This is a genomic window from Streptomyces sp. Sge12, from assembly GCF_002080455.1.
In the GTDB taxonomy this organism is placed as follows: Bacteria; Actinomycetota; Actinomycetes; order Streptomycetales; family Streptomycetaceae; genus Streptomyces.
This window is the reverse complement of record NZ_CP020555.1, coordinates 6,562,501-6,618,056: the sequence shown is the minus strand read 5'-3', so window position 1 is coordinate 6,618,056 and position 55,556 is coordinate 6,562,501. Positions and strand designations below refer to the sequence as shown.

Here is a 55,556-nt window from a genome sequence, read left to right as displayed (position 1 = left end):
TCATGCCGTCCGGGATCGGCACCGGCGCGGGCGTGCGCAGCGGCGGCTGCCAGCCCGTATCCGGCTCCCAGCGCCGCACGATGCGCGCCGGCGCGCCCGCCACCACCGCATGGTCGGGCACCTCGCCCCGTACGACGGCACCCGCGGCCACCACGACGTTGCGGCCGAGCCGCGCCCCCGGCAGGATCACCGCGCCGGTGCCGAGCCAGCACCCCGGGCCGATCTCCACGGGTTCGCTGCGCGGCCACTGCCGGCCGACGGGCTCGTGCGGGTCGTCGTAACTGTGGTTGGTGGACGTGATGTACACCCCGGGACCGCAGAAGGTGTTCGAGTCGATGGTGATGCGGGCGTCGGCGATGACATGGCTGCCCCGGCCGATGACCACCCCGTCGCCGAGCACCAGCATCGGCTCGGCGCCCAGGTCGAGGTCCGGCATCATCCCGGCGGTGAGGGTGACCTGCTCGCCGATGATGCAGTGCGCGCCGAGTCGGATCCACCGCTCGCCGAAGACCGTGCCCTGCGGGAAGGCGAGCCGGGTGCCGTCCCCGATCGCGCCGAACCTGAGCCGCCCCGGGGTCTGCGCGGTGACGGCACCGGCCTGCTGCATCCAGCGCCAGCCGGTGTGGACCACGCGGCTCGCCAGCCGGCGGCGCGCGGCCGTCAGAGATGAGAACGTGTTCTGTTTCTTCGGCACCCGGCCACGTTAGTGCGCCGGGCCCCGGACGCCCCGGCCACACTCCTGTGATCTTCACCCCATCGCCTGTGCGGCGGGACGCGTGGCCTACGGTGCCGGTAGCGCGGCAACCGGACGACGGACGCAGAGGAAGAGAACATGACGCACCAGGCGGCCCAGGCACTCGTGGCGGGTGTCGGCGGCAAGAACCCGGACATCGACCCGACGGCCTTCACGGCTCCGACCTCGGTCGTGATCGGCGACGTCACCCTCGCCCCGGGCGCGAGCATCTGGTACTCGGCGGTGCTGCGCGCCGACTGCGGCCCGATCACGCTCGGCGCCGACAGCAACGTGCAGGACAACTGCACGGTCCACGTGGACCCCGGATTCCCCGTCTCGATCGGCGAGCGGGTCTCCATCGGCCACAACGCCGTGGTGCACGGCTGCACGGTCGAGGACGACTGCCTGATCGGCATGGGCGCGACCGTGCTGAACGGTGCGGTGATCGGCGCCGGCTCCCTGGTGGCGGCGCAGGCGCTGGTCCCCCAGGGCATGGTCGTCCCGCCCGGCTCGCTGGTTGCGGGCGTGCCCGCCAAGGTGCGCCGCGAGCTGACCGACGAGGAGCGCGAGGGCATCAAGGTCAACGCCCTGATGTACGTGGAGCTGTCCAAGCAGCACCGCGCCGCGGTGACCCCGGACGCCTAGGGGGCGGCGACGGCGCCTCGTCCGACCAGTCCCCGTCCGACCGGACCCCGTCGGGTCGGTCCGTCTCCGGTCGGTCCGTCTCCGGTCGGTCCGGCGTCACTCGCCGACCGGTGTCCGGGCCGCCGGCTGGGCGGGGATGTCCGCGGCCGGCGCGGACGCCGGGAGCGCCTGCGCCGCCTTCTTCATCCGGCTGCGCACCACCAGCGTCACCGCGAGCCCGAACAGCACCGCGAGCCCCAGGGCCAGCCAGGAGAACCGCTTCAGCCACGGCTCGGCGACGATCCCGACCGAGTAGATGACGGCCGTGGTGCCGCCCGCCCAGAGGATGCCGCCGAGGACGTTGGCGACCAGGAAGCGCCAGTACGGCATGTGCAGCACGCCCGCCAGCGGCCCGGCGAAGATCCGCAGCAGCGCCACGAACCGCCCGAAGAAGACGGCCCACATGCCCCACTTCTCGAAGGAGCGTTCCGCCAGCGCGACCTGCTGGGGTCCGAAGTGCTTGGGGAAGCGCCGGCCCAGCCGGTCCAGCAGCGGCTTGCCGCCCCGGCGGCCGATCGCGTAGCCGATCGAGTCGCCCACGATCGCCCCGGTGATCGCGCAGAGCCCGAGGATCACGGGGTCGATCTCCCCGTGCTGCGAGGCCAGCAGCGCCGAGCTGACCAGGATGATCTCTCCCGGCAGCGGGATGCCGAGGCTCTCCAGCCCGATGACCAGACCCACCAGGAGATAGATGCTGACCGCCGGAATCGTCTCCAGCCATTCCTGGATGTGCACCGGTACGTCCTCCCGTGTCGTCGCCGGCGCGCCCCCTGTGACACGCCGAACGGGCAGCCTATCGGCTCGTCACGACCGCCTTGGCCCTCAGTGGCAGTTCACGCGACGAACGGCCCACGAACACCTCCCGGCGGCCGGAACCCAGCACCCAGGCGTGCTGCTCCGGGTCCCATGACGACAGCGCCCGCACGCCGAGGTCGACGGTGACCCGCTGCGCCTCACCGGGCGCCAGGACCAGCCGCCGGTAGCCGGCCAGGGCGCGCACCGGCTGGTCGAGCTCCAGCTCGGGGGCGGGCCCCACGTACACCTGGGCCACCTCGGTGCCCTTGCGGCGGCCGGTGTTGCGGACGGTGAACTCCACCCGCAGCCCCGCGCGCCCGGGCCGGACGGTGAGCTTCTCGTAGTGCCAGGTGGTGTACGAGAGCCCGTGCCCGAAGGGGAACAGCGGCGCGACCCGCTGGGCGTCGTACCAGCGGTGGCCGACGTGGACGCCCTCGGAGTACTCCTGCCGGCCGCTCACCCCCGGGTAGCGCAGCGGGTCGCCGCCGACCGGGGTGGCCCGTTCGTCGGCCGGGAAGGTCTGGGTGAGGCGGCCGCCGGGGTCCACGTCCCCGAAGAGGAGGTCGGCGGTGGCTCCCCCGCCCTCCTGGCCCGGGTAGTACATCTGGAGGACCGCTCCGGTACGCGGGAGCCACGGCATGGTCGTGCTGGACGAGGTGTTGAGGACGACGGTCGTACGGGGGTTGGCGGCGGCCACCGCTTCGATCAGCCGGTCCTGCCCGCCCGGCAGCGCCAGGGAGGTCCGGTCCCTGCCCTCGGTGGCGTCCTCGTAGGCGAACAGGACCACGCTGCGGGCGGACTTCGCGGTGCGCACGGCCTCGGCCAGGTCCGCGGCGCGGATCGCCCCGGTGGTGTGCCGGAGCCGGAAGCGCTGGCCCTTCTGCCCGCCCTCGGCGTTCACCGCGAGCCGGTGGACGCCCGCCTTGAGGGCGAGGGTGCGGCGGCGGACGCTCATCCCGTCGGGTGCGGAGCCGAGCAGCCCGCCGGCGAAGTACTCGGCCACGCCCTGCCGGACGGGGAACAGGTCCTGCCCGTCGAGGCGCACGGCGGGCCGCTTCCCGGTGTAGTGGACGAGCAGGGTCCACTCGTCGTCGGCCGTGAGGCGGAACTCCCCCTCGTGGCTCCAGACCTGCCCGGGGGCCACGGTCCGCTCGTCCAGGGCGGCGGCCGGGGTCAGCAGGTTCGGCGGGAGCGGCCGCCCGTACACGTCCTCGCCGAGGGCGTAGTGCACGGAGGCGCCGTTCCCGGCCCGCCGGCGGATGGCGGTGAGCGGGGCGGTCGCCCCGTCGGGGACCACCTGCGCGCTGCCACCGCCGCCGACGAAGGGCACCTGGCCGGTCGGCCCGATCACCGCGATCGAGCGGGCGGCGGCGCCGGTCAGGGGCAGGGTGCCGTGTTCGTTGCGCAGCAGCACGGCCCCGGCGGTGGCCACCTTGCGGGCGGTCCGTGCGCCGGCGGCGGCGTCGCGCGGGGGCCGGGCGGCGGGCCGGGCCGCGAGCAGCCCGAAGCGGTCCAGGGTGGTCAGGATGCGGTGGACGGCGAGGTCGACGGCGGCCTCCGGTACGGAGCCGCCGCGTACGGCTTCGCGCAGCGGGGCGCCGAAGTGGGTGCCGGCGGGCATCTCCATGTCGAGGCCGGCGCCGATGGCGGCGACGGTGCTGTGGGTGGCGTCCCGGTCGGACATCACCCAGCCGTCGAACCCCCAGCTGCCCCGCAGCAGTTCGTCGAGCAGCGGCTTGCTCTCGCAGGCGTGGACCCCGTTGACCTTGTTGTACGCGCCCATGACGGCGCCCGCGCCGGCCGCCACGGCGGCCTCGAAGCCCCGTAGCTCGGTCTCGTGGAGGGTCTGCTCGGCGGCGATGACGTCGACGGTGTCGCGGCCGTGTTCCTGGTTGTTGAGGGCGAAGTGCTTGACGGTGGCGATGAGGCCCTCGTCCTGGATGCCGCGGACCAGCTCGCCCACGAGGTCGGCGGTCAGGGTCGGGTCCTCGGCGAAGGTCTCGAAGTTCCGGCCCGCGTACGGGGTGCGGATCAGGTTCGCCATGGGGCCCAGCAGGACGTCCTGGCCGAGCGCCCGGCCCTCGCGGCCCAGGACCCGTCCGTACTCGCGGGCCAGCGCCGGTTCGAAGGCGGAGGCGAGGAGCACGGGCGCGGGCAGCGCGGTGGCGGGTTCGGCGACGCGTACCCCGGCGGGTCCGTCGGCGAGGCGCAGCGCCGGGATGCCCAGGCGCGGTACGCCGGGCACGTAGCCGGCCTGGCCGAGCGGGGCGGGGTCCCGGGCTCCGTGCAGCAGGGCGGTCTTCTCGTCGAGGGTGAGGCGCTCCAGGAGGGCGTCGATGCGGGCCGCGCCCTTGGCCTCGGCGGGTGGTGCGGCGGCCGGCGCCCGGGGGGCCGCGGCGCCCGGGGGTACCTCGGGTGCGCAGGCGGCGGCGCCGAGGGCCGCGCCCGCCGTGCCCGCCGCGGCGAGGAGCCGCATCGCGGAACGTCTGGACACGGCCTCGCTCATGGGCGCTCCCTGCGGCGTGGGTCGGCGGGGGCGGCCCGCGCCGGACCGCTCCCGCGCCCACTGTGCGCCGCGCGCCCGCCGGGTCCTGCCGGGACGCGCCACCGCGGCGCCCAGGTTCAGCCCTCCGGCAGGGGCGCTGCGGTGTCGGCGCCGCGCCGGGTCTCGTCCGGTCGCTGCACGCGCGCCTCGGTGCGGTGCCCGCGCGCGATGTAGTCCCGCACGACGACCTCCACCGCGTCCTGCGGCGAGCCGACCCCGGCGAGCACCATCACCTCCACCACGAGCTCGGCATCGAGGCTGATGTTGACCTTGGCCACGGGCGTTCCCTCCGTCGTCGTTCGAGGGACTTCAAACGGTGGCTGCCCGTGGCCGCAGGCATGGTCGTGCGGCGGTGGCTACGCGTTGGGGCGCAGGGTCCAGATGACGGTCATCTCGCCCGTGACGGCCTCGTCCTCGCGCTGGATGGCGATGGTGACGGGGAACTCGGGGCGGCCGCCGGCGTCGAGTTCGGCGACGACCTCGGCGGCCGGGCGGCCGAGGGTGGCGGTGGCGGTGACGACGCCCTTGGCGAGCTTCTTGTAGCCGATCTCGGCCTTGACGGCGAGCGGCACGGCGCGCGAGAGCTGGTCGCCGAAGGCGGCGAGGACGATCGCGCCGCTGGCGGACTCGGCGAGGGTGAACATGGCGCCGGCGTGCGGCCCGCCGACGTGGTTGTGGTAGTCGGGCTGGTCCGGGAGCCGGACGACCGCGCGCTCGGGGGTGGTCTCCAGGAACTGGAGGTTCAGGGTCCGGGCCATCGGCACCGTCGCGGCGAGCAGTTCGCCCACGTTCATCTGATCTGCGCTCATGAAACGCGATGTTACCCACGAGTAGTACCGGTTGGCCAGAGCTCCCACGGGGGCGGCCGTGGCTCCCCACGGCCACGGCCACTATCGTTACCGGCCATGTGGCCAGGACAGCAGCAGCCGCCCGGGGGCGAACAGAACCCTCAGGACGCGCAACAGAACCCGTACCAGCAGCAGCCGGGACAGCCGGGGCAGCAGGCGAACCCGTACCAGCAGCAGCCCGGTTACGGATACCCGCAGCAGCCGGGGTACCAGCAGCCCCAGGGCGCTCCCGGCCAGCAGTGGGGCCCGCCCCAGCCGCCTCAGCCGCCCCAGGCACCTCGGCCGACCGGCGGGAGCCCCTACTCGACCAGGACCGTGGCCATCGTCGCGGCGGCCGCGGTCGTCGTGGCGGCCGCCGCGACCGGCGCGTTCGTCCTGACCCGGGACGACAAGAAGACCGAGGCGAACGACAAGCCGCCGGCCAACCCCTCGGCGCCGGCCTCCGAAGCACCCGCCCCGGCCGGCAGCAGCCCGAACCCGCGTGCCGGCGGCAGCGCCCAGCCCGTCATCCCGGGCTGGAAGGTCGTCGTCAACACCAAGTACGGCGTCAGCTACGACGTGCCCCCCGAGTGGAACGTCCACGAATCCGGTGTGTCCCTCTTCTACGAGGACGAGGTCAAGAAGGACGGCAAGCCGGTCATCACGATGTCCGGCACCTCCAGCCTCAAGGAGGAGTGGTGCACCTTCGACAAGGACGCGGACGGCCGGGTCGAGAAGTTCTCGGTCGCGGACGCCGGCGTCAAGGGCGCCCAGGGCGCCAAGGACACCGCACAGGCGGCGACCGACAACACCGGCACCTGGGTCTGGGCCGGCTTCGCGCAGAAGGAGCCCAAGGGCACGGTCAAGGTGACCGACCCCAAGGAGTTCACGACCGCCTCCGGCCTCAAGGGCCACATGGTGGTGGCGACCGCCGCGGGCGTGAAGAAGGAGCACAAGTGCTCCACCGACGGCAAGGCGGTCGGCTTCGCCTTCAAGAACGCCACCGGTGACTTCGCCAGCTTCGCGCTCATCAGTGCCGCCGGTGTGAAGGACGAGGTCGGGACCGACGTCACCGACAAGGTCCTCAGCTCCATCCGGCTCACCGCGCCGTGATTCCCGCGTTCCGCGTCCCGGGCCGGGTATCCGTTTGGATTCTCGGCCCGGGGCGGGGATAGTCCCGGGGTGAGCTCTCCCCGCACCGCAGCACCCCGTACGCCCGCGAACCGCCGCCGCCCCGCCTGGGCCGGCCGCAACTACAGCCTCCTCACGGGTGCGGCGATCATCACGAACCTGGGGAGCCACGGAGCCCACATCGCCGCCGCCTTCGCGGTCATGCAGGCCGGCGGGTCCGGCGGCGACGTCGGCCTGATCGCGGCCGCCCGCACGCTGCCGCTCGTCCTCTTCCTGCTCATAGGCGGCGCCATAGCCGACCGGCTGCCCCGGCACCGCGTGATGGTCGCGGCCAACACCCTGAACTGCCTGTCGCAGGCCGCCTTCGCGTTCCTCGTCCTCACCGGCACACCCGAGCTGTGGCAGATGATGCTGCTGACCGCTCTGTGCGGCACCGGTACGGCCTTCTTCAACCCCGCCGCCGAGGGCATGCTGCTGTCCACGGTCTCCGGCGAACACTCCAACCGCGCCTTCGCGCTCTTCCGCATGGCGATCAACGGCGCCGGCATCGGCGGCGCGGCCCTCGGCGGCGCGATGATCGCGGTGCTCGGCCCCGGCTGGGTGCTGGCGGCGGACGCGGCGGCCTTCGCGGTCGCCGGCGCCCTGCGCGCCTTCCTCGACGTCAAGCACGTCCCCGACCGGGCCCCCGGCGGCGGCCTGCTGTCGGACCTGCGCGAGGGCTGGGTGGAGGTCCGCACCCGCCCCTGGCTGTGGAGCATCGTGCTCCAGTTCTCCGTCGTGGTCGCCGTCGTGGGCACCGCCGACGCGGTCTACGGGCCCCTCGTCGCCCGGGACCACCTGGGCGGGTCCGCGCCCTGGGGGCTGGCCCTGGCCTTCTTCGGCGTCGGCACCATCGCCGGGGCCGTCCTGATGATGGCGTGGAAGCCGCGCCGGCTGCTGCTGGTCGGCACCCTGTGCGTGTTCCCGCTGGCGCTGCCCTCGGCGGGGCTGGCCGTGCCGCTGCCCGTGTGGGGGCTGTGCGTGGTGATGCTCGTCAGCGGCGCCGCGATCGAGGTGTTCGGCGTGAACTGGATGACCGCGATGCACCAGGAGATCCCGGAGGAGAAGTTCTCCCGGGTCACCGCCTACGACTGGTTCGGCTCGGTGTCGATGCTTCCGCTGGCCACCGCCCTGGCCGGGCCGGCCGAAGCGGCCTTCGGACGCACGCAGGCGCTGTGGGGGTGCGCGGTCCTGGTCGTCGTGCCCACCGCCCTCGTGCTGCTGGTGCCGGACGTCCGCCACATGACCCGCAGGGCGCACGGCAAGACCCTCGCCCCGGCCGCGGCACCCGCGCCGGCCTCGGCCGAACAGACCCCCGCCGGCCTCTGACGCACGCCCGGCACCGGCCGCTCACCCCAGGCTGAACGCGCCCTCCGGCGGCGCCGGTGAAGGGGCCGCGTCCGCGTCGGCCACGGGCACCGCTCCCTTCCTGAACCGTGCCAGGCCGTCCCCGTACTCCACCCGGGCGGGAAACGCGTCGCCCGCGCACCGCCGGGCCAGCGCCCCCACCTCCAGCGGGGCGTCGGAGGCCAGCAGTACGGCGTTCCCGAACCGCCTGCCCCGCAGCACCGCGGGCTCGGCGACCAGCGCCAGCTCCGGGAAGACGTCCGCGAAGTTCGCCACTTGCGCGCGCAGGAAGTCGAAGGGCGCCCCGTCGGCCAGGTTGGCCGCGTACAGCCCGCCGGGCCGCAGCACCCGCGCCGCCGCCCGCGCGTACTCCACCGATGTCAGCTGCGCGGGAACCCGCGAGCCGCCGAACACATCGGCCACCAGCACGTCCGCGCTCCCCGCCGGCGCCGACTCCAGCCAGGCGCGGGCGTCGGCGGTGTGCACCGTGACGTCGGAGCCCGCCGCGAGCGGCAGGTGCTCGGTCACCAGCTCGACCAGGCCCGCGTCGAACTCGACGACCGTCTGCCGGGATCCGGGCCGGGTCGCCGCGGCGTAGCGGGGCAGGGTGAGCGCGCCGCCGCCGAGGTGCAGCAGGTCCAGCGCGAGCCCCGGCCCGGCCGCGCAGTCCAGGACGTGCCCGAGGCGGCGTACGTACTCGAACTCCAGGTGCTGCGGATCGTCCAGGTCCACATACGACTGCGGGGCCCCGTCGACGGTCAGCAGCCAGGCCCGGTCCCGGTCCACGTCCGGCATCAGCTTGGCGGTGCCCTGGCCCACGTCCCGGACGACCGGGATCTGTTCGTCGCTCACCGCTCCATTGTCCGGCAGGGGCCCGGGCCGCTCCGGACGGGCCCTCAGCCCGCCCGGCCCGACCAGACCTCCGCCGCCTCCCGCACGTGCTCCGCGGCCTGCGCCAGGCCCGCCCGGGCCGCCGGGTCCCGCCGCGCCGGATCCAGCACGTTGCGCCCGAAGGCCGTGCGGGCGGCCGCCGACGGGGTGATCAGCAGCACGCGCGCGCCCGCCTCCCGCAGCCGCTCGGCCTGCGCCGACGGCGAGGGGACCAGTTTGGAGCCGAGCGACAGCGGGGCCACGATCACCACGCGCGCGTAGCCGGCGGCCAGGTCGGCGTTGGTGGCGGAGCGGATCCCGCCGTCGATGAAGCGGCGCCCGCCGACCGTCACCGGCGGCCACACCCCGGGCACGGCGCAGCTCGCCGAGACGGCGTCGACGAGTCCGCTGCCGCTCCCCCGGTCGAAGGCTTTGAGTTCACCGCTGAGCGCGTCCACCGCCGTGACGACGAGGCGCCGATCCGGCCACTCGTGCGAGACCAGCCGGGCGGCCAGGACCTTGCGCCGCTCCGCCTCCGGGCCGGTGTCGGCGGCCAGCGCCATGGCGCCGATCCGCTGCCGGTAGGCCGTCCCGGTGCGCGAGCCCACCATCGCGACGGCGTACCGGGCGACGAGGCCCGCCCCCAGTTTCGCCGCGATCTCCCCGGCGGGGTCCCCGAGCTGGCGCTCGTACAGCTCCTGGGCGGTGAGCTGCCCGGAGGTGAGCTGGGCGCCGACCACGGAGCCGGCGGACGTGCCGACGACCAGGTCTGCGGTGGTGAGGTCCACGCCCGCGCGGGCGAGCCCGTAGAGGATTCCGCACTCCCAGCCCACGCCGGTCAGTCCTCCGCCGCCGAGCACCAGTGCCGTGTCGCCGCCCATCTCCGCCCGCCCCTTCGATCGCGCCTGTGGTGACGGCAGTCTGGCCCAGCCGTCCTGCCGTCACCACAGTGGGTCCGGATCGGGCCCGGATCAGCCCAGGACGGCCGTCACCGTCCCGGCGCCGACGGTCCGCCCGCCCTCACGGATCGCGAAGCCGAGCCCGGACTCCAGCGGGACGTCCCGGCCGAGCTCGACGGTCATCGTGACCGTCTCCCCGGGCCGGGCCACGGCGGCCTCGCCCAGGTCCACGTCCCCGACCACGTCGGCGGTGCGGATGTAGAACTGGGGCCGGTAGCCGCTGGCGACCGGTGTCGTACGGCCGCCCTCGCGCCCGGAGAGCACGTACACCTGCGCGGTGAACCGGCGCTGCGGGGTCACGCTGCCGGGCGCGGCCACCACGTGCCCGCGGCGCACGCCGTCGCGCGGTACCCCGCGCAGTAGCAGCGCGACGTTGTCCCCGGCCTCGGCGGACTCCATCGGCTTGCCGAAGGTCTCCAGCCCGGTGACGACCGTCTCGGCGGGCTCGCCGTCGCCGCCGAGGACCGCCACGCGGTCCCCGAGGCGGACGGTGCCCCGCTCGACGGCTCCGGTCACGACGGTCCCGCGCCCGGTGATGGTCAGTACGTTCTCCACCGGCAGCAGGAACGGCGCGTCCGTGTAGCGCACCGGGGTCGGCACGTACGTGTCCACCGCGTCCAGCAGCGCCCGGATCGCCTCCGTCCACCGCGGGTCGCCCTCCAGCGCGCCGAGTCCGGAGACCCGTACGACCGGCGCACCGTCGCCGCCGTAGCCGTGCGCGGTGAGCAGTTCGCGGACCTCCAGCTCGACCAGGTCGGTGAGCTCGGGGTCCCCGGCGTCGGCCTTGTTGAGCGCCACCACGATGTGGTCGACGCCGACCTGCCGGGCGAGGAGCACGTGCTCGGCGGTCTGTGGCATGACCCCGTCGAGCGCGGAGACGACGAGGATCGCGCCGTCGAGTTGGGCGGCGCCGGTGACCATGTTCTTGATGTAGTCGGCGTGGCCGGGCATGTCCACGTGGGCGTAGTGCCGGGTGCCGGTCTCGTACTCGACGTGCGTGAGGTTGATCGTGATGCCCCGGCGGGACTCCTCGGGGGCCCGGTCGATGCGGTCGAACGGCACGAAGGAGGCGCCGCCGCTCTCGGCGAGGACCTTGGTGATGGCGGCGGTGAGGGTGGTCTTGCCGTGGTCGACGTGACCCATGGTGCCGATGTTGAGGTGCGGCTTGGTGCGCACGAAGGCCGTCTTGGCCATGATTCATTCCCGTGTCTGGAAGCTGGAACGGGACCCCGGAACCGAGCCGACCCTCCCCCTGCGGGGTCCGCCGGACGATCCGGGAAGGGTCAGCTTCGTGCGCCGTCGAATGCGGCGAAGGCAGGTGCACCTGCGAATGCGGCAGCCTTCGGCGCGTCCGCGGCTGCGGACGGCGCTGCGAGGAAGGCGTACCGGTTCATGCCGCTGATCCTGCCGGACGGCCGGGGGCGCGTCGAATGAATTACCGCGGGTGAACCACCGCACGCTCAGAGGTTCTTGAGGGCCTCGCGCACGGACAGGGGGGACAGGGTGGCGCGTTCGGCCTCGACGAAGGCGCGCACGGCGTCCGGATCCGTCTTCGCGTACTCCCGCAGGGCCCAGCCGATCGCCTTGCGCAGGAAGAATTCCGGGTGGCCGGCCCGGCGGCGGCAGTGGTCGAAGAGCCGTCCGCTGTCGGTGGCGGTCTTGAAGCGGAGCTGGTGGAGCAGGGCGGTGCGGGCGAGCCAGAGGTTCTCGTCCTCGATCCACTCGTCCATCACGGACGCGAGCCGCGGGTCGGCGGCCACCAGCGGGCCGACCGTGTGCGCGGCCAGCAGGTCGATGGTGTCCCACCAGGGGACGGTGACGATCAGGTGCCGGGCCACCGGCAGGAGGCCGGAGGAGCAGCGGGCGACGTGGCGGCGCAGGTAGTCCACCGCGAAGTAGTGGTACTCACGTTCCGGAAGCAGCCAGCAGCGCAGTGCGAGCGCCGCGCAGTCCGTCTCGGCCGGCTTCGGAGTGTCCTTGGTCACGGTCTTCGACAGTTCCCGGCGCAGCGGGGTGGGGATGCCGAGGAAGGGCGCGACGTCCTTCATGTACGCGGCCATGCCCCGGGCCCGCACGGGATCGGCGGCCGCCCCGTACGCCTCGGGCAGCCGCTCCATCAGGGTGTCCGCGAGGGCGCTCTCGGGAACCGGCGGAGGTCGCCGGTCGTTCGGCAGCATGAGGCCCAGATTACGGCGGGACGCCGCTTGTGTCGGCTAGTCTCCCGGGATGTCCCTCCTCCTCGCGCCGCGGACACGGCTGTCGCTGCTCGTCGTGCTGCTCGTGGCGGCCGGCGTGTGCGTGCTGCTGTACGAGCCCCAGCGCATCCTCTCGGAGGGCTGGCCCCCGGGGCTCCCGGTGGGCTCGGCGGTCCTGCTGTTCGCAGCCGCGTACGGGGTGTGCACGGCCGCCTTCGTGCCGCGGCCCCTGCTCAATCTGGCCGCGGGAGCCGTCTTCGGCACCCAGTTCGGGCTTGTCGCAGCGGTCGGCGGCACGGTGCTCGGCGCCGCGATCTCCTTCGGACTGGGCCGGATCATGGGCCAGGAGGCTTTGCGGCCGTTCCTGCGCGGACGCTGGCTCCAGGCGGCCGACGGCCAGCTCAGCCGGCACGGTTTCCGCTCGATGCTCGCCGTCCGGCTCTTCCCCGGCGTGCCGTTCGTGGTGGCCAACTACTGCGCCGCGGTGTCGCGGTGCGGCTGGGGCCCCTTCCTCCTCGCCACCGCGGTCGGCGTGGTCCCGAACACGGCCGCGTACGTGATCGCGGGGGCCAGCGCCTCCTCCCCCGGATCGCCCGCGTTCCTCATCTCGTTCGGCTTCATCGTCGTCTCCGTGGTGAGCGGCGCGATCGTCGGCTGGCGCAAGCGGCACCGTCTGGCACCCCCTCGTACCGGGGACCCGCTGCCCGAACTGACGCCCCAGCACCCCCCTGTGGTCAGTGGCGCTTCGCACGGGCCATAGCATCGGACGCGAACTGCCCGACGATCACAAGGACGAGCGCACCCCGACATGAGCTGGTTCGAATCCCTAATCCTCGGTCTCGTCCAGGGGCTTACGGAGTTCCTCCCGATCTCCTCCAGCGCCCACCTGCGGCTGACCGCGGCGTTCGCCGGCTGGCACGACCCGGGAGCGGCCTTCACCGCGATCACCCAGATCGGCACCGAGGCCGCCGTGCTGATCTATTTCCGCAAGGACATCGCGCGGATCATCTCCACCTGGTTCCGCTCCCTCTACACGAAGGCCCTGCGTTCCGAACAGGACGCCAAGATGGGCTGGCTGGTGATCGTCGGATCGCTGCCGATCGGCATCCTCGGCCTCGTCTTCAAGGACGCGATCGTGGGACCGGCCCGTGACCTGCGGCTGACGGCCACCACCCTGATCCTGATGGGCATCGTGCTCGGTGTCGCCGACCGGCTGGCGGCCCGCGACGAGGAGGGCGGCCGGCACCGCGCCATCCGCGAGCGCAAGACGCTCCAGCAGCTGGGCGTCAAGGACGGCCTGGTCTTCGGTCTCTGCCAGGCGATGGCCCTGATCCCGGGTGTTTCCCGGTCCGGCGCCACCATCTCCGGCGGTCTGCTGCTCGGCTTCACCCGCGAGGCCGCGGCCCGGTACTCCTTCCTCCTCGCGATCCCGGCCGTGCTGGCCTCCGGGGCGTTCGAGATCAAGGACGTGGTGGAGAACCCGGGTCACATCTCCTGGGGTCCGACGATCTTCGCGACGGTCATCGCCTTCTTCGTGGGCTACGCCGTGATCGCGTGGTTCATGAAGTTCATTTCGACCAAGAGCTTCATGCCCTTCGTGATCTACCGGATCCTTCTGGGCATCGTGCTGTTCGTGCTGATCGGGACCGATGTGCTGAGCCCGCACGCGGGTGAGTCCGGCTCCTAGAAGGCCCTTTTTCCACCTCTTCGCGTGAACCGCAGGCCGCTCGGGAACGTTCCCGGGCGGCCTGCGCGTCGTTGTGCCTGAAGAGAGCGGAAGGCAAGCAGCAGGGGGTGCCCCATGGGTCGAGTGGTGCTGGAGCGATTTCCCGCCGGAAGTCCGCGGGGAAGTTGGCCCGCCGAGGAGTACGCGGCGCAGCGGATGCGCGAGGGCGTGCCGGCCGAGGTCGTCATGGACCTGGACAGCGATGCGTTCCTCGTCGTGGTCCGGCAGCGGGAGTCCCGTTCCGGTCACTGACCGCCCGCGGGAGGATCCGGTGGGCGCACGGCCCTTGGCCTCGCGCCCGCTCAGCCCCACACTGACCCGATGACTCAGCGTGTGGATCTCGCGACGGTGATGGACCGGCTGGCGATCGACGAAGTGGTCACTGGCTACGCGGTGGCCGTCGACGACGGGGACTGGGCCGCCTACCGGGCCCTGTTCGCCGCCGGCGGGCGGGTCGACTACAGCACGGCGGGCGGGATCGAGGGCCCCGTGGCGGAGGTGGCGGACTGGCTGGCGCAGACCATGACGCTGTTCCCCGTGCGCCAGCACCTGATCGTCAACCGGCTGATCCGCGTGGAGGACGTGGGCGGCTCGCCCGGCGACAGCGCCCGGGTGCGGGCGGATTTCCTCAATCCGATGCGGCTGGCCGGGCCGGACGCCGACCCCGGGGTCACCGCGCCGAACTTCGTCGCCGCCGGCCGGTACACCTTCGAGCTGGCCCGTACCGGTGACGGCTGGCGGCTCACCCGCGTCACCGTGCACGAGAAGTGGCGGCACATGTCCGCGTGAGCCGGGCGCGCGCCGCTCGACTCGGCCCGGAGGTCCGGCACTGCCACACTGGAAGCGGAGGCGCCATGATCACGATGCGCATGCGGTGGTGGTCCCCTCGATGGCGTGCGCCCGCCGCCGTCGCCGCCGGGGCGCTGCCCGCCCTGGCCTTCCCCGCCCCCGCGCTCTGGTGGTTCGCCTACGTGGCCCTCGTGCCGTGGATGCTGCTGCTGCGGTCGGCCCCCACCGGGCGGCGGGCGGCCCTGGAGGGCTGGCTCGGCGGTGCGGGTTTCATCCTGGCCGTCCATCACTGGCTGCTTCCCAGCCTGCACGTGTTCCTGATCCCGGTGGCCGCGCTGCTCGGGCTGTTCTGGATCCCCTGGGCCCTGCTGGTGCGGGAGTTCCTCGGCGGGGTCCCGGCGGCGGGCCGGGCCTGGTGCGCGCTCGTGCTCGTACCGGCGGGGTGGCTGCTGTCGGAGCTGGTGCGGTCCTGGCAGGGGCTGGGCGGGCCGTGGGGGCTGCTGGGGGCCAGCCAGTGGGAGGTGGCCCCGGCCCTGCGGCTGGCCTCGGTGGGCGGCGTGTGGCTGGTCAGCCTGCTGGTGGTGGCGGTGAACTGCGCGCTGGTGCTGCTGGTCGCGGTGCCGGGCGCACGGCTCCCGGCGGTGGCCGGCATGGCCGGGTGCGCGGTGCTGACGGGGGCGGTGTGGGTGTGGGCGGCGCGGCCCGCCGAGTCGGGCCGGCTGCGCGTGGCCGTCGTACAGCCGGGCCCGGTGGCGGACGGCCCGGACAGCGCGGAGCGGCGCTTCGACATCGGGGAGCGGCTGACCCGGCCGCTGGCCGGGCAGCGGGTCGACCTGGTGGTGTGGGGTGAGAGCAGCGTCGGGGAGGACCTGACGGCCCGCCCGGACCTGGCGCGGCGGCTGGCGGCGCTGTCGGCGGAGGTCGGGGCTCCGCTGCTGGTGAACGTGGATGCGCGGCGGGCGGGCTCCCCGGGCATCTACAAGAGCGCGGTGCTCGTGGGGCCGCAGGGCCCCACCGGCGACCGGTACGACAAGATGCGGCTCGTCCCCTTCGGTGAGTACGTACCGGCCCGTGCGCTGTTCGGCTGGGCCACCTCGGTGGGCCGGGCCGCCGGTGAGGACCGGGTGCGCGGAGATGCGCCGGTGGTCATGGACCTGCCCGGACGGCCGGGCGGGCGGAGCGCGGGCACCTCCGTACGCCTGGGCCCGCTGGTCTGCTTCGAGTCGGCCTTCCCCGACATGAGCCGGCGCCTCACCCTCGACGGAGCCTCCCTGCTCGTCGCCCAGTCGGCGACCTCCTCGTTCCAGGAGAGCTGGGCCCCGGCGCAGCACGCCTCGCTGGCCGCGCTGCGGGCCGCGGAGAACGGCCGTCCGATGGTCCACGCCACGCTCACGGGCATCAGCGTCGTCAACGGCCCGTCCGGCGAGCGGATCGGCGCCGTACTGCCCACCTCCGCGAGCACGGCGGCGGTGTACGAGGTCCCGCTGGCCCGGGGCACGACCCTCTACGTCCGGTTCGGGGACTGGCCGCCGGCCGCCGCCCTCGCCCTGCTCGCGGTGTACTGCGCGGTGGCGGGCAGCCGTGTGCTCAGGAGGCCTGCGCCAGAGCCGAGCCCACCACCTTCTCGCACAGCTCGTGGGTGAGCAGCGCGTCGCGGGCGCTGAGCGTGGTGCCCGTCGTCACGGCTTCCAGGAAGTGGTCGACGACCTGCTCGATGCCGCGCTGGCGGGCGACCGGGACCCAGTCCCCGCGGCGGCGCACGGTCGGCTGGCCCTTGTGGTCGATGACCTCCGCGAGGTTGACGACCTGCCGCTTGGTGTCACGGCCGGAGACCTCGAGGATCTCCTCGGTGGAGCCCGACAGGCGGTTCATGATGCCGAGGGCGGTGAAGCCCGCGCCGGACAGCTGGAGCACCACCTGGTGCATCAGCCCCTCGCGCACCACCGCCCGGACGTCGACGTGCTCGGCCTCGCCGGGCAGCAGGAAGCGCAGGGTGTCGACGACGTGGATGAAGTCGTCCAGGACCAGGGTGCGCGGGTCCTCCGGCAGACCGACCCGGTTCTTCTGCATGACGATCAGCTCGCGGGCGTGGTCGGCGCACTGCGCGTAGCCGGGCGCGTAGCGGCGGTTGAAGCCGACGGCGAGCGAGACCCCGCGGTCCTCGGCCAGTTCGACCAGCTTCCGCGATGCCGCGATCTCGTAGGCGAGCGGCTTGTCCACGTACGTGGGTACGCCGGCCTCCAGCAGCCGGGCCACGATCTCGGGGTGGGCCACGGTCGCGGCGTGCACGAAGGCCGCGTCGAGTCCCTCGGCGAGCAGCGCGTCGAGGCCGGTGTGCCGGCGCGCGGCCGGGACCTGGTGGGTGTCACCGACGTGTGCCAGCGCGACGGGGTTACGGGTCTGCAGGTGCAGCTCGATGCCCGGGCGGGTGGTGAGGACGGGCAGGTACGCCTTCTGCGCGATGTCGCCGAGTCCGATGCAGCCGACCTTCACCGGGCGCCTCCAGGTTGGTTCCTTGTGGGATTCCGCAGCTTAATCCCTGGTGGCAGGGGCCCCGTTCGCCGAGTATGAGCCCCATGACCACCAGTTCTGGATCACACCGCACCGAACCCGCCACCACCGCCGACGAGCGGGACATGCTGGACGGGTGGCTCGACTACCACCGTGCCACCCTCGCCTGGAAGTGCGAGGGGCTCCAGGACGAGCAGCTGCGCCGCACCCCGCTCGCGCCCTCCGAGCTGAGCCTGCTGGGCCTCGTACGGCACATGGCGGAGGTGGAGCGGTACTGGTTCCGGGAGATCATGCTGGGCGAGGACCTCCCCGAGCTGTACTGCACGAGCGAGGACCCGGACGGCGACTTCCGCCTCACCGAGCAGGACACCTGGGCCGCGGGCGAGCAGGTCTGGCAGACCGAGGTCGAGCTCGCGCGTCAGGCGGCCGCGGGCCGTTCGCTGGATCTGGTGTCGCGGGCCGAGAGCCACCACCGCGGCGAGGTGTTCAGCCTGCGCTGGGTCTACACCCACATGATCGAGGAGTACGCGCGCCACAACGGCCACGCGGACCTGCTGCGCGAGCAGATAGACGGCGCCACCGGCGATTAGCGGGTGTGGCCGTCACCCGTGCGGGGTGAATATCGGCTGCGGGTTTTCGCAACGGGGTCCTCGCACAGCAGAGTTGCGCGAGTGCATCCAACCCGAACCACGACAAAGCTCCTGCTCGGAGTCGCCTGCGCCGTCTCGGCGGTCTCCGGCTGTGTGAATGTGAGCCCCGGACCCGTACAGCCCGCGACGGCCCCGGCCGCCGGGGTGCCGCCCCGCCACGAGCCGCGCGGCGGGCCCGGGGCCGCGCCCGTGGTCGTCCGGGCGCCGGCCCTGGAGGCGCTGGAGGCGGTGGAGGCCGCCCCGGAGGGGTCCGGGGCCCCCGCGGCTCCGGCGCCGGCCCAGAGGTCCGCACAGCGCCCGCCGGCGGGCGGCTCGGGCGGGGCCGTGCGGGAGGCGCCGCCCGTCCCGGACATCCCGGAGCCGCGGCGGGCCGCCGAGCCGGTCTCCGGGCGGCCGGGGGGCCGCCCGCAGCGCTCCCGGCCCGACGCCGAGGTGGAGCGCGAGCTGATCCGGAAGCTGCCGGTGCGGCCGGCCGACGTGTGCGCGCTGGGCCGCCGCCACGGACGCTGGCACCCCGACAGCCCGGAGGCGCGGATCTGCGCCGGCGTCCACACGGACTGAGGTCCCGCAGGTCGCCGCCACCGGACCCGTCCGTCCTGCGGATCCTGCGGACCTACGGGGACTGCTCCGGGAACGGCGGGGGCCCGGTCCCCGGTTCCGCGGCCAGGCGCCGCTCCAGCCGGGCGATCGCGGCCCGTACGCCGTTGCCGTACCCGTCGTCGGCCAGCACCCCGGTGGCGGCGCGGGCCCGCGCCAGGTGGACCCGGGCCGCCTCCGGCCGCTGCAGCTTCACGTAGTCGGCGGCCAGGCTGAGGTGCAGGGACGGGTAGAACACGCGCATCGCCGGATGCGGCTCGTGCTGCGCGGGCCGCCCGTCAGGGGGCGGTCCGGTCCCGGGCCCGGTCCCGCGCACGTCGGCTGCGGCGGTCAGGGCCCGCAGGTCCCAGGCCAGCTCGTCGGCCGGATCGTCCTGGGCGTCGGCCATGTAGTGGGCCAGCGTGCACCGGTGCAGCGAGTCGCCCTCCTCGCCGATCTCGGCCCAGATGTCACCGAGCCGGTTGCGGGCCTCCTCGCGGTCCCCGGCGTGCAGCAGGATGACCGCCTGGCCGATCCTGGTCATGACGGCGTCCTCCGACGCCTCCTGCTGCTCCGTCACGGCGGCCTCCGGCTTGCTCTGCCAGACCTGCTCCGGTCTGATCATCAAGAAGCTAGCCGGAGGTACCGGCAATGGCGCCGAGGCGCGGTGGGACGTCAGCCGAGGTTCGGGATCCGCCAGTCGATCGGCTCATGTCCCTGGGCGGCGATGGCCTCGTTGATCTGCGTGAAGGGCCGGGACCCGAAGAACTTCTTGGCCGACAGCGGGGAGGGGTGGGCGCCCTTGACGACCACGTGCCGCTCCTCGTCGATCAGGGGGAGCTTCTTCTGGGCGTAGGCGCCCCAGAGGACGAAGACGGCCGGGTCGGGACGCTCGGACACCGCGCGGATCACGGCGTCGGTGAACTTCTCCCAGCCCTTGCCCTTGTGCGAATTGGGCTCGGCCTCCCGGACGGTGAGCACCGCGTTGAGCAGCAGGACGCCCTGCTCGGCCCACGGCATCAGGTACCCGTTGTCCGGGACCGGCAGGTCGAGCTCCTCCTTCATCTCCTTGTAGATGTTGCGCAGCGACGGCGGGGTCTTGACCCCGGGCTGCACGGAGAAGCACAGGCCGTGCCCCTGGCCGGCGCCGTGGTACGGGTCCTGGCCGAGGACGAGCACCTTAACCCGGTCGAAGGGCGTGGCCTCCAGGGCCGCGAACACCTGCTCGCGGGGCGGGTAGACCGGCCCGTTCGCCCGTTCCTTCTCGACGAACTCGGTGAGCTCTTTGAAGTAGGGCTGGTCCAGCTCCCCGCCGAGGACGGGGAGCCAGGACTCGGGCAGCATCTGGGTCACGGCGACAACCTCCGGTACAAGTTCGTGCAACTGCTCAGAACCTACCGGGGCCCACTGACAACGCGTCGGCCGCCCGGGGACTCCCCGGGCGGCCGACGCGTCGATGCCGTGGCTACCAGCTGGTCTTGCGGTACAGCTCCCACATCTGCATGGCGGTCTGCGGGTCCAGCGCCCGCTCGGCGCCGGCGATGTCCTCGCGTGCGGCGACGTACAGCTTGCCCTGCCACAGGGGCAGCAGCCGGACGTCCTCGGCGAAGATCTGCTGCGCGCGCTCGAACTCCTGGACGCCGGCCGAGCGGTCGCCCTCGCGGCGGGACTTGGGCAGCAGGTCGGTCAGGATCTCGGCGGGCTCGTACGGGGTACCGACCGCGTTCTCCTTGCCGACGAACGGCGCGATGAAGTTGTCCGGGTCCGGGAAGTCGGGGAACCAGCCGCGGCCGAAGATCGGGTACTCACCGGTCTTGTAGCCGGCCTGGAAGGTCTTCCAGGGCTGGCTGCGCAGCGTGATCTTGAAGAGCAGGCTCTCGTCGAGCTGCCGCTTGAGCTCGGTGAACTCGTCGGCGGTGGAGGAGCCGTACCGGTCGGTGGTGTACCACAAGGTCAGCTCGACCGGCTGGGTGATCCCGGCGTCCTTGAGGATCTTCTTGGCCTTGGCGACGTCCGCGGCGCCGTACTTGTCGTAGAAGGGCGTCTTGTGCCCGACGACCCCCTTGGGAACCATCGAGTACAGCGGCTCGGCGGTGCCGTGGTAGACCTTCGAGACGAGGGCGCCGCGGTCCACGATCTGCGCGATGGCCTGGCGGACCGGGAGCTTGGCGACCGCCGGGTCCTTGGGGTTGAAGACCAGGTAGCGGATCTCGGCGCCGACGTTCTCGACGACCTGGACGCCCAGGTCGTGCGAGGCGGGGGTCTGCAGGTCCGTGATCTCGGAGGCCGACAGGCCTCGGTAGGTGGCGTCGATCTCCTTCGCCTTCAGCGCGGCGACCATCTTCGGGGAGTCGGCGAAGTAGCGGATGGTCACCGCGTTGTTGCGGCGGTTGGCGAAGCCGGTGTAGGTCGGGTTCTTGGTGAGGACCGCCTCGGCGCCGTCCTTGTACGAGTCGAGCACGTACGGACCGGAGCCGGTGATCTTGTCGCCCTCTCGGACCTTGTCGGCCGGGTAGTCCTTGGGCGCGACGAGCGAGGCGGCGGGCGAGCCGAGGACGTACGGGAAGGTGGCATCCGAGGTGTTCAGGTGGAAGACGACGGTCAGCGCGTCCGGGGTCTCGATCTTGTCGAGGGTGCCGAAGAGCCCCTTGGGGCCGACGTTGGAGCCGATGGTCTTGATCCGGTCGAGGGAGTGCTTGACCGCCTTGGAGTCGAGCGGCTCTCCGTTGGAGAACTTCAGGCCCTTGCGCAGGGTGCACCGGTAGGCCTGGCTCGCCGCGTCCGTGAACTCGCAGTTCTGGGCCGCGTCGGGCTGGGGCTTGCTGGAGCCCGTCGGGAAGGCCAGCAGGGTCTGGTAGACGTTCCGGTACAGCTCCCAGGAGCCGTCCCACGCGGCCGCGGGATCGAGGGTGCTCGGTGCGCTCGTGGTACCGACAACGATCCTCTTCGTCTCGTCGCCGTCGTCCTCCGACAGCAGGCCGCATCCGGCGAGCAGGGATATGGACGCAAGGGCCGCAGTGATCTGCAGGCATCTGGTCCGGTTGAACACGTGCACGCTCCTCGATCAGCCAGGGGTGCGGCAGACCCTACCGCAGTGCCTCACGAATCCAATGGGGTGGTTTCGTGAGGCACTTGACCGGTTCCGTGCATATTCGATATGCATTTACCTCCCTCTCGGAGGCAAATACGTCCGATTATCGGTCAGTGCACCCCGGCATTGAGGAACATCCCTCCGTCCACGACGAGAGTTTGCCCGGTGATCCATTCCGCTTGTGCAGATGTGAGGAACGCGGCCGCCCCTCCGATGTCCTCCGGGACCCCGAGCCGGCCGAGCGGATAGGCCGCGGCCGCCTCCTGCTCCCGGCCCTCGTAGAGCGCCTGCGCGAACTTCGTCCTGACCACCGCGGGGGCGATCGCGTTGACCCGTACCCCGGGTGCCATCTCGTGCGCGAGCTGGAGGGTGAGGTTGACCATGGCGGCCTTGCTCATCCCGTAGGCGCCGATGAAGGGCGAGGCGGAGACGCCGGCGATGGAGGCGATGTTCACGATCGCACCGCCGTTGTCCTTCTGCCAGGCGTGCCAGGTCCGCTGGGCGAAGCCGAGCGCCGAGATCACGTTGGTCTCGAACACCTTCCGCGCGACCCCGAGGTCCAGGTCCGCGATGGGACCGAAGACCGGATTGGTGCCGGCGTTGTTCACCAGGAAGTCGACGCGGCCGAAGGCCTCCATCGTGCGCTCGACGGCGACGGCCTGGTGGGCCTCGTCGTGCGCCTTGCCGGCGACCCCGATCACCCGGTCCGCGCCGAGCCGCTCGACGGCCTCCTTGAGGGCCTCCTCGTTGCGCCCGGTGATGCAGAGCCGGTCACCGCGGGCGACCAGCGCCTCCGCGATGCCGTAGCCGATGCCCCGGCTCGCCCCGGTGATCAGAGCGACCTTGCCGCTGTCGATACCGCTGTACGTCATGTCGTACGCCCTGTCTCTGGTGGACTCGTCAGTTGAGCGGGCCGCCGGCCACGTACATGACCTGGCCGGAGACGAAGCCCGCGGCCTCGCCCGTGAAGAAGGCGATGGCGTTGGCGATGTCGTCCGGGCGGCCGACGCGCTGGACGGGGATCTGGGTGGCGGCGGCGGCCTGGAACTCCTCGAAGCCCATGCCGACGCGAGCGGCCGTCTGGGCGGTCATCTCGGTGACGATGAACCCGGGGGCGACGGCGTTGGCGGTGACGCCGAACTTGCCGAGCTCGATGGCGAGGGTCTTGGTGAAGCCCTGCAGACCGGCCTTGGCCGCGGAGTAGTTGACCTGGCCGCGATTGCCGAGCGCCGAGCTGCTGGAGAGGTTCACGATGCGGCCGAACTTGGCCTCCACCATGTACTTCTGACAAGCCTTCGACATCAGGAAGGCGCCGCGCAGGTGCACGTTCATGACCGTGTCCCAGTCGGTCTCGCTCATCTTGAAGAGCAGGTTGTCGCGGAGCACACCCGCGTTGTTGACCAGGATCGTCGGGGCGCCCAGCTCGCTCGCGACGCGCGCGACGGCCGCCTCCACCTGCGCGCCGTCGGAGACGTCGCAGCCGACCGCCAGGGCCTTCCCGCCGGCCGCCGTGATGGCCTCGACGGTGTCCTTGCAGGCCGCCTCGTCCAGGTCGAGTACGGCGACCGCCCGGCCCTCGGCGGCCAGGCGTACGGCGGTGGCCGCGCCGATGCCCCGGGCCGCCCCGGTCACGATCGCGACGCGCTGCTCGGTGGTGGACATGCTGGATCTCCTCGCCCTTGAGAAGCGGCCGCCCAGAGGTGAGCAACCGCTTAGTAGCTTCAGCTGAGGAGACGCTAGGAGCCCTGGCACCCGGTGTCAACGCCATGCCGTCCCGCCGCACCGGACCGGCCCGGCCGGTGTTCGAGGCGGGGGCCGGGCGCGGGGGCGCGCGGCCCGGGCGCGGGGGCCCCGACACGGAGCCCCCGAACCCGGCGTCAGCGGACCAGCAGGTCCAGCAGGCGTTCCACCTCCGCCGCCGGGTCGGCCGTGAGGCCGGTGTGCACCGGCCCCGGCTGCACCACGGTGCTGCGCGGTGCGATCAGCCAGCGGAACCTGCGCCCCGCGTCGTCACCCGCCGCCTGCCCCGCCTCGGCCCCGCCGCTGCACACGCCCTCGACCCCGCGCAGGGCGGCCCGCACCCCGGCCACGTCGGCAGCGGGATCCAGTGCGAGGAGCTTCGCCTCGTCGAGGTGGGTGCGCGCGGCCACGTACGTGTGGGCCCGGCAGTAGACGATCACGCCGGCGTTGAAGCACTCGCCCCGTTCCATCCGGGGCACCACGCGCACCAGCGCGTACTCGAACACGTCCCGCTTGGTCACTCGCTGTCGCTCTTCTTCAGGTGGGTCTTGTGGGGCCATTCCGGCAGGTGGTCGGTGAGCCAGCCGGGAGGTCCGGCGGGCGCCTTCACCTCCGCCTCCATCGAGATCCTCTCGTGGATCGTGGCCGCGCGCGGCAGCAACACCTCCACATAGGCGCGGCGCAGCGCGTCGGTGGACCCGAAGCCCGGCTCGTCGACCAGCCACTCGTCGGGGACGTCGGCCGCGACCTCCGTGAGCAGTTCCTCGGTCACCAGCGGCGCGAGCGCGGCGGCCGCGGCGGCGATGTCCGGGCCCACCGGGGCCAGTACGTGATCGGAGGCGTTGTAGGGCTTGGCGGCCGCGGCCGCGGCGGTGGGCCAGTTGTGGTGCCAGATCATGGTGGCGCCGTGGTCGATGAGCCAGACGTCCCCGTGCCAGACGAGCATGTTCGGGTTGCGCCAGGACCGGTCGACGTTGTTGATGAGTGCGTCGAACCAGACCACGCGCCCCGCCTCGACCGGGTCCACCTGGTACGCGAGCGGGTCGAAGCCGATCGAGCCGGGCAGGTAGTCCATGCCGAGGTTGAGCCCGCCGCTGGCCTTGAGCAGCTCCTGGACCTCCTGGTCGGGCTCGCCGAGCCCGATGACGGGGTCGAGCTGCATCTGCACCAGCCGCGGGACCCTCAGCCCCAGCCGCTGGGCCAGGCGGCCGCAGATGACCTCGGCGACCAGGGTCTTGCGCCCCTGGCCGGCTCCGGTGAATTTCATGACGTAGGTACCGAGGTCGTCGGCCTCGACGATTCCCGGGAGCGAGCCGCCCTCACGCAGGGGCGTGACGTAACGGGTCGCGATCACTTCGGACAGCATCCGCCCAGGTTACGGGGGTCAGCTCGCGGGAGCCCACTGCATGAGCAGTTCCTCGGCCGTGGTGACGGACGCCACCAGCGCGAGGGAGTTGCGGATCACTTCCGCGGTGCAGGAGGCGGGCACCCCGGCGATGGCGTCGGCGGGGACCACCACCCGGTAGCCGAGGTTGACCGCGTCGAAGACGGTGTTCGGGATGGCGATGTTCGAGGAGACCCCCGTGACGACGAGGGTCCGGATGCCGAGATTGCGCAGCAGGGCGTCCAGGTCGGTGCCAGCCATCGGGGAGAGGCCGTGCAGCCGGCGCACCACCAGGTCCTGTTCGGCCACCGTGATGGGGGCGGCGACCTCGACCGCCGGGCTCCCGCTCAACTGGCGCACCGGCAGCCTCTCGGCGGCCCGGAACAGCCGTGCGTTGGCGTTCGCCCCGCGTCCGTCCGGCCGCCGCTCGGCGACCGCGTGCAGCACCTGTACGCCGGCCCCGCGCGCGGCGTCGACCAGCGCGGCCACCCGCGCCAGCATCCCGGAGTCCCGGGCCTCCTTGGCGAGCTCGGGAAGCGCGCTCTCCTCGCCCACGACACCGTTCTGGCACTCGACGGTGAGCAGCGCGGTGGTGGCGGGATCGAGATCCGGCATGGCTCCCCCTGGCGTGGCGACGGAAGAGCCCCCATGATTCCTGACACATAGTCAGATGTGAAGGGGCGCGGGACGGATGGACGAGACTCAGCGGCGGGGCCGCCGCATCATGATGAGCGACACGGAAGTGGACGCCTTCCTGCGCGAGCAGCGGACGTGCCGGGTGGCGACGGTCTCCCCCGACGGGCGCCCGCACGTGGGCGCCCTGTGGTTCGCCTGGGACGGCAGCTCGCTGTGGCTGTACTCGATCACGCGCAGCCGGCGCTGGTCGGACCTGCGGGGGGACCCGCGGATCTCGGTGGTCGTGGACGCGGGCGAGTCGTACGACGAGCTGCGCGGCGTGGAGCTGTCCGGCAGCGCCGTCTTCGTGGGCGAGGCCCCGCGCACGGGCGAGCCGTGCCCCGAACTGGCCGAGGCCGAAAGGATCTTCCCGGTCAAGAACTTCGGGATCGAGGAGATGCCGCACGACGGCAGGCACGCCTGGATCCGCCTGACGCCCGAGTCGGTGGTCTCCTGGGACTTCCGCAAGCTGTAGGAGGCGAGGGTCCCGAGGGGGCGGGGGCCCGCAGAGGCCCGGTCGGGGCGGTCGGGGCGGACAGGGTGGTCAGCGGAGTGCGGAGGCCGCCTGGTGGAGGCTGTCGACCGCGGCCCGGATGGAGGGCCGCCGGTCGGCGTCCGCGCGCCAGACGGCGTACACGTGGCGGCGCACGCTGTCGCAGACCGGCAGCAGCCGCACCCCCGGCGGCACCGGGCCGCGCCCCAGCTTCGGCGCCACGCACACGCCGAGTCCGGCCTCCACGAAGGCCAGCTGGGTGTGGTGCTCCTCGGCGATGTGGGCGATGCGCGGCTCGATGCCCGTGCCGCGCAGGGTGAAGACGAGCCACTCGTGGCAGAACTGCCCCTCGTTCCAGGAGATCCAGTCGTCCTCGCCGAACTCGGCGAGGGAGATTCCGGAGTGCCCGGCGCTCCCGGTCCGGTCGGCCAGCCGGTGGCCGGCCGGGACCGCGATGTCGACGGTGTCGTCCAGCAGGTGGGTCCGGGTGAGCTCGGCGGGCACCGGCATCCGCTTGTTGTGCCAGTCGATCGCCAGCGCCAGGTCGAGGTCCCCGCGCACGACGGCCGCCATGCTCTCCTCGGGCTCCTCCTCGCGCACCCGGACGCGCAGCTCCGGATGCGCGGTGCGGAGCCCCGCCAGGGCCTGCGGCAGCAGCCCGCGCATGGCGGTCGGGAAGGCGCCGATCCGCAACTCGCCCACGGCGCAGCCCCGCTGGGCCTCCACATCGGCCTGGGCGAGCTCCACCTGGGAGATGATCCGGGCGGCGTGGTCCGCGAGCAGCCGCCCGGCGTCGGTGAGCCTGACCCCGCGCCCGTTCCTGGCAAGCAGCGGCTGGCCGACCTCGCGCTCCAGCTTGGCCATCTGCTGGGACACGGCGGAGGTGGTGACGTGGAGGCCGTCGGCGGCGCCGCTGACCGATCCGTGGCGGGCGAGGGCGTCGAGGGTACGCAGGCGCTCCAGGTTCAACATGTAAGCAATGCTACGGCGTCACCAAGAGAAACTCTCGCTTGTCCTACGAAGTTGATACGAGCACAGTAAGGGGCATGAGCGCACCGACCACCCCCGGGACGGCCCTCCCGGCCTCCGTCCCGAGCACCCCCGCCACGGCCACGGCCGCCCCCGTCACGGCCGTCGCCGCCGCCGCCCCGATCCGCGCACGCCGGGGCGGGCTCCTCGACTGGCGGGTCCGGTTCGCGATCCTGTCCGTCGTCTGGGGCTTCAGCTTCCTCCTGATCAAGGTCGGCACGGAGGCCTACGCCCCCTTCCAGGTGGCGCTGGGCCGGGTCCTGTTCGGCGCGCTCGCCCTGCTCACCGTCCTGCTGGTCCGCCGCGAGCCGCTCCCCCGGGGGCTGCGCACCTGGGGCCACCTGAGCGTGGCGGCGCTCCTGCTCAACACCGCCCCCTTCTCGCTCTTCGCGTACGCGGAGCTGAGCATCCCCTCCAGCCTGGCCGGCATCTGCAACGCCACCTCGCCGCTGTGGGGCATGGCGCTGTCGCTGGTCGCCCTGTCCGAGGACCGCCCGACCCGCCGCCGCTTCGCCGGACTGGGCCTGGGCTTCCTCGGCGTGCTCACCGTGCTCGGCGCCTGGCAGGGCTTCTCCGGCGTCGACGCCAAGGGCACCGCCTTCGCCCTGCTGGCCTCGCTCTGCTACCCCATCGGCTGGATCTACGTCCGCCGCACGCTGGCCGGGACCCCGGGCTCGCCGGTGGCCCTGACCGGCGGCCAGCTCATGATCTCCACGCTCCAGCTCGCCGTCGTCAGCGCCCTGTTCACCTCGGCCCCGAGCTCCTTCCCCCTCTGGCCGACCCTGGCGGTGATCGCGCTGGGCGCCCTCGGCACGGGCATGGCGCTGCAGATGCAGTACGGGCTGGTGACGGAGGTCGGCCCGACCACCGCCCAGATGGTCACCTACTTCATCCCGGTCATCGCCACCACGGCGGGCGTCCTGGTCCTGGGCGAGCAGCTCCACTGGAACACGCCCGTCGGCGCCGCGATCGTGCTGGCCGGTGCGGCCCTCACGCAGACCCGCCCCGGAGCCCGCGAACCCGCCTGACCCGGCCCGGTGCCCTCCGGGCCCGGAAGCCCGGCACGCGCCCTGGAAGCCCGGCGCGCGCCGGCGTCGAACCCGGGCGCAGGCCCCGGGGGCGGACCCGGGCCTGCGCCCGGGGGGCGGACCCGGGTCCGGCCCGCCCCCCGCCGTCACCCCGAGGGTCCCGTCACCAGGACAGGCCCCGCCGGGGCGCCGGCCCTGGGGTGGGTCAGTCGTACCGCGCACCCGCCGCGCTCACGCTGGCCGCCGCGGCCACCGCGTCCGCCAGCCCCGGCACCTCGGCGACCGACAGCGGCGAGACCGTCAGCCGGATCCCAGGCCCCGCCTCGACCCGGTAGACGGCTCCGGGCGACACCGCCCATCCGGCGGCGAGCAGCCTGGCCACCACCACCGTCTCGTCGACCACCGGCACCCAGACGTTCATGCCGCTGCGCCCGTAGGCCGGCACCCCCCGCTCCCGCAGTGCCCCGACCAGCGCGTCGCGCCGCTGCCCGTACGAGCGGGCCACCGCCGCGGGGTCCACCGCGCCCGAGGTCCACAGCTCCACCACCGCGTACTGGATCAGCCGGCTCACCCAGCCCGGGCCCAGCCGCTGGCGCCCCCGCAGCCGGTCCAGCGTGACCGCGTCGCCGGTCAGCACCGCGAGCCGCAGGTCCGGCCCGTACGCCTTCGCCGTGGACCGGACCAGCACCCAGTGCCGGGTGACCCCGCCCAGCGGGTGCAACGGCAGGTCGACGATCCCGTTCCCGTGGTCGTCCTCGATCAGCACCACCTCGGGGTGCTGCGCCAGCAGGGCCCGCAGCTCCCGGGCCCGCTCGGCGCCCACCGCGGCCCCGGTCGGGTTCTGCGCCCGCGCGGTCACGATCAGGGCCCGGGCACCGGCGGCCAGTGCCCGGGCCACCGCGTCGGCGCGGGGCCCGTCGTCGTCCACGGCCACCGGCAGTACGCGCAGCCCGAGCGCCGGGACCAGGTCCAGCACCCCGCCCCACCCCGGGTCCTCGACGGCCACCGCGTCGCCCGCCCGCAGGTGGGCGACGAGTACCCGCTCGATCCCGTCCAGCGCGCCCGAGGTGACCGCCACCGGCCCCGGCGGCACCCCGTCCGCGTCGAAGCCGGCCCGGGCCAGTCGGGCGAGCTCCGGGGCGACCGGGCCCGCCCCGTAGAGGGTCGGTCCCTGTGCGTACCGGCGTGCGGCCGCCGCCAGCGGTCCGTCGAGCGCGGGGAGCAGCGATACATCCGGATTGCCCTCGGCGAGGTCCCGTACGCCCTCCGGCACGACCATCCGCAGCGCGTCCCGCGGTGTGGTCGACGGACGGGAGCGAACCCGGCTGCCGCGTCGCCCGTCGGTTTCGATGACCCCGCGTTCGCGCAGGGTCCGGTAGGCGGCGGCCACGGTGTTGGGGTTCACCCCCAGATCGCCCGCCAGTTCCCGCATGGGCGGCAGCAGCGAACCCGGCGGGAGCGCGCCCGAAGCGACGCCCGCCTCCACGGCGGCAGCGATATCCGCTGCACGCCGCCCTGTAATCCGATAGTCTCCTAGCACAAACCACAGTATGCACTAGTGCAATGGAGTCGGCCACCATGACCGCCACGCCTGCCACGGAAACGCCCGGGACGACGGAAGGGACCGAGAGGCCCGAGTCCACCGGAGGCTACGAGCCCACCGCCCTCACCGTCCCCAGCCGCTCCCGTGACCGGGCGCGCTACGACCGCGAGACGGTGCACTCGATACTCGACGCGGCCTACATCTGCCACCTCGGCTTCATCCACGACGGTGCGCCCGTGGTCCTGCCCACCCTGTTCGCCCGGGTCGGCGAATCGCTCTACATGCACGGCTCCACCGGCTCCCGCCCGCTGCTCGCGGCCGGCCGCACGGACCCGGGGCTGCCCGTCTGCGTGACCGTGACCCACGTCGACGGACTGGTCCTGGCCCGCTCGGCCTTCCACCACTCGCTCAACTACCGCTCGGTGGTCGTGCACGGCACCGCCCACCAGGTCACCGACGAGGCCGAGTGCCGGACGGCCCTGGACGCCATGGTGGATGCCGTCGCCCCGGGCCGCGCCGCCGACATCCGGCCCGCGAACGCCAAGGAGCTCGCCGCCACCGCGGTGATCCGCGTGGACCTGATCGAGGTGTCCGCGAAGCTCCGCACCGGCCCGAGCAACGACGACGCCGAGGACCTGGGCCTGCCCCACTGGGCGGGCGTGATCCCGGTGGCCCCGGTGTACGGAACCCCGGTGCCCGCCACCGACCTGGCCCCCGGCATCGACCTCCCGGACTACCTCGCCGCGCTCTGAGGGGTCCGCCGCACGGGGGTGGGCGCGGCGTTCACCGGCTGCCGGGACTCCGCCGCGATGAGCGCGCCCACCGCCGCCAGCAGCAGTACGGTGCCCAGCACCACGGCGCCGGTCAGGTGCTCCCCGAGCACCAGGACCGCGATGACCGCCGCGCTCACCGGCTCGATCAGCATGATCACCGACACGGTCGCGGCCCGTACCGCGGCGGCCCCCGTGAAGTAGAGCGCGTAGGCCAGCGCCGTCGGCACGGTGGCCACGTACACCAGCAGCCACAGCACGCGGCCGAGGTCGGCGGTGTGCGGCAGCAGCCCCTCCACCGCGGCGAGCGGCAGCAGGCACACCGTGCCGACCGCGACCGACCAGGCGGTGGTCACCAGCGGGTCACCGCCGGCCCCGCGCTGCCCGAGCCAGCGGGCCCGCAGGGTCATGCCCGCGTAGCCCGCGGCCGAGAGCAGCGCCCAGCCGACCCCGAGCGGCCGTACCTCACCGCCCCCGCTCCCCAGCACGAGTACGGCCAGGCCCGCCAGCGCTCCGACCACGGCGGTCGCACCACCGAGGCCGAGCCGTTCGCCCATCCAGCGGCGGGCACCCAGCGCGATGATCACGGGCCCGGCGCCGAGGGTGACCACGGTGCCCACGGCCAGGCCGGTGTCGCGCACGGCGGCGAAGTACGCGGCCTGGAAGACGGTGAACAGCAGCCCGGTCACGATCAGCGAACCCATCGAGGGCCGCACCCGCGCCGGGCCGGGGCGGGACCGGGAGGCGGACCGGGACCGGGAGGCGGACCCGCGTACGGCGATCACGGCGAGCAGCACCGCGAGCCCGCCCGCGCACCGCCAGAAGGACAGGGCGAGCGGGCCGAGGTCACTGGCCAGGAAGAGGAGGGAGGCGGCCGCTCCGGCGGTGCCCCAGGCGGCTCCGGCGACGACGAGGTACAGCAGACTGCGCCCGGCAGCGGGCGAATGGTTCGACACGAGATGTCTCCGCGCATGCGTGAAGGATGAAAGAAGCAGGTCATCGCTTCGCGGGCAGCACGGACCCGCCCGGGAGCTCCCCGGGCCGGGTACCTGACGTGGTGGCGCCGCCCGCGCTAGGCGGCGGGAGGCGGAAGCACGGTCGAATGCATGATCGCCACCCTAGGCCGTGGTCGTCTCGCGGTCCAGTACGGCCGGCTGGAGCTCGGCCGGCGGGGCGGGCCGGGAGGACTGGGCGATGAAGGCGCCGCCGAGCACCAGCCCGCCGCCGACGATCTGCCAGGTCGAGAGGTGCTCGCCGAGCAGGATCCAGGCGAACACGGTGGCGACGACCGCCTCCAGGAAGGCCACCACGCCCGCCACCTGGGGCGAGAGCCTGCGCACCGAGACCACACCGGTCAGGTAGGCGAAGACGGTCGCGACCAGCACCACCCACGCGAGCAGGAACGGTGCGGGCACCGAGGTGGTGCCCACCAGGGCCTGGCCTCCGAGCACGTGCCAGTCCATGTCCCACGGCCGGGCGATCACCGTCATCACCAGGGCGCCGATGAGCATGCCGTACGCGATGACCCCGAGCGGGTCGGGGGCGTCGTCCCCGTCGGCCCCCTGGTCGGCGAAGACGAAGTAGAAGGCCTGGCAGCAGGCGGCGGCGAGGCCGAAGAGCACGCCCAGCGGGTCCAGGCTCAGCCCGGCCCAGATCTCGACCACGCAGGCGAGGCCCACGACGGCCACGGCCGCGCCCGCGGCGGCGCCGCGCGTCACCGGCTTGCGCTGTACGAAGCGGATGTAGCCGAGCAGCAGCGCCGGTCCCAGGTACTCCAGGAGCAGGGCCACGCCGACCGGGATCCGGGACAGGGAGGCGAAGTAGAAGGCCTGCACACCCGCGACGGCGATCAGCCCGAAGCCGGCGAGCAGTGCGGGCCTGCGCAGGAGGAGGTCGCGGTGGCGCCAGGCCAGCGGTGACAGCACGAGCGCCGCCCCGGCCACCCTGAGCCAGACCATGTGGAGGGGGTCCAGACCCGCCTCGATCAGCGGCTTCGCCGCCACACCGGAACCACCGAACGCGAACGCCGAGACGAGGGCGAGGCCCAGTCCGGCATTTCTCCCTGACGCTTGCATCCGGCCATCATGACAGGGCCGGTCAGCACCGTCACGGGGATGACACCTGTTGAGACGGAGTCGAGATCACGGCCCTTCGAACCCCACCATTTCTGACAGGTCGTCAGTATTGAATGTTCCGCCCGCCGGGGCTACCTTCCGCCGCACGTACCCGACGAGAAGGGGTGGTCGCATGGCAGAAGTCACCGCGGAATCACGCATCGAGGCGTCCGCCGCGCAGCTCTGGTCCCAGCTGACGGACTGGGACGCGTACGGGCAGTGGAGCATGACCCACACGAACTTCCCCCAGGGCGGACCCGAGACCCTCGCGGTCGGGGCCACCTTCGCGGAGAACATGAAGATGATGGGCTTCCCGGCCGAGGTCCTGTGGACGGTCTCGGAACTGGAGGCCGAACGCCTCTTCGCCATCACCGGCAAGGGACCCATGGGCGTGGCCGTCCTCACCCGGTACACCCTGATCCCGGACGGCGGGGCCACCACGGTCCGCATCGACGGCGAGTTCACCGGGGCCGCCGTCTCCCTGATGGCGGGCAAGCTCAAGGACTCGGCCACCGCCGCGCTGAACGAATCGCTGCGCAAGCTGGCCGGCATGGTCGTCTGACACCGACGCCGCCCGGTACGCGCGACACCCGCGCCGCACGCGAGGACGCGCCCCGCGAGAGGTACTCGCGGGGCGCGTCGCTGCATGCCGGGGCCGGACGGGCTCAGTGCTCGTCGGCCAGGATCAGGTAGAGCTTCTTACGGGCGTCGTTGATGACCCCGAGCGCCTTCTCGCGCTGCTCGGGCGAGCCGGTCTTGAAGACCTGCCCGAAGGCTTCCATCAGGCCGACACCGGCCGTCCGGACCTCCTGCATCGCCTCGAAGTCGAAGCCGCGCCCGGCATCCGCCCAGGGGGCGTCCGGACCCGACTCGGCCTCGGCGCGGCCGGCGTCGGTGAGCGTGAACAGCTTCTTGCCGCCCTCGCTCGCGCTGGTGATGAGCCCCTCGTCCTCGAGCAGCTGCAGGGTCGGGTACACCGACCCCGGGCTGGGCTTCCAGGCCCCGCCACTGCGCTCGCCGATCTCCTGGATCATCTCGTAGCCGTGCATCGGCCGGTCGGCGAGCAGCGCCAGGATCGAGGCGCGCACATCGCCGCGCCGGGCCCGGCCCCTCGGTCCACCGCGGCCGCCGCGGCCACCGAAGGGGCCTCCGCCGAAGGGCGGCCCGAACGGGCCGAAGGCGGCGCGCCGCCCCTTGAAACCCTCCCGACGATCGGGCCCGCAGTGGTCGTGGCCCCGTCCGTGGTCATGTCCGTGGTCGTGTCCGTGCTGTCCGTGTGAACGCATGACTGCGCTCCTTTCGTCACGTTGCGGTTGGTTCATCGGTTGTCCGATGGCTCTACTATCGACGACGGCTCGCGACCTGTCAACGATATATCGGAATGCATCACCGACAGTCGAGCGACCTGCGCTCACCCCTTCCTCGCCCGACCACCCCGCGCGCCCACCCGACCGGGCCAGTCACCCCGGATTGGCCTTTGTCGACGATCAAGGAATCGCCCTACCGTCGTGCCATGCGCATCCGAATCGTCGACGCCTTCACCGACCGCCCGTTCCACGGGAACCCCGCCGCAGTCCTGCTGCTCGACGCCGCGTTCCCCCCGGACGCCTGGCTCCAGCAGGTCGCCTGCGAGATGAACCTCTCCGAGACCGCCTTCGCCCGTCCCCTGCCGCCCGGCGGGGACGCCGACTGGGCGCTGCGCTGGTTCACCCCGGCCGCCGAGGTCGACATGTGCGGCCACGCCACCCTGGCCACCGCGCACGTCCTGGCCGGCGACGGGCTCGCCACGGGACTGATCCGCTTCTCCGCGCGCTGCGGCATCCTCACCGCCGAGACGGCCGCGGACGGCACGATCACCATGGACTTCCCGACGTCCTCACTGACCCCGGTGCCGGTGCCGGCCTCCGTGGACCACGCCCTCGGCGGGCCCCCGATCCTGTCCGTGCACGACACCGCCGACCACATCGGCGACCTCGTCGTCGAGCTCGCCGACGAGAAGACCGTCCGCGAGCTGGAGCCGGACCACGCCGCCCTGCGCGCCTTCGCCCGGCGAGGGGTGATCGTCACCGCGCCCGCCGAGGATCCCTCACTCGGGTACGACTTCGTCTCCCGCGGCTTCTTCCCGGCCTTCGGCATCGACGAGGACCCGGTCACCGGCAGCGCCCACACCGCGCTCGCCCCGTTCTGGGCGGAGCGGCTGGGCCGCACCGAGCTGACCGGGCTCCAGGGCGGCGCGCGCCGCGGTCTCGTACGGGTGACGCTGGCGGGCGACCGCACCCTGCTGACCGGCCGGGCCGTCACCGTGGTCGACGGCGAGCTCCTCGCGCCGCCGCCCGCGGCGGCCGGGGCCGGACCGGCGGAGTGACGACGGGAGGGCGACCGGGGCGGGAGACAGGGGCGGGGGCGGTGGGCCCGGTCAGCCGGCGGACCCCCTCCCCGCGCCCGTCGAGCGCGCCTTCGCATCGGCCTTGGCGCGTGCGGCGCTCCGCCGTTTCTCCTCCTCCTGCACCCAGGCTTCCGAGTCGATCCGTTTGCGATAGACCTGCTCCGGCTCCGCCGCGCCCAAGTGCACCGTCCATCCCCACAGGACGGCCGACACGACGAAGAAGACGCCGGCCACCCCCAGATAGGAGGCGATTTCCTCGGACTCGGAGGCGCCGTCCTCGTGCATGAAGCCGGGCACGCCGGCGACGAGCGCGTTCACCCACCACGCGAGGGCCGCGTTGAACAGGACGAGGGAGATCCAGTAGGCGATCCGCATGCTCTTCGCCGGGCCGCTCACCTGCCCCAGCAGCAGGAGCCTCCGCAGCGAGACCGGCCCCGTCCGCTGGCGGCCGCCCGTGTCCGACTTGGCTCGGCGCACCGACGCGTAGCACTCGTCCAGCCAGCGCCCCGGGTCGGGTTCCGGCGCCGGGGAGTCGGTCGGCGCCAGCTCTTTGGCCTGGATCCAGCCGGTGAGGAACTGGACCTCCAACTGCGCCTTCTCCAGTCGCCTGCGGTAGTGGTGGTCGCTGCTGCGCGCCTCGCGGCGGTCCCGGATGAGGAGGCTGATCCCGCCCACCAGGCCGGTGACCACGGGCACGAAGAACGGCGCGAACGGCACCAGGGAGTCCAGAACAGCCACCGCGCGCGCCTCCTCACTCCCCTCCAGAGTCGCACCGACCCGGCGTCCGCCACCGCCCGGCAGGGCCGATCGGGTGGCCGCCGCACCGGGTCACGGCGTCGGGAGCCAGCCCACCTTGCCCGCGAGCAGCGCGTACCCGCCGAAGGCCACGATGTCGAGCAGCGCGTGGGCGGCGACGAGCGGTCCCACCCGGCCCCAGCGCCGGTAGGCGAGGACGAAGACGACGCCCATCACCATGTTCCCGATGAAGCCGCCGATGCCCTGGTAGAGGTGGTAGGAGCCGCGCAGCACCGAACTGGCCACCAGGGCCGCCGTCGGCGACCAGCCCAGCTGGTCGAGCCGGCGCAGCAGGTAGGCCAGCACGATGATCTCCTCCACCACGGCGTTCTGCAGCGCGGAGAGGATCAGTACGGGGAACTTCCACCACACGTCGGGCAGCGCCTCCGGCACCACCGTGAGGTTGAATCCGGCGGCGCGCGCCCCCAGGTAGAAGGCCAGCCCGGCGCTGCCGATCCCGGCCGCGACGAGAGCGCCCCGGCCGAGGTCCCACCAGGGCCGGGTCCGGTCGAAGCCGAGCACCCGCAGCCCGGGGGCGCCCTCGCGGGTCAGCAGGTGCGCCACCAGCAGTACGGGCACCAGGGCGCTCGCGATGCCGAACAGCTGCCAGGCGAGGTCCAGCCAGGGCCGGCCCGGGGCGTACGACCCGTTGAGGGTGGCCGCCTGGTCCTTGAGGCCTCCCGGCTTGGTGAGCGAGCCGAGGAAGCTGATCAGCGCCGAGACCCCGCTCGCCCCCAGCGACAGCGCGAGGACGAGCAGTGTCTCGGTGCGCAGCAGACCGCGCCGCCCGTCCTCGCTCAGCCCCACGAACACCGGCTCCGGCTCCGCCCGCACGCCCGACTCCGTCCTGCCATCCCATTGCGTCCACCCCATACTGCCCCCTCGGGGGACCGGGAGGATCACTGCGGGGCGGCGCCGGGACGAGCGGACGTCTCCGGGAACGCGGCGGACGGACTCCGCCGCGGATCAGCGCACGACCGGCACCGGGGCGGCCACCTCCTCCGTCAATCCGACCGGCCAGGTGTGCACGGGATCGCCCTTGTGCATCAGCTCGGTGTACCTGCGGGTCGTCGCGGCCAGTGCCTCGTCCCGTTCCAGCCCGCCCGCGAGCGCCCGGTGGTAGGTGTCCACCTGCCAGGTCGCCCCGTTCACCCGGCGCCGGCAGCGCTCCTCGATGATGCCGAGGTAGTGGTCCCGGTCCGCGGGCTCGATGCCCCATGCGTCCAGCCCGGCCGCCGCCATCGGCAACAGCTCGTCCAGGACCAGCCGCACGGCGGGCACGCTGGCCAGCCCTCCGGCCCGGCCCCGGCGCGGCCACCGCAGCCGCGCGTCGATCCCGTACCGGCAGGCGGCGTCGAAGTTCGCCTCCGCCTCGGCGAAGGGCAGCCGGGTCCACACCGGGCGCGGTTCGTCCGCGAGGGTGCGTACCAGCCCGTAGTAGAAGGCGGCGTTGGCGACGACGTCGGCGACCGTCGGCCCGGCCGGCAGGACCCGGTTCTCGACCCGCAGGTGCGGCACCCCGTCGGCGACCCCGTAGACGGGCCGGTTCCACCGGTAGACGGTGCCGTTATGCAGGACCAGTTCCTGCAACCCCGGTACTCCGCCCTCGGCGAGCACCCGCAGCGGCTCCTCCTCGTCGCATATCGGCAACAGGGCCGGGAAGTAGCGCACGTTCTCGGCGAACAGTTCGTACGCCGAGTCCACCCACCGCTCCCCGAACCACGTGCGCGGCCGCACCCCCTGCGCCTGGAGCTCCGGCGGCCGGGTGTCGGTGGCCTGCGTGAAGAGCGGCGGGCGCGACTCCCGCCACAGCTCACGCCCGAACAGGAAGGGCGAGTTGGCGCCGACGGCTATCTGCGCGGCGGCCACCACCTGCGCCGCGTTCCACACCGCCGAGAACCGGGCCGGGGTCACTTGCAGGTGCAGTTGTACGGAGGTGCAGGCGGCCTCCGGAACGATCGACCCGGAGGTCCAGACGAGCCGTTCGACGCCGTCGATGTCGAGCGTGAAGTCCTCCCCGCGCATCATCAGGATCTGCTCGTTGAGCAGCGAGTACCGGTCCACCGCCGAGAGGTTCGCGGTGACCAGGTCGGCGCGGGAGATCGTCGGCAGGATACCGATCATCACCACCCCGGCATCGATCTCCGCGGCCTGTCGGTGGGCATAGCCCAGTCCGGCACTGAGTTCCTCGGCGAGCTGGTCGAATACCCGTCCGCCGAGCCGGTGCGGAAGGACGTTCACCTCCAGATTGAACATTCCCAGTTCGGTCTGGAAATCCGGACTCGCAATCCGCTCCAGCACCTGGGCATTCACCATTCTCGGCAACCCGTCGGCGCCCGCGAGATTCAGCTCGATCTCCAGTCCCATCATGTTCTTCGGGCGATCGAACCTCTTCTCCGCCAGGAGCCGCTCCAGTCCCTCCAGACACTCGTGGAGCTTCCTTCGATACCGCTGCCGATCGGACAGGTCGAATCCGCCTGCCACGACCTTCTCCCCCATCGAAGCGTCCCTCCTCGAGTGGGCCTGGCCCGTGACACCCAGGCGCGCGTTACGGTCGATGATGCCCCGGCAGCATGATCCATAACGCGCGGGGGGCGTGCGTGGCGAGGAGCGCGCGCCGGTTTGGCCGAAGGGCGCTTCGGCACATTCACCTGGCAAGTCGCGTGATGCAAATTCCCCTTCGACTTTGCCTTGTTCGGATAGCCGACGCTTTCCAGCCGAGCCCCCGTCCGGTAACCTCCGAGGTCAGCGCGACATGTTCGCGCGCATCCGGCATGAATGCCATGTCAGCGGGTCCGGTAGTCGCCTTGTCGGCAATAGGCGGGACAGCTAGCCGAAACACTGCGTGAACACATGTCGTATAAACTCCGCAAACGAGGCAGAGAGTTGGCGCGCGGCCATTGCCCCTCGGCCCCCCTCTGGCCCCAGAATGCGAGTCCGCACCTGCCCCCGTTCCACCGGTCTCCCAAGTGAGAGGCGACCCACCATGCCGCTGCATGTCCCTCCGGCTCCCGCGCCCGCCCTGCGCAGCGTCCTCGCGGCACTCGGTTCCCCCACCGCCGTCCATGAGGCGCACACCCCGGCCCTGCGTGCGATCCAGGGGCCGCTGACCGCCGAACTCCCCCTTCCGGTCCACGTCCTCGACCGGCTGGGCATGTCCAACCTCGCGGCCGGTGGCAGGCCGCCCCGCACACGGCTCACCGGCTGGCGGTTCCTGATCCGCAGCGGGGACCGCTACGTCGCGGCGGCCGACACCCGGCTGACCGCCGACGGCTGGGTCTTCTCCCACTTCTTCGAGGGACCCTACGTCACCGCCACCGAACGCGCCCTGCGTCAGGCCGAATCCCTCACCACCGGCTACCAGCCGCGCCTGCTGTCGGTCCCGGAGCTCTACATGCTGACCCTGTGGCTCCACGGGGCGGTGGGCGCCGATGCCGCCGCCGGGCTGCCGGCCGGCGAGGACCTGCTGGTGCCGCTCGCACCGGCACCGCCCGGCATCGCCCCGTACCGGCCGCACCCGGTCTCCGAACTGCTTCCCGTACTGACCCGCCGGCTGACCCCGGCGCCGGCACCTACCCCTCCCACACTGGCCGCACCCGCCGCCTGACCCGAATCACCCATTCGGCCTAGTCCACCCGGGTCACTTGTGAACCATCCGAAATGACAGGGGAGTTGGCCTGAACCGCCCGCACGAGTGATGCGTCATCAATCTGTGAGGACAGCTGCCGGGAAATCCCTGCGAAGCGGCTGTCATGGGGGAACACTGATGACACGCTCCCCGCGGGTGCGGGGATGACCCAGGGGGACGGCCATGAACCACGCATCGAGCCGTAGCACACAGACCACACCGCAGCGAAAGAACGCATCCATGTGCCAGCACCAGCCAGCCTGCCCGTCAGCCGAATCCGCCGACCGGGAAGCCGCGCGCCCGGTGGCCAACCACCCGGAGCAGGGCTGGAGCCTGCTGTGCAATGGCGTCCTGCTCTTCGAGGACACCGGTGAGCTTCTGCCGGACGGCCAGATCATCGCCCCGCACCGACCGCTCGCGGCGGCGTAGGCGAGCAGACGGCCGACACGGCCGACGACGCGGCAACGACGAAGGGGCCGGTCCGGGAGAACCTCCCGGACCGGCCCCTTGTTCACGTCAGGCGCCGCTCATGTCGGGCGCCGCTCATGTCGGGCGCCGTTCATGTCGGGCGCCGTTCGTCTCAGGCGTCGTACTCGTCCAGCGGCGGGCAGGAGCACACCAGGTTCCGGTCGCCGAACGCACCGTCGATGCGGCGCACCGGCGGCCAGTACTTCTCGGCGGCGGTGACCCCGCCCGGGAAGACGGCCTCGTCCCGGGTGTAGGCGTGGTTCCACTCGCCGCCCAGCGCCGCCGCGGTGTGCGGGGCGCCCACGAGCGGGTTGTCGTCCGCCGGCCACTCGCCGCCCGCGACCCGCTCGATCTCGCCGCGGATGGCGATCATCGCGTCGCAGAAGCGGTCGATCTCGGCGAGGTCCTCGGACTCCGTCGGCTCGATCATCAGCGTGCCGGCGACCGGGAAGGACATGGTCGGCGCGTGGAAGCCGTAGTCGATCAGACGCTTGGCGATGTCGTCCACGCTCACGCCCGTGGACTTCGACAGCGGGCGCAGGTCGATGATGCACTCGTGCGCGACCAGGTTGCCCGGGCCGGTGTAGAGCACCGGGTAGTGCGGCTCGAGGCGCTTGGCGATGTAGTTGGCACCGAGCACCGCCACCTGGGTGGCGCGCTTGAGGCCCTCGCCGCCCATGAGGCGCACGTACGACCACGAGATCGGCAGGATGCCCGCCGAGCCCCACGGAGCGGCCGAGATCGGACCGACGCCGGTCTCCGGGCCCGCGGTCGGCTGGAGCGGGTGGTTCGGCAGGTACGGGGCCAGGTGCGCCCGGACACCGACCGGGCCGACGCCCGGGCCGCCACCGCCGTGCGGGATGCAGAAGGTCTTGTGCAGGTTCAGGTGCGAGACGTCGCCGCCGAAGTGACCGGGCTTGGCGAGGCCGACCAGGGCGTTCAGGTTGGCGCCGTCGACGTAGACCTGGCCGCCGGCCTCGTGCACCTGGGCGCAGATGTCGGCGACGTGCTCCTCGAACACACCGTGCGTGGAGGGGTAGGTGATCATCAGCACGGCGAGCTCGTCGCGGTGCTGCTCGATCTTGGCGCGCAGGTCGGCCGCGTCCACCTCGCCGTCGTCGGCGGTCTTGACGACGACGACCTTCATACCGGCCATCACGGCGCTGGCGGCGTTGGTGCCGTGCGCGGAGGACGGGATCAGGCAGATGGTGCGCTGCTCGTCGCCGTTGGCGCGGTGGTAGGCGCGCACGGCCAGCAGGCCGGCGAGCTCACCCTGCGAGCCGGCGTTCGGCTGGATGGAGACCTTGTCGTAGCCGGTCACCTCGCAGAGACGTTCCTCCAGCTCGGTGATGAGCGTGAGGTAGCCCTCGGCCTGCTCCACCGGGGCGAAGGGGTGCAGCTGGCCGAATTCGGGCCAGGTCACCGGCTCCATCTCGGTGGTCGCGTTGAGCTTCATGGTGCAGGAGCCCAGCGGGATCATGCCGCGGTCCAGCGCGTAGTCCTTGTCCGAGAGCTTGCGCAGGTAGCGCAGCATCGCGGTCTCGGAGCGGTGCTGGTGGAAGACCGGGTGCGTCAGGTACGCGTCCGAGCGCAGCAGGCCCTCGGGCAGCGTGTCGGCCGTGGTCCCGTCGAGCGCCTCGATGTCCGCGGTGACGCCGAAGGCGGCCCAGACGGCCTCGATGTCGGCGCGCAGGGTGGTCTCGTCGCAGGCGACGGAGACGAGGTCGGCGTCCACCTGGAACAGGTTGACCCCGCCCTCGCGGGCGGCGGCGACGACCTCGGCGGCACGGCCCGGGACGCGGGCGGTGATCGTGTCGAAGTAGGAGCCGTGCACGATCTCGACGCCGCCGGCCGTCAGGCCGGCGGCGAGCAGGGCGGCGTAGCGGTGGGTGCGGTTCGCGATCGTCCGCAGGCCGTCCGGGCCGTGGTAGACGGCGTACATGCCGGCCATGACGGCGAGCAGCACCTGCGCGGTACAGATGTTGCTGGTGGCCTTCTCACGGCGGATGTGCTGCTCGCGGGTCTGCAGCGCCAGGCGGTAGGCCTTGTTGCCGTCCGCGTCCACGGACACGCCGACGAGGCGGCCGGGCAGCGAGCGGGCGTGCTTGTCCTGGACGGCCATGTAGCCGGCGTGCGGTCCGCCGAAGCCCATCGGGACACCGAAGCGCTGGGTGGTGCCGACGGCGATGTCCGCGCCCAGGGCGCCCGGGGAGGTCAGCAGGGTCAGCGCGAGCAGGTCGGCGGAGACGGCGACGATCGCGCCGAGGCCGTGCGCCTGGTCGATGACCGGCTTGATGTCCCGTACGGCACCGGAGGCGCCCGGGTACTGGATCAGCACGCCGTAGACGCCGCGCTCGGCGATCTCGGCCGGGATGCCCTCGGACAGGTCCGCGACGACGACCTCGATGCCGATCGGCTCGGCGCGGGTCTCGATCACGGCGATGGTCTGCGGCAGGGCGTCGGCGTCGACCAGGAAGACGTTGCCCTTGGCCTTGCCCACGCGGCGGGCCAGCGTCATGGCCTCGGCGGCCGCGGTGCCCTCGTCGAGCAGCGAGGCGCCCGAGGTCGGCAGCCCGGTCAGGTCGGCGACGACCGTCTGGAAGTTGAGGAGTGCCTCGAGGCGGCCCTGCGAGATCTCGGGCTGGTACGGCGTGTAGGCCGTGTACCAGGCCGGGTTCTCCATGACGTTGCGGAGGATCACCGGCGGCGTGAAGGTCCCGTAGTAGCCGAGGCCGATCATCGGGGAGAGGACCTGGTTGCGGTCGGCGAGCGAGCGCAGCTCGGCCAGTACCTCGGCCTCGGTACGCGCCTCGGGCAGGTCGAGGCCCTCGGCGGTCTTGATCACATCCGGTACCGCGGCAGCGGTCAGTTCGTCCAGGGAGCCGTAGCCCACCTGGGCGAGCATCTTCGCCTGCGCCTCGGCATCCGGGCCGATGTGGCGCTGTTCGAAGGGGATGCCTCGCTCCAGCTGGGAGAGCGGAATGCGGTTGGCGGTCATGTACGGAGGCCTCCTGGTCGTATGACCTGCGAGGGGCACCACGGCGCGGGCACCCGGACGGCCTCCCCCTCTGTCATCTGCACCTGAGAGTTTCACCGGAGCCACGGGGGTCTCCCGTGATGTCCGGCTTTCACCGTCGGTGAGGAGTGGGACCGGCGCTGCGCACCCGGTACCGCTCCTGCTTTCCAGAGTGGCCTCGTCCGTGCGGTACGTATGCCTGAGAGATTCCGGGGAGGATTTGCTCCTTCGGCGCCTCCGTCTCGTTCACTTCGGAGGACTCTCCCGCACAGGGTCGACAGCCACTCACCAGCGTACCAGCGAGGTTCTGACCCCTCCCCCGAGTGGCCTCCGCTGCGGAAATGCACTTCTGTAGTCATTACGGAGCAGTTGCGACCTTTTGGAGGGACCGTGCAGACCGACATCGATCCGCGCAGCCTGATCGGCCGCAAGGCGTTCGACCGCAATGGCACCAAGATCGGCACCATCGACGAGGTCTACCTCGACGATGCCACAGGTGTGCCGGAATGGGCCGCGGTCCGGACCGGGCTCTTCAGCCGGGACGCCTTCGTCCCGCTGGAGCCGAGCGAGCTGGTGGGCGACACCCTCCGGGTGCCCTTCGAACGCGCTCTCATCAGGGACGCCCCCGACTTCGGCGTCGGGCGCCACCTCTCCCCCGAACAGGAGCTGCAGCTCTACCACCACTACGGCCTGGACACGACCCTGCCGTCCGACTTCCACCGCGACTTCGGCCACCTGGCGGGCGACGAGAGCTAAGGCCGTCCCTTCCGGATCCTGCCGGGCCCGCGACGCCCGGTACCGCACCCGGCCGCGTTGTCGGGGCGCCCGGGTACGTCCAGTACACGGACGCCCTTCCGCCTTGCCGTGTACGGCACCGGTACACCGCGGGCTCGTCCGACAAGATCCGGAAGGGACGGCCTAGCCTTCGTCCCCCACCAGCGGCAGCGGATCGGACGGCTCCAGTTCGGGGTCGTCCACCCGGAAGGTCCGCACCCGGCCGGGCTCCGATCCGGGCTGCTCGAACCGTACGGTCACCCGCCCGACGCCGCTGCCCTGCACCCATCCGGGCCCGTACACGGCATGCCGTACGTCGCTCCCGGCCGACCAGCGCCGCTCGGGGGACGGCTCCGGCTCCCCGGGCGTCTCAGCGGCCTCACGGGCCCCGGCGGCGGCCTCGGCCTCCGCCCCGGCGGCGCCGGCCTCCGCGGCGTCCCCTCCGGACCCGTCCGCCCCCTGCACCCCCTGCGTTCCCTCCGCCCCCTGCACCCGCTCCGCCCCGTCCGGCTCAGCGGCGAGCGACTGCGCGAACAGGTCCTCCTGCGTGTAGTCCGCCAACCCGGTCACCCCCACCCCCAGCAGGCGCACCCCGCCCGTGGTGTCCACGCCCTCCAGCAGCCGCGCCGCGGCCTCCCTCACCACCGCCGGGTCGTCCGTGGGCCCCCGCAGCGTCTCGGACCGCGTCAGCGTGGAGAAGTCGTACCGCCGCACCTTGAGCACGATCGTGCGCCCCGAGTGCCCCGAGCCCCGCAGCCGCTGCACGCACCGGTCGGCGAGCCGCTGCACCTCGCCGCGGATCCGCACCCGATCGTGCAGGTCCACGTCGAAGGTGTCCTCGACCGACACCGACTTCGCGTCCCGCTCCGCGACCACCGGCCGGTCGTCGAGCCCCAGCGCCATCCGGTACAGCCCGGCGCCGGCGGAGCGGCCGACCATCCGGACCAGCTCGTCCTCCCCGGCCTCCGCCAGCTTCCCCACGGTGGTGATCCCGGCCCGTCGCAGGTGCTCGCCCGTGGCCGGCCCCACGCCCGGGAGGGTCCGTACCGACATCGGCGCGAGCAGCTCGCGCTCCGTCCCCGGCTCGATCAGCAGCAGTCCGGCCGGCTTGGCCTCCTCGGAAGCCACCTTGGCCAGCATCTTCGACCCCGCCAGCCCCACCGACCCGCTGAGCCCCGTGGCGGCCCGGATGTCGGCCCGCAGCCGCTCCCCGGTCTCCCGGGCGGTCCGCGAGTCGAAGGCGACCCCTCCCGCCTCCAGGTCCACGAAGGCCTCGTCCAGGCTCAGCGGCTCGACCAGCGGCGACAGCTCCCGCAGCATGGCCATCACCACGTCGCTGACCTGCCGGTAGAGGCTGAAGCGGGGGATCAGGTACGCGCCGTTGGGACACAGCCGCCTCGCCTGCCCCATCGGCATCGCCGAGTGCACGCCGAACCGCCTGGCCTCGTACGAGGCGGTGGCGACGACCCCGCGCGGTCCGAGGCCGCCGACGATGACGGCCTTCCCCCGAAGGCTCGGCTTCGACGCCTGCTCGACGGAGGCGTAGAAGGCATCCATGTCCAGATGCAGGATGGTCGGCGCGGCTCTCACAGCCCGATGCTGCCCTACGCCACTGACAACGCTCGGGCCGGTGCCGTACGGCCCGGTCTCAGACGGCCCGGTTGCGGCGCGCGGCCAGCTCGTCCGTCGGGTTGTGCCGCACCACGGTCTCGCCGGTGTCCACGCGCTCCCCGTGCAGCTGCGACAGGGCGCTCTCGACGTCGCGCCAGACCACGCCCACGGCGATGCCGAAGACTCCCTGCCCGCCCTGGAGCAGACTGACGACCTGGTCCGGCGAGGTGCACTCGTAGACGGTGGCGCCGTCGCTCATCAGCGTCATCCGTTCGAGGTCCGCGATAGCGCGGTCCTGGAGGTGCTGCACCGCCGTGCGGATGTTCTGCAGCGCCACGCCCGTGTCCAGGAAACGCTTGACGATCTTGAGGACCACGACGTCGCGGAAGCTGTAGAGCCGCTGGGTGCCCGAGCCGTAGTTGGCCCGCACGCTGGGCTCCACCAGCCCGGTGCGCGCCCAGTAGTCGAGCTGCCGGTACGTGATGCCGGCCGCGGCACACGCCGTCGGCCCGCGGTATCCGACCTGCTCGGGCTCCGGGTCATCGCTCACCGGTCCGACCGGCGTCGACTCCGGCTGACGGCGCGCGGTGCCGACCGCACCACCGTGCAGCGGGTACGCCCCGGCCTCACTCCGTGCGGGGGTGCCCCCGGTCGTACCGTCGCCCGTGATCCTCACGCCGACCCTCCGTCCTTGACCTGCCCACCTTGAAGGTAGGCAGTCACCAGGGGTGCGTCAACGATCGCCACACTCGGCACGCCGAGTGATAATCACCCTGAGAGTGGTTTCCCGTATCCCTTTGCGGGGAAAGGCTAGTCGAATGGGCTCAGGTTCCCCGAGGGCGACGCGGCCGACACCTCACTGCGGGCCGGTACCGAAGTCCTCCGGCGAGATCTGGTCGAGGAACTCGCGGAACTTCTCCACCTCGTCCTCCTGCTCGTCCGGAATGGCGATTCCGGCGTCGTCCAGCACGCCGTCACTGCCGTAGATCGGCGTCCCCGTCCGCAGGGCGAGGGCTATGGCGTCGGAAGGCCGCGCACTCACCTCGACCCCGCTGGCGAAGACGAGCTCCGCGTAGAAGACGCCCTCCCGCAGATCCGTGATCCGGACCTCGGTGAGCTCCTCGCCGATCGCCTCCAGCACGTCCTTGAACAGGTCGTGCGTCAGCGGTCGGGCAGGGGCCATCCCCTGCTGCGCGAAGGCAATGGCGGTCGCCTCCCCTGGACCGATCCAGATGGGGAGGTACCGATCGCCTCCCACTTCACGCAGGAGCACGATCGGTTGGTTGGAGGGCATTTCCACCCGGACACCCACAACGTCGAGCTCGTTCACACAGCAACCCTAGGACCTGCTCGGCAGGTTTGGGTAGTCGGGCCCCCCACCTCAGGGCAGCCGGACCCCCAGAGCGGTCCGTACGAGTGCCTCGTGGAGCCGTGCGGACAGCCCTGCCAGCTCCTTCAAGGTGGCCTCCGCATGCGCCCTGGTCTGGGGGTTGCGGTGCCTGCGCAGCGGTGCCACGACCTGCTCCACCAGCCCCGCCTCGCGGTCCGCCGCGGCCTTCATGGCGCGCAGGTGCCGCGGCTCCAGCCCGAACCGCCCCAGATCGGCCACGAGCCGGGCCACGGTGACGGCCTCGGCGTCGAATCCGCCGTCCGGGCCCTCGGCGATCAGCCCGTACGACTCCCACTCGACCAGCTGCACCTCGTCCACCCCGGCGGCCGCGATCAGCTCGGCCCGGCCCACCCGGGCCACGGTGGGCCGCTCCCGCCCCACTTCGCCGTAGAGGGCCGCAGGACCGGCGGGACCGGCGGCATCCCCGTGCGGGGTGGGCCCGGGGATGCGGATCTGCTCACCGCGTGCGAGCGCGTCGAGCTGCTCGCGGATGACCTTCAGCGGCAGGTAGTGATCACGCTGGAGACGCAGGATGCGGGCGAGGCGCTCCACGTCGTCGGTGCTGAACTTGCGGTACCCCGAAGGTGTGCGCCGCGGCTCGACGAGCCCCTCCGCCTCCAGGAAACGGATCTTCGAGATGGTGACTTCGGGGAACTCGTCACGCAGCGTGGTGAGCACCGTGCCGATGCTCACCAGCCGCCCTGCCTGGCCGGCGGTACCGGCGGCGCCGTTTCCCGGAGCGCCGCCGGTCGGGGTACGCAGCATGGAACCTTCCCTCTGGGGGTACCCCCGGACGGAGTCCGGAGGAGGGTCAGATGCCCCGCAGGCTCGCGTAGAAGACCAACCGGTACTTGCCGATCTGCACCTCGTCGCCGTTGTGCAGGGCGACGGAGTCGATCGGTTCACGGTTCACGTACGTGCCGTTGAGGCTGCCGACATCACCGACGGTGAAACCGCCGTCCGGGTTCCTGCGGAATTCGACGTGCCGCCGGGAGACGGTGACGTCGTCCAGGAAGATGTCGCTCTGCGGGTGGCGGCCGGCCGTGGTCAGCTCGCCGTCCAGCAGGAAGCGGCTCCCGGAGTTGGGACCGCGCCGCACGATGAGCAGAGCGGAACCGGGGGGCAGCGCTTCCACCGCGGCCTGGGCCTCGGGGGACAGCGACGACGACACGTGCGGTTGTCCCGACACCTCGGCCTCGTAGGCCTCGAGGCCCGAGATCGAGATGGTGGACGTGGTCTCCGAGGCGCGCTCCGGCGTCAGACCCGCCCGCAGCGGCGCACCGCAGTTGGAGCAGAACCGACTGGCCGCATCGCTGCGGTGTCCGCACCTGCTGCAAATCTGCTCGGCCGACATGGACGGCTCCTCGTGCCGCGGCTGCCCCGCGGATGCATTGGTGGCATACGGGTCGGGGGCAAACCCTCCACCCGCACTTGAGGTTGATGGTTCACCGAAACCTATGCGTCCGGTACCAGCAGGGTCAACAGCCGACGCGCCGGGGGCGCCCGGAACTTCGCCCGGACCGGCGACCTCGTCGCGAAAGAGCGGCCGGTCCCCCTGTGCCTCCGCGTCCCCGTGGCCGGCGCGGTGCCGTGCCGCGCCGCCTTCCTCGCGGTTCTTCTTGCCGAACAACTTCTCAAACAACTTCACGGGCGATTCCCCTTGACCGAAACAGACCCGCCCGTGGGGCAGGACGAACTCCGAATGCAGACACCTGCCGACCCGGACATTCTCACAACGTCCGTAACCACCAGACAGTTTCCACCACGCACCGCGACTTCGGTGCGTCGACCCCCCGCAGGCATCAACTCGCGTGGGGCGCTCCACTCTCCACTCCGCTTCATCACGATGACGACCGAGCGTAGTCAGGCTGCTTCGCAGCCCGCAAGGCATCCACAACGATCTTCGCCGACCGTGTGACGGCGACGGTGGCCTGCTCCTTCTCCAGTGTCTGGACGACACCGCCGGGAATGTTCAGCGCGGGCTCCAGATCCTGCGGCTTGCCGATCACCCTGAACTCATAGGGCTGTGTGATCTTCTTACCGTCGATGGCGACCCCGCCGTTCTCGTCGGAGAAGTACGAGCCCGCCACGACGCGCACCCCGTTGATCTGGATCGCCTCGGCCCCGGCCGCCCGCAGCTCCTGAAGGGTGTCCAGCAGCTGGTCGGACTCCACCTGACCCGTGGGATCGGTGATCTTCAGCGTGATCCCCGGCCCCTGGGCTGCCACGGTACCGGCCAGGATGCCGAGTTGGCGCTCCTTCTCGACGGTCTGCTTGCGCGCCTCTTCGGCCTGGTTGGAGCTGCTCTCCAGCTCTCTGCGCTGGTCCTCCAGCCGCTGCTTCTCGTCCTCCAGGCGCTTGGTCCGCCCGTCGAGCTCGTCGAGGATCCGTACGAGGTCCTCCTGACGGGCCCCGCGCAGCGCGCTGGAGTCGCTGTTGGAGCGGACCTGGATCGCCAGCCCCAGGCCCAGGACGAACAGCAGCAACGCGACGATCAGTTGGGCCCGGCTCACGCGCGGCGGCCACAGCCCGGCCGCGAGCCGCTGCCGACCGGTCTCCTCGGGCGGCGCCGGCGGCCCGTCCGCCGGCGCCTCCACGCGCTCCGGCGCCTGCGGGGCCGGTGCGGGCTGCGGGGGCGCGGGAGCCTGCGGGGGCTGCGCGGCCGGTCCGGGCTGCGGGGCCGGTGCGGGCTGCGGGGCCGGTCCGGGCTGCGGGGCCGGTCCGGGCTGCGGGGGCTGCGGGGGCCGGCCCTCGGCTCCCGGCTCCTCGGGGGTGTCGTTCGTACTCATCGGCCTCACGCCCGGAAAACGTGCCGGCGGATGGCCGCGGCGTTGGAGAAGATGCGGATGCCGAGGACGACGACCACACCCGTGGACAGCTGCGAGCCCACCCCGAGCTTGTCGCCGAGGAAGACGATCAGCGCGGCCACGACCACGTTCGACAGGAACGACACCACGAAGACCTTGTCCACGAAGATGCCGTCCAGCATCGCGCGGAGACCGCCGAACACCGCGTCCAGCGCCGCCACCACGGCGATCGGCAGATAAGGCTCCACCACGGCCGGTACCTCGGGCCTGACCAGAAGTCCGACCACCACTCCGGCCAAGAGGCCCAGTACCGCGATCACGATGCACCCTTCTGCTGCTCTGCTGGTGTGGCTGTGCGTACGGTCAGACTCGACGCGGCCGGCAACCGCAGGTTGTCCGCCGGGGACAGGCTGTAACGGATCCCGTAGCTCTCCTGCAACACGTGCAGGTACTGTCCGTCCGCCGAGTCCTGGAAGGCCGTACCGAGCCGTTTCTTGTCCCCCACCGCCAGCACCTCGTACGGCGGGACCAGCGGCCTGTTGTCGACCAGTATCGCGTCACCCGCGGCTCTGATCGCCGACAGTTCCGTCAGCCGCTGTCCGTTGATGGAGATCGCTTCCGCCCCGGACTGCCACAGGCCGTTGACGATCTTCTGCATGTCACGGTCGCGCAGGCGTCCGGTGTCCGAGAAGCCGGCGCTCTCCCGCGGCTTTCCGCCGCCGCCCGAGGACGCGCCCTTCGCGTCGTCCACCACCAGCTTGACCCCGGGGCCCTGGACCTCGGTGGCACCCGCCAGGAGTGCCACGAGCTCGCCCTGGCCACCGCCGGGCTGTTTCAGCGCCGCGCGCTGGCGGGCCGCGACATCGGTCCTGAGCCGGTCGATGTCGCGTTCCAGGCCGTGCGTCCGGTCATCGGCCCGCTCCACCCGGTCGATCAGTTCCTGACGCTCCTTGGCCAGCACCGGCGCGGCTATCCGCGCCTCGGCGGCGCCGAGCGTGACGACCATGGCGGTGACGACGAGCCCGGCCGCGAGTCCCAGTTTGGCCTTGAGGGTGCGCGGCAGACCCGCCGTGCCCTCGGCCTCGCGCCGGGCCGCGGCTTCCGCGTAGCCCTCGTCGAGGCTGTGGTCCATCACGTGCGTCAGCAGCGACATGGAAGCGTCCGGGCGCGCTGGCACAGGAGACGCCGAAGTCCGGTTGTGGGGCGGCTGCGACATGCCGCACATCGTCGCATGTCGGCACCGCACACACCCAATGCGTCCATCCGGTGGGCCGGGCCCGCACTCCCGGCACCGGCCCACCGGACTTCCGCCCTACGTCACCACGCGCCCGGCATCAGTGCCCGGCGCTGTCCACCACGGCCGCCCATTCGTCGAGCAGGGCCTGCGCGGAGGCGTCGTCGGGGCCCTCCGCCCACAGGTGCGTGACCGCTTCCGCCGGGTCCGGCAGGACCAGCGCCCACCGTCCGTCGGTCTCGACCACCCGCACCCCGTCGGTGGTGTCCACCTGCCGGTCGCCGGCGACCTCCACGACCCGCCGCATGACGAGCCCCTTCACCGCCCACGGCGTCGGAACGTCCCGCCGCAGGACATGGGCCCGCGGAATCCGGGCGTCGATCTGGCTCAGCGTGAGCTGCGTGCGCGCCACCAGCCCGAGCAGCTGCACGAAGGCGGCCGACCCGTCGAAGACGCTGCTGAACTCCGGAACGATGAAACCGCCCCGGCCGTCGCCGCCGAAGATGGTGTTCTCCGCACGCCCCACCCGGGTCAGGTCGTCGGGCGAGGTCGTCGTCCACTCCACCTGCGTACCGTGGTAGGCGGCGACCTGTTCGGCCACCCTCGTCGTGGTCACCGGAAGGGCGACCTTGCCGCTGCGCTTCTCCGCGGCCACCAGGTCGAGCATCACGAGCAGCGCCCGGTCGTCCTCGATGATGCGCCCGCGCTCGTCCACGAGGGAGATGCGCTCGCCCACCGGGTCGAACCGCACTCCGAAGGCCGCCCGCGCCGAGGCCACGATCTCGCCCAGCCGCACCAGCCCGGCCCGCCGGGACTCCCTGGTCTCCGTCGGCCGGGATTCGTCGAGCCCGGGGTTGATCGTCAGCGCGTCCACGCCGAGCCGGCCGAGCAGGCTGGGCAGGACGAGTCCGGCGCTTCCGTTGGAGGCGTCCACGACCACCTTGAGCCCGGCATCGGCGATGCCGGTGGTGTCCACCCGGCGCAGCAGCGAGCCGGTGTAGGCGTCGAAGACGCTGCCCGGGAACTGCAGGTCTCCGATCTCACCGGGGAAGGCCCGCCGGTACTCCTGGCGCGCGTACACCCGGTCCAGCTTGCGCTGCCCCTGGAGCGAGAGGTCCGCGCCCCGCTCGTCGAGGAACATGATGTCCACGGAGTCCGGTACTCCCGGTGAGGTCCGCAGGACGATCCCGCCGGCGCTGCCGCGCGCGGTCTGCTGCCGCGCCACCGGCAGCGGTACGTTCTCCAGGTCCCGTACGTTGATGGCGCTGGCCTGGAGCGCGGAGATCACGGCTCGCTTGAGCGCTCTCGCACCACGGGAGTGGTCACGGGCGGTGGTGACGATCGCCCCCTTCTTCAGGGTCGTGGCGTACGCGCCGGCGAGCCGGACCACGACCTCGGGGGTGATCTCCACGTTCAGGATCCCGGAGACTCCCCGCGCACCGAACAGATGTGCCTGTCCGCGGGACTCCCAGATCACCGATTCGTTGACGAAGGCGCCGGCCTCGATCGTCTTGAAGGGGTAGACGCGCACGTTCCCCTGAACGATCGATTCCTCACCGACGAGGCACTCGTCGCCGATGACGGCACCGTCCTCGATCCGCGCGGCCCGCATGATGTCGGTGTTCTTGCCGATGACGCAGCCGCGGAGATTGCTGTGGGGCCCGATGTACACGTTGTCGTGGACGACGGCCCGGTGCAGGAAGGCCCCGCCCTTGACGACGACGTTCGACCCGATGACGGTGTGCTCGCGGATCTCGGCTCCGGCCTCGACCTTGGCGTAGTCGCCGATGTACAGCGGGCCGCGCAGCACCGCGTCGGGGCTCACCTCGGCCCCTTCGGCGATCCACACGCCGGGTGAGATCTCGAAGCCGTCCATCTCGACCTGGACCTTGCCCTCGAGGACGTCGGCCTGTGCCTTGACGTAGCTCTCGTGCGTGCCGACGTCCTCCCAGTAGCCCTCGGCCACGTAGCCGTAGATGGGCCGGCCTTCCTTCATCAGCTGGGGGAAGACGTCGCCGGACCAGTCGACGGAGACGTCCGGATCGACGTAGTCGAAGACCTCGGGCTCCATGACGTAGATGCCGGTGTTGACGGTGTCCGAGAACACCTGTCCCCACGTCGGCTTCTCCAGGAAGCGCTCGACTTTGCCTTCCTCGTCCACGATCGTGATGCCGAATTCCAGCGGATTCGGCACCCGGGTCAGGCACACCGTGACGAGGGCGCCCTTCTCCTTGTGGAAGCGGATCAGATCGGTGAGGTCGAAGTCGGTGAGCGCATCGCCGGAAATGACGACGAAGGCGTCGTCCTTCAGGGCTTCCTCGGCATTCTTGACGCTGCCGGCGGTGCCGAGTGGCTTCTCCTCGTGGGCATAGGTGAGCTCCATTCCGAGCTCTTCGCCATCCCCGAAATAGTTCTTGACGAGTGACGCCAGGAACTGCACGGTGACCACGGTCTCACTGAGCCCATGCCGCTTGAGCAGCCTGAGCACATGCTCCATGATCGGCCGGTTGGCCACCGGCAGGAGCGGCTTGGGCATGCTCGAGGTCATGGGGCGAAGACGCGTGCCCTCGCCACCGGCCATCACGACGGCCTTCATGTCGGAAGAGTCCTCCTTGGGAGACGACAGTCGTACCGACCTTGGCCCGTCTCGTTCGGTGACTCCGCGACTCCTCCGCGTCATCCGGTGCCGGGCGGGCTCAATCGGCCGTGGTGTCTGCCTTCACAAGACGGCGGACTTGAACCACGTAAAGGATTCCTGCCCACCAATAGAGGGTTGTACCCCATACAGCGAACGCCCATCCGAAAACTGCCGCCAACCAGGCCAACCAGCCGCTTCCGTCGCTGAGCAGCAGCAAGGGAAACGCGTACATGAGGTTGAAGGTGGCGGCCTTGCCGAGGAAGTTGACCTGCGGGGGCGGATATCCGTGGCGGCGCAGGATCCACACCATCACCAGCAACATCAGCTCGCGCGCGATGAGGGCGCCGGTGAGCCACAGCGGCAGGATCTCGCGATAAGTCAGACCGAAGAGCGTCGACAGGATGTAGAGGCGGTCCGCGGCAGGGTCCAGCAGCCGGCCGAGCTTGCTGATCTGATTCCAGCGCCGCGCCAGCTTCCCGTCGAGGTAGTCGCTGATCCCGCTGAGCATGAGGACGGCAAGGGCCCAGCCGTCGTACTCGGCCAGGATCAGCCACAAGAACAGGGGCACGCCGGCCAGGCGAGCCATGCTCAGGATGTTCGGAATGGTGAAAATTCGGTCAGTCTGAACCCGAGTCTCCTGGACCTCCACCCGGGGGCCTCCACTGTGACTGTAGAAATGGTCGTTCGATGCCCTCTGACCCTACAGGAGACCGCGCAGGTGCCCCGAACGCAGAAAAGCCCCGCACCGAACCCTGAAAGGGCTGGTGCGGGGCTTTCCCACAATGATTGTTCGGCGGCGTCCTACTCTCCCACAGGGTCCCCCCTGCAGTACCATCGGCGCTGAAAGGCTTAGCTTCCGGGTTCGGAATGTAACCGGGCGTTTCCCTAACGCTATGACCACCGAAACACTATGAAATTTGAACGCTGGCATTGACACAGCTGTTCGTTATTTCAGAACTAACACAGTGGACGCGAGCAACTGAGGACAAGCCCTCGGCCTATTAGTACCAGTCAGCTTCACCCGTTACCGGGCTTCCACATCTGGCCTATCAACCCAGTCGTCTACTGGGAGCCTTACCCTCTCAAGGAGGTGGGAATACTCATCTTGAAGCAGGCTTCCCGCTTAGATGCTTTCAGCGGTTATCCCTCCCGAACGTAGCCAACCAGCCGTGCCCTTGGCAGGACAACTGGCACACCAGAGGTTCGTCCGTCCCGGTCCTCTCGTACTAGGGACAGCCCTTCTCAATATTCCTACGCGCACAGCGGATAGGGACCGAACTGTCTCACGACGTTCTAAACCCAGCTCGCGTACCGCTTTAATGGGCGAACAGCCCAACCCTTGGGACCGACTCCAGCCCCAGGATGCGACGAGCCGACATCGAGGTGCCAAACCATCCCGTCGATATGGACTCTTGGGGAAGATCAGCCTGTTATCCCCGGGGTACCTTTTATCCGTTGAGCGACGGCGCTTCCACAAGCCACCGCCGGATCACTAGTCCCGACTTTCGTCCCTGCTCGACCCGTCGGTCTCACAGTCAAGCTCCCTTGTGCACTTACACTCAACACCTGATTGCCAACCAGGCTGAGGGAACCTTTGGGCGCCTCCGTTACCCTTTGGGAGGCAACCGCCCCAGTTAAACTACCCATCAGACACTGTCCCTGATCCGGATCACGGACCGAGGTTAGACATCCAGCACGACCAGAGTGGTATTTCAACGGCGACTCCACAACCACTGGCGTGGCTGCTTCAAAGTCTCCCACCTATCCTACACAAGCCGAACCGAACACCAATATCAAACTGTAGTAAAGGTCCCGGGGTCTTTCCGTCCTGCTGCGCGAAACGAGCATCTTTACTCGTAGTGCAATTTCACCGGGCCTATGGTTGAGACAGTCGAGAAGTCGTTACGCCATTCGTGCAGGTCGGAACTTACCCGACAAGGAATTTCGCTACCTTAGGATGGTTATAGTTACCACCGCCGTTTACTGGCGCTTAAGTTCTCAGCTTCGCAACCCCGAAAGGTCACTAACCGGTCCCCTTAACGTTCCAGCACCGGGCAGGCGTCAGTCCGTATACATCGCCTTACGGCTTCGCACGGACCTGTGTTTTTAGTAAACAGTCGCTTCTCGCTGGTCTCTGCGGCCACCCCCAGCTCACGGAGTAAATCCGATCACCAGTGATGGCCCCCCTTCTCCCGAAGTTACGGGGGCATTTTGCCGAGTTCCTTAACCATAGTTCACCCGAACGCCTCGGTATTCTCTACCTGACCACCTGAGTCGGTTTAGGGTACGGGCCGCCATGAAACTCGCTAGAGGCTTTTCTCGACAGCATAGGATCATCCACTTCACCACAATCGGCTCGGCATCAGGTCTCAGCCTTAATGAGGGACGGATTTGCCTACCCCTCGGCCTACACCCTTACCCCGGGACTACCACCGCCCGGGCTGGACTACCTTCCTGCGTCACCCCATCGCTTACCTACTACAAGTCTGGTTCGTCGGCTCCACCACTTTCCTTTCCCCGAAGGGTCCGGAACGGCTTCACGGACTTAGCATCGCCTGATTCGAT

Annotated in this window: 55 protein-coding genes, 2 rRNA genes and 1 riboswitch (2 of these 58 only partly in view); of the genes, 18 read left to right on the top strand and 39 right to left on the bottom strand. The window is 71.7% G+C overall.

All coding sequences use genetic code 11. From position 1 onward, the window contains the following. Positions 1 to 694, bottom strand: the 5' portion of a protein-coding gene (locus tag B6R96_RS29790; RefSeq protein WP_053704839.1) for an acyltransferase. It extends 53 nt beyond the left edge of the window; 694 of the gene's 747 nt are visible here — the first part of the coding sequence; the start codon lies at positions 692 to 694; the stop codon falls past the left edge of the window. Positions 695 to 832: 138 nt separating this feature from the next. Between B6R96_RS29790 and B6R96_RS29785 the strand changes: the two genes are divergently transcribed. Next, positions 833 to 1,378, top strand: coding sequence for a gamma carbonic anhydrase family protein (locus B6R96_RS29785; RefSeq protein WP_081524128.1), 546 nt, complete (start codon positions 833 to 835; stop codon positions 1,376 to 1,378). 96 nt (positions 1,379 to 1,474) lie between these two features. Here B6R96_RS29785 and B6R96_RS29780 read toward each other — a convergent pair whose 3' ends face one another. From B6R96_RS29780 to B6R96_RS29765, 4 genes are all read right to left on the bottom strand, one after another. Continuing rightward, positions 1,475 to 2,152 (bottom strand): DedA family protein, encoded by a 678-nt coding sequence (locus B6R96_RS29780; protein ID WP_030388158.1) that lies wholly within the window; start codon positions 2,150 to 2,152, stop codon positions 1,475 to 1,477. Between the two features lie 58 nt (positions 2,153 to 2,210). Further along, a complete protein-coding gene (locus B6R96_RS29775; RefSeq protein ID WP_081524127.1) occupies positions 2,211 to 4,718 on the bottom strand; it encodes a glycoside hydrolase family 3 protein in 2,508 nt (835 codons plus the stop codon). Between the two features lie 116 nt (positions 4,719 to 4,834). After that, complete coding sequence (locus B6R96_RS29770; RefSeq protein WP_081524126.1) at positions 4,835 to 5,035, bottom strand: type II toxin-antitoxin system VapB family antitoxin; 201 nt, start codon at positions 5,033 to 5,035, stop codon at positions 4,835 to 4,837. 78 nt (positions 5,036 to 5,113) lie between these two features. Then, positions 5,114 to 5,566, bottom strand: a complete 453-nt coding sequence (locus B6R96_RS29765) for a DUF4442 domain-containing protein (RefSeq protein ID WP_184791899.1) — start codon at positions 5,564 to 5,566, stop codon at positions 5,114 to 5,116. 96 nt (positions 5,567 to 5,662) lie between these two features. On the opposite strand from B6R96_RS29765, the gene B6R96_RS29760 reads away from it, so the two are divergent. Beyond that, positions 5,663 to 6,697 carry a hypothetical protein gene (locus tag B6R96_RS29760; RefSeq protein WP_081524125.1) on the top strand — a complete coding sequence of 345 codons (1,035 nt, stop codon included), beginning with the start codon at positions 5,663 to 5,665 and terminating at the stop codon, positions 6,695 to 6,697. 69 nt (positions 6,698 to 6,766) lie between these two features. Continuing rightward, positions 6,767 to 8,083 carry an MFS transporter gene (locus B6R96_RS29755; RefSeq protein WP_081524124.1) on the top strand — a complete coding sequence of 439 codons (1,317 nt, stop codon included), beginning with the start codon at positions 6,767 to 6,769 and terminating at the stop codon, positions 8,081 to 8,083. A gap of 21 nt (positions 8,084 to 8,104) precedes the next feature. On the opposite strand, the gene B6R96_RS29750 is transcribed toward B6R96_RS29755, so the two are convergent. The 4 genes from B6R96_RS29750 to B6R96_RS29735 form a co-directional block, all read right to left on the bottom strand. Continuing rightward, the gene (locus tag B6R96_RS29750; RefSeq protein ID WP_081525314.1) at positions 8,105 to 8,896 is read right to left on the bottom strand and encodes a spermidine synthase; all 792 of its coding nucleotides are present in this window, start codon (positions 8,894 to 8,896) and stop codon (positions 8,105 to 8,107) included. Positions 8,897 to 8,997: 101 nt separating this feature from the next. After that, the gene (locus tag B6R96_RS29745; RefSeq protein WP_107475604.1) at positions 8,998 to 9,852 is read right to left on the bottom strand and encodes a patatin-like phospholipase family protein; all 855 of its coding nucleotides are present in this window, start codon (positions 9,850 to 9,852) and stop codon (positions 8,998 to 9,000) included. Positions 9,853 to 9,942: 90 nt separating this feature from the next. Next, on the bottom strand, positions 9,943 to 11,124 hold the full coding sequence (tuf, locus tag B6R96_RS29740; protein WP_030388150.1) for an elongation factor Tu: 1,182 nt from the start codon (positions 11,122 to 11,124) through the stop codon (positions 9,943 to 9,945). 266 nt (positions 11,125 to 11,390) lie between these two features. Then, a complete protein-coding gene (locus B6R96_RS29735; protein ID WP_081524123.1) occupies positions 11,391 to 12,107 on the bottom strand; it encodes a DNA alkylation repair protein in 717 nt (238 codons plus the stop codon). A 49-nt stretch (positions 12,108 to 12,156) separates the two neighbouring features. On the opposite strand from B6R96_RS29735, the gene B6R96_RS29730 reads away from it, so the two are divergent. From B6R96_RS29730 to lnt, 5 genes are all read left to right on the top strand, one after another. After that, positions 12,157 to 12,885, top strand: coding sequence for a TVP38/TMEM64 family protein (locus tag B6R96_RS29730; RefSeq protein WP_081524122.1), 729 nt, complete (start codon positions 12,157 to 12,159; stop codon positions 12,883 to 12,885). Between the two features lie 48 nt (positions 12,886 to 12,933). Then, a complete protein-coding gene (locus tag B6R96_RS29725; protein ID WP_052873060.1) occupies positions 12,934 to 13,812 on the top strand; it encodes an undecaprenyl-diphosphate phosphatase in 879 nt (292 codons plus the stop codon). 114 nt (positions 13,813 to 13,926) lie between these two features. After that, a complete protein-coding gene (locus B6R96_RS37775) occupies positions 13,927 to 14,103 on the top strand; it encodes a hypothetical protein (RefSeq protein WP_181382610.1) in 177 nt (58 codons plus the stop codon). Between the two features lie 69 nt (positions 14,104 to 14,172). After that, positions 14,173 to 14,640 (top strand): nuclear transport factor 2 family protein, encoded by a 468-nt coding sequence (locus B6R96_RS29720; protein ID WP_081524121.1) that lies wholly within the window; start codon positions 14,173 to 14,175, stop codon positions 14,638 to 14,640. 74 nt (positions 14,641 to 14,714) lie between these two features. Further along, entirely contained in the window at positions 14,715 to 16,283 is a 1,569-nt protein-coding gene (lnt, locus tag B6R96_RS29715; RefSeq protein ID WP_081525313.1) for an apolipoprotein N-acyltransferase, read from the top strand. Here the strand turns inward: lnt and B6R96_RS29710 are convergent. Beyond that, entirely contained in the window at positions 16,228 to 17,133 is a 906-nt protein-coding gene (locus B6R96_RS29710) for a Gfo/Idh/MocA family protein (RefSeq protein ID WP_053170216.1), read from the bottom strand. The genes lnt and B6R96_RS29710 overlap by 56 nt on opposite strands. An 83-nt stretch (positions 17,134 to 17,216) precedes the next feature. Here B6R96_RS29710 and B6R96_RS29705 point away from each other — a divergent pair, with 83 nt between their 5' ends. Continuing rightward, positions 17,217 to 17,741 (top strand): DinB family protein, encoded by a 525-nt coding sequence (locus tag B6R96_RS29705; protein WP_030388143.1) that lies wholly within the window; start codon positions 17,217 to 17,219, stop codon positions 17,739 to 17,741. A gap of 81 nt (positions 17,742 to 17,822) precedes the next feature. Further along, positions 17,823 to 18,362 carry a hypothetical protein gene (locus tag B6R96_RS29700; RefSeq protein WP_234437970.1) on the top strand — a complete coding sequence of 180 codons (540 nt, stop codon included), beginning with the start codon at positions 17,823 to 17,825 and terminating at the stop codon, positions 18,360 to 18,362. Positions 18,363 to 18,414: 52 nt separating this feature from the next. Here B6R96_RS29700 and B6R96_RS29695 read toward each other — a convergent pair whose 3' ends face one another. The 8 genes from B6R96_RS29695 to B6R96_RS29660 form a co-directional block, all read right to left on the bottom strand. Next, entirely contained in the window at positions 18,415 to 18,957 is a 543-nt protein-coding gene (locus B6R96_RS29695) for a hypothetical protein (protein ID WP_051779531.1), read from the bottom strand. A gap of 95 nt (positions 18,958 to 19,052) precedes the next feature. Then, positions 19,053 to 19,721, bottom strand: coding sequence for a uracil-DNA glycosylase (locus B6R96_RS29690; RefSeq protein ID WP_030388140.1), 669 nt, complete (start codon positions 19,719 to 19,721; stop codon positions 19,053 to 19,055). 121 nt (positions 19,722 to 19,842) lie between these two features. Next, positions 19,843 to 21,426, bottom strand: coding sequence for an ABC transporter substrate-binding protein (locus tag B6R96_RS29685; RefSeq protein ID WP_079404293.1), 1,584 nt, complete (start codon positions 21,424 to 21,426; stop codon positions 19,843 to 19,845). 152 nt (positions 21,427 to 21,578) lie between these two features. Further along, positions 21,579 to 22,340, bottom strand: coding sequence for an SDR family oxidoreductase (locus B6R96_RS29680; protein WP_030388138.1), 762 nt, complete (start codon positions 22,338 to 22,340; stop codon positions 21,579 to 21,581). A gap of 28 nt (positions 22,341 to 22,368) precedes the next feature. Then, the gene (fabG, locus tag B6R96_RS29675) at positions 22,369 to 23,130 is read right to left on the bottom strand and encodes a 3-oxoacyl-ACP reductase FabG (protein WP_030388137.1); all 762 of its coding nucleotides are present in this window, start codon (positions 23,128 to 23,130) and stop codon (positions 22,369 to 22,371) included. Between the two features lie 215 nt (positions 23,131 to 23,345). Continuing rightward, entirely contained in the window at positions 23,346 to 23,729 is a 384-nt protein-coding gene (locus tag B6R96_RS29670) for a DUF3037 domain-containing protein (RefSeq protein WP_030388136.1), read from the bottom strand. Further along, entirely contained in the window at positions 23,726 to 24,574 is an 849-nt protein-coding gene (locus tag B6R96_RS29665) for a HipA family kinase (protein ID WP_203351676.1), read from the bottom strand. The genes B6R96_RS29670 and B6R96_RS29665 overlap by 4 nt, the downstream gene beginning before the upstream one ends. 18 nt (positions 24,575 to 24,592) lie before the next feature. After that, entirely contained in the window at positions 24,593 to 25,207 is a 615-nt protein-coding gene (locus B6R96_RS29660) for a cysteine hydrolase (RefSeq protein WP_053704850.1), read from the bottom strand. A gap of 76 nt (positions 25,208 to 25,283) precedes the next feature. Here B6R96_RS29660 and B6R96_RS29655 point away from each other — a divergent pair, with 76 nt between their 5' ends. Continuing rightward, positions 25,284 to 25,742, top strand: coding sequence for a pyridoxamine 5'-phosphate oxidase family protein (locus B6R96_RS29655; protein ID WP_052873049.1), 459 nt, complete (start codon positions 25,284 to 25,286; stop codon positions 25,740 to 25,742). A 69-nt stretch (positions 25,743 to 25,811) separates the two neighbouring features. Here B6R96_RS29655 and B6R96_RS29650 read toward each other — a convergent pair whose 3' ends face one another. Next, complete coding sequence (locus B6R96_RS29650; RefSeq protein ID WP_081524120.1) at positions 25,812 to 26,732, bottom strand: LysR family transcriptional regulator; 921 nt, start codon at positions 26,730 to 26,732, stop codon at positions 25,812 to 25,814. A 74-nt stretch (positions 26,733 to 26,806) separates the two neighbouring features. Between B6R96_RS29650 and B6R96_RS29645 the strand changes: the two genes are divergently transcribed. Beyond that, on the top strand, positions 26,807 to 27,817 hold the full coding sequence (locus B6R96_RS29645) for a DMT family transporter (protein ID WP_203351675.1): 1,011 nt from the start codon (positions 26,807 to 26,809) through the stop codon (positions 27,815 to 27,817). 205 nt (positions 27,818 to 28,022) lie between these two features. Here the strand turns inward: B6R96_RS29645 and B6R96_RS29640 are convergent, their stop codons facing one another. Continuing rightward, complete coding sequence (locus B6R96_RS29640) at positions 28,023 to 29,357, bottom strand: aminotransferase class I/II-fold pyridoxal phosphate-dependent enzyme (RefSeq protein WP_081524118.1); 1,335 nt, start codon at positions 29,355 to 29,357, stop codon at positions 28,023 to 28,025. A gap of 38 nt (positions 29,358 to 29,395) precedes the next feature. Between B6R96_RS29640 and B6R96_RS29635 the strand changes: the two genes are divergently transcribed. After that, positions 29,396 to 30,112, top strand: coding sequence for a pyridoxamine 5'-phosphate oxidase family protein (locus B6R96_RS29635; protein ID WP_081524117.1), 717 nt, complete (start codon positions 29,396 to 29,398; stop codon positions 30,110 to 30,112). Here the strand turns inward: B6R96_RS29635 and B6R96_RS29630 are convergent. Both B6R96_RS29630 and B6R96_RS29625 read right to left on the bottom strand, forming a co-directional pair. Continuing rightward, entirely contained in the window at positions 30,094 to 31,086 is a 993-nt protein-coding gene (locus tag B6R96_RS29630) for a DMT family transporter (RefSeq protein WP_081524116.1), read from the bottom strand. The genes B6R96_RS29635 and B6R96_RS29630 overlap by 19 nt on opposite strands. A 162-nt stretch (positions 31,087 to 31,248) precedes the next feature. Then, positions 31,249 to 32,205 (bottom strand): EamA family transporter, encoded by a 957-nt coding sequence (locus tag B6R96_RS29625; protein WP_081524115.1) that lies wholly within the window; start codon positions 32,203 to 32,205, stop codon positions 31,249 to 31,251. A gap of 172 nt (positions 32,206 to 32,377) precedes the next feature. Here B6R96_RS29625 and B6R96_RS29620 point away from each other — a divergent pair, with 172 nt between their 5' ends. After that, the gene (locus tag B6R96_RS29620) at positions 32,378 to 32,806 is read left to right on the top strand and encodes a type II toxin-antitoxin system Rv0910 family toxin (protein WP_030388126.1); all 429 of its coding nucleotides are present in this window, start codon (positions 32,378 to 32,380) and stop codon (positions 32,804 to 32,806) included. A gap of 103 nt (positions 32,807 to 32,909) precedes the next feature. Here B6R96_RS29620 and B6R96_RS29615 read toward each other — a convergent pair whose 3' ends face one another. Continuing rightward, on the bottom strand, positions 32,910 to 33,530 hold the full coding sequence (locus B6R96_RS29615) for a PadR family transcriptional regulator (protein WP_078972333.1): 621 nt from the start codon (positions 33,528 to 33,530) through the stop codon (positions 32,910 to 32,912). A gap of 227 nt (positions 33,531 to 33,757) precedes the next feature. Between B6R96_RS29615 and B6R96_RS29610 the strand changes: the two genes are divergently transcribed. Next, on the top strand, positions 33,758 to 34,609 hold the full coding sequence (locus B6R96_RS29610) for a PhzF family phenazine biosynthesis protein (RefSeq protein ID WP_081524114.1): 852 nt from the start codon (positions 33,758 to 33,760) through the stop codon (positions 34,607 to 34,609). 51 nt (positions 34,610 to 34,660) lie between these two features. On the opposite strand, the gene B6R96_RS29605 is transcribed toward B6R96_RS29610, so the two are convergent. The 3 genes from B6R96_RS29605 to B6R96_RS29595 form a co-directional block, all read right to left on the bottom strand. After that, the gene (locus B6R96_RS29605) at positions 34,661 to 35,368 is read right to left on the bottom strand and encodes a hypothetical protein (protein ID WP_081524113.1); all 708 of its coding nucleotides are present in this window, start codon (positions 35,366 to 35,368) and stop codon (positions 34,661 to 34,663) included. A 90-nt stretch (positions 35,369 to 35,458) separates the two neighbouring features. Next, positions 35,459 to 36,298, bottom strand: coding sequence for a CPBP family intramembrane glutamic endopeptidase (locus tag B6R96_RS29600; protein WP_081524112.1), 840 nt, complete (start codon positions 36,296 to 36,298; stop codon positions 35,459 to 35,461). Positions 36,299 to 36,391: 93 nt separating this feature from the next. Further along, positions 36,392 to 37,924: a glutamate-cysteine ligase family protein gene (locus tag B6R96_RS29595; protein WP_030388121.1), complete on the bottom strand. Its 1,533-nt coding sequence runs from the start codon at positions 37,922 to 37,924 to the stop codon at positions 36,392 to 36,394. Between the two features lie 487 nt (positions 37,925 to 38,411). Between B6R96_RS29595 and B6R96_RS29590 the strand changes: the two genes are divergently transcribed. Together B6R96_RS29590 and B6R96_RS29585 are read left to right on the top strand one after the other, a co-directional pair. Further along, positions 38,412 to 39,032 carry a hypothetical protein gene (locus tag B6R96_RS29590; protein ID WP_030388120.1) on the top strand — a complete coding sequence of 207 codons (621 nt, stop codon included), beginning with the start codon at positions 38,412 to 38,414 and terminating at the stop codon, positions 39,030 to 39,032. A 261-nt stretch (positions 39,033 to 39,293) separates the two neighbouring features. Continuing rightward, positions 39,294 to 39,482 carry a DUF5999 family protein gene (locus B6R96_RS29585; RefSeq protein ID WP_030009772.1) on the top strand — a complete coding sequence of 63 codons (189 nt, stop codon included), beginning with the start codon at positions 39,294 to 39,296 and terminating at the stop codon, positions 39,480 to 39,482. A 151-nt stretch (positions 39,483 to 39,633) separates the two neighbouring features. Here B6R96_RS29585 and gcvP read toward each other — a convergent pair whose 3' ends face one another. Beyond that, on the bottom strand, positions 39,634 to 42,519 hold the full coding sequence (gene gcvP, locus B6R96_RS29580) for an aminomethyl-transferring glycine dehydrogenase (protein WP_081524111.1): 2,886 nt from the start codon (positions 42,517 to 42,519) through the stop codon (positions 39,634 to 39,636). Positions 42,520 to 42,714: 195 nt separating this feature from the next. Further along, a riboswitch (glycine riboswitch) is annotated at positions 42,715 to 42,814 on the bottom strand. A gap of 113 nt (positions 42,815 to 42,927) precedes the next feature. On the opposite strand from gcvP, the gene B6R96_RS29575 reads away from it, so the two are divergent. Beyond that, positions 42,928 to 43,293 carry a PRC-barrel domain-containing protein gene (locus B6R96_RS29575; RefSeq protein WP_030388118.1) on the top strand — a complete coding sequence of 122 codons (366 nt, stop codon included), beginning with the start codon at positions 42,928 to 42,930 and terminating at the stop codon, positions 43,291 to 43,293. 162 nt (positions 43,294 to 43,455) lie between these two features. Here B6R96_RS29575 and B6R96_RS29570 read toward each other — a convergent pair whose 3' ends face one another. The 12 genes from B6R96_RS29570 to B6R96_RS29515 all read right to left on the bottom strand — a co-directional run. Continuing rightward, positions 43,456 to 44,901, bottom strand: coding sequence for a DNA polymerase IV (locus B6R96_RS29570; protein ID WP_081524110.1), 1,446 nt, complete (start codon positions 44,899 to 44,901; stop codon positions 43,456 to 43,458). Between the two features lie 58 nt (positions 44,902 to 44,959). Further along, entirely contained in the window at positions 44,960 to 45,598 is a 639-nt protein-coding gene (locus B6R96_RS29565) for a MerR family transcriptional regulator (RefSeq protein WP_079404306.1), read from the bottom strand. Between the two features lie 180 nt (positions 45,599 to 45,778). Further along, positions 45,779 to 46,252, bottom strand: a complete 474-nt coding sequence (locus B6R96_RS29560) for a bifunctional nuclease family protein (protein ID WP_030009777.1) — start codon at positions 46,250 to 46,252, stop codon at positions 45,779 to 45,781. A gap of 51 nt (positions 46,253 to 46,303) precedes the next feature. Further along, entirely contained in the window at positions 46,304 to 47,077 is a 774-nt protein-coding gene (gene ftsR / locus B6R96_RS29555) for a transcriptional regulator FtsR (RefSeq protein WP_203351674.1), read from the bottom strand. A gap of 46 nt (positions 47,078 to 47,123) precedes the next feature. Continuing rightward, entirely contained in the window at positions 47,124 to 48,068 is a 945-nt protein-coding gene (locus B6R96_RS38290) for an FHA domain-containing protein (RefSeq protein WP_234431884.1), read from the bottom strand. Between the two features lie 85 nt (positions 48,069 to 48,153). Beyond that, positions 48,154 to 49,101, bottom strand: coding sequence for a DUF881 domain-containing protein (locus tag B6R96_RS29545; protein ID WP_081524109.1), 948 nt, complete (start codon positions 49,099 to 49,101; stop codon positions 48,154 to 48,156). A gap of 5 nt (positions 49,102 to 49,106) precedes the next feature. Beyond that, complete coding sequence (locus B6R96_RS29540; RefSeq protein ID WP_007262894.1) at positions 49,107 to 49,439, bottom strand: small basic family protein; 333 nt, start codon at positions 49,437 to 49,439, stop codon at positions 49,107 to 49,109. Further along, the gene (locus B6R96_RS29535) at positions 49,436 to 50,344 is read right to left on the bottom strand and encodes a DUF881 domain-containing protein (RefSeq protein WP_030388112.1); all 909 of its coding nucleotides are present in this window, start codon (positions 50,342 to 50,344) and stop codon (positions 49,436 to 49,438) included. Before B6R96_RS29535 ends, B6R96_RS29540 begins: the two co-directional genes overlap by 4 nt. Before the next feature lie 109 nt (positions 50,345 to 50,453). Then, positions 50,454 to 52,949, bottom strand: a complete 2,496-nt coding sequence (locus tag B6R96_RS29530) for a mannose-1-phosphate guanyltransferase (RefSeq protein WP_030388111.1) — start codon at positions 52,947 to 52,949, stop codon at positions 50,454 to 50,456. Between the two features lie 100 nt (positions 52,950 to 53,049). Continuing rightward, positions 53,050 to 53,640, bottom strand: coding sequence for a CDP-alcohol phosphatidyltransferase family protein (locus B6R96_RS29525; protein WP_030388110.1), 591 nt, complete (start codon positions 53,638 to 53,640; stop codon positions 53,050 to 53,052). 139 nt (positions 53,641 to 53,779) lie between these two features. Beyond that, positions 53,780 to 53,896: ribosomal RNA gene (gene rrf, locus B6R96_RS29520) — 5S ribosomal RNA — on the bottom strand. Between the two features lie 76 nt (positions 53,897 to 53,972). Beyond that, positions 53,973 to 55,556: ribosomal RNA gene (locus B6R96_RS29515) — 23S ribosomal RNA — on the bottom strand (it continues 1,539 nt past the right edge of the window).

Excerpts from the sequence above, each read along its gene's own strand:
- B6R96_RS29785 (WP_081524128.1), top strand. The coding sequence starts at position 833 with ATGACGCACCAGGCGGCCCAGGCACTCGTGGCGGGTGTCGGCGGCAAG.
- B6R96_RS29775 (WP_081524127.1), bottom strand. The coding sequence starts at position 4,718 with ATGAGCGAGGCCGTGTCCAGACGTTCCGCGATGCGGCTCCTCGCCGCG.
- B6R96_RS29765 (WP_184791899.1), bottom strand. The coding sequence starts at position 5,566 with ATGAGCGCAGATCAGATGAACGTGGGCGAACTGCTCGCCGCGACGGTG.
- B6R96_RS29760 (WP_081524125.1), top strand. The coding sequence starts at position 5,663 with ATGTGGCCAGGACAGCAGCAGCCGCCCGGGGGCGAACAGAACCCTCAG.
- B6R96_RS29750 (WP_081525314.1), bottom strand. The coding sequence starts at position 8,896 with ATGCCGGACGTGGACCGGGACCGGGCCTGGCTGCTGACCGTCGACGGG.
- B6R96_RS29745 (WP_107475604.1), bottom strand. The coding sequence starts at position 9,852 with ATGGGCGGCGACACGGCACTGGTGCTCGGCGGCGGAGGACTGACCGGC.
- tuf (WP_030388150.1), bottom strand. The coding sequence starts at position 11,124 with ATGGCCAAGACGGCCTTCGTGCGCACCAAGCCGCACCTCAACATCGGC.
- B6R96_RS29735 (WP_081524123.1), bottom strand. The coding sequence starts at position 12,107 with ATGCTGCCGAACGACCGGCGACCTCCGCCGGTTCCCGAGAGCGCCCTC.
- B6R96_RS29730 (WP_081524122.1), top strand. The coding sequence starts at position 12,157 with ATGTCCCTCCTCCTCGCGCCGCGGACACGGCTGTCGCTGCTCGTCGTG.
- B6R96_RS29725 (WP_052873060.1), top strand. The coding sequence starts at position 12,934 with ATGAGCTGGTTCGAATCCCTAATCCTCGGTCTCGTCCAGGGGCTTACG.
- B6R96_RS37775 (WP_181382610.1), top strand. The coding sequence starts at position 13,927 with ATGGGTCGAGTGGTGCTGGAGCGATTTCCCGCCGGAAGTCCGCGGGGA.
- B6R96_RS29720 (WP_081524121.1), top strand. The coding sequence starts at position 14,173 with ATGACTCAGCGTGTGGATCTCGCGACGGTGATGGACCGGCTGGCGATC.
- lnt (WP_081525313.1), top strand. The coding sequence starts at position 14,715 with ATGCGCATGCGGTGGTGGTCCCCTCGATGGCGTGCGCCCGCCGCCGTC.
- B6R96_RS29705 (WP_030388143.1), top strand. The coding sequence starts at position 17,217 with ATGACCACCAGTTCTGGATCACACCGCACCGAACCCGCCACCACCGCC.
- B6R96_RS29690 (WP_030388140.1), bottom strand. The coding sequence starts at position 19,721 with ATGCTGCCCGAGTCCTGGCTCCCCGTCCTCGGCGGGGAGCTGGACCAG.
- B6R96_RS29680 (WP_030388138.1), bottom strand. The coding sequence starts at position 22,340 with ATGACGTACAGCGGTATCGACAGCGGCAAGGTCGCTCTGATCACCGGG.
- fabG (WP_030388137.1), bottom strand. The coding sequence starts at position 23,130 with ATGTCCACCACCGAGCAGCGCGTCGCGATCGTGACCGGGGCGGCCCGG.
- B6R96_RS29665 (WP_203351676.1), bottom strand. The coding sequence starts at position 24,574 with ATGCTGTCCGAAGTGATCGCGACCCGTTACGTCACGCCCCTGCGTGAG.
- B6R96_RS29660 (WP_053704850.1), bottom strand. The coding sequence starts at position 25,207 with ATGCCGGATCTCGATCCCGCCACCACCGCGCTGCTCACCGTCGAGTGC.
- B6R96_RS29655 (WP_052873049.1), top strand. The coding sequence starts at position 25,284 with ATGGACGAGACTCAGCGGCGGGGCCGCCGCATCATGATGAGCGACACG.
- B6R96_RS29650 (WP_081524120.1), bottom strand. The coding sequence starts at position 26,732 with ATGTTGAACCTGGAGCGCCTGCGTACCCTCGACGCCCTCGCCCGCCAC.
- B6R96_RS29645 (WP_203351675.1), top strand. The coding sequence starts at position 26,807 with ATGAGCGCACCGACCACCCCCGGGACGGCCCTCCCGGCCTCCGTCCCG.
- B6R96_RS29635 (WP_081524117.1), top strand. The coding sequence starts at position 29,396 with ATGACCGCCACGCCTGCCACGGAAACGCCCGGGACGACGGAAGGGACC.
- B6R96_RS29625 (WP_081524115.1), bottom strand. The coding sequence starts at position 32,205 with ATGCAAGCGTCAGGGAGAAATGCCGGACTGGGCCTCGCCCTCGTCTCG.
- B6R96_RS29620 (WP_030388126.1), top strand. The coding sequence starts at position 32,378 with ATGGCAGAAGTCACCGCGGAATCACGCATCGAGGCGTCCGCCGCGCAG.
- B6R96_RS29615 (WP_078972333.1), bottom strand. The coding sequence starts at position 33,530 with ATGCGTTCACACGGACAGCACGGACACGACCACGGACATGACCACGGA.
- B6R96_RS29610 (WP_081524114.1), top strand. The coding sequence starts at position 33,758 with ATGCGCATCCGAATCGTCGACGCCTTCACCGACCGCCCGTTCCACGGG.
- B6R96_RS29600 (WP_081524112.1), bottom strand. The coding sequence starts at position 36,298 with ATGGGGTGGACGCAATGGGATGGCAGGACGGAGTCGGGCGTGCGGGCG.
- B6R96_RS29595 (WP_030388121.1), bottom strand. The coding sequence starts at position 37,924 with ATGGGGGAGAAGGTCGTGGCAGGCGGATTCGACCTGTCCGATCGGCAG.
- B6R96_RS29590 (WP_030388120.1), top strand. The coding sequence starts at position 38,412 with ATGCCGCTGCATGTCCCTCCGGCTCCCGCGCCCGCCCTGCGCAGCGTC.
- B6R96_RS29585 (WP_030009772.1), top strand. The coding sequence starts at position 39,294 with ATGTGCCAGCACCAGCCAGCCTGCCCGTCAGCCGAATCCGCCGACCGG.
- gcvP (WP_081524111.1), bottom strand. The coding sequence starts at position 42,519 with ATGACCGCCAACCGCATTCCGCTCTCCCAGCTGGAGCGAGGCATCCCC.
- ftsR (WP_203351674.1), bottom strand. The coding sequence starts at position 47,077 with ATGCTGCGTACCCCGACCGGCGGCGCTCCGGGAAACGGCGCCGCCGGT.
- B6R96_RS29545 (WP_081524109.1), bottom strand. The coding sequence starts at position 49,101 with ATGAGTACGAACGACACCCCCGAGGAGCCGGGAGCCGAGGGCCGGCCC.
- B6R96_RS29535 (WP_030388112.1), bottom strand. The coding sequence starts at position 50,344 with ATGTGCGGCATGTCGCAGCCGCCCCACAACCGGACTTCGGCGTCTCCT.
- B6R96_RS29530 (WP_030388111.1), bottom strand. The coding sequence starts at position 52,949 with ATGAAGGCCGTCGTGATGGCCGGTGGCGAGGGCACGCGTCTTCGCCCC.